Source organism: Janthinobacterium sp. PAMC25594 (assembly GCF_019443505.1).
In the GTDB taxonomy this organism is placed as follows: domain Bacteria; phylum Pseudomonadota; class Gammaproteobacteria; order Burkholderiales; family Burkholderiaceae_D; genus Janthinobacterium.
In genome coordinates this window covers 2464127-2520854 of record NZ_CP080377.1, presented here as the reverse complement: position 1 = coordinate 2520854, position 56728 = coordinate 2464127, and the positions used below count along the sequence as shown (strand labels likewise).

54 protein-coding genes (2 of these 54 cut by a window edge) are annotated in these 56728 nt (G+C 63.7%); 33 read left to right on the top strand and 21 right to left on the bottom strand.

Annotated elements, in window-relative coordinates; translation table 11 throughout:
- From gyrA to KY494_RS11260, 15 genes are all read left to right on the top strand, one after another.
- On the top strand, positions 1–2281 hold the 3' portion of the coding sequence (gyrA, locus tag KY494_RS11330) for a DNA gyrase subunit A (protein WP_219133267.1). Its footprint begins 398 nt before the window's first position; only the last 2281 of its 2679 coding nucleotides appear in the window; the start codon falls outside the window, past its left edge; it ends in the stop codon at positions 2279–2281.
- A 142-nt stretch (positions 2282–2423) separates the two neighbouring features.
- On the top strand, positions 2424–3008 hold the full coding sequence (locus KY494_RS11325) for a DUF2059 domain-containing protein (RefSeq protein ID WP_219890993.1): 585 nt from the start codon (positions 2424–2426) through the stop codon (positions 3006–3008).
- A gap of 27 nt (positions 3009–3035) precedes the next feature.
- The gene (gene serC / locus KY494_RS11320) at positions 3036–4127 is read left to right on the top strand and encodes a 3-phosphoserine/phosphohydroxythreonine transaminase (protein WP_219890992.1); all 1092 of its coding nucleotides are present in this window, start codon (positions 3036–3038) and stop codon (positions 4125–4127) included.
- An 82-nt stretch (positions 4128–4209) separates the two neighbouring features.
- Complete coding sequence (gene pheA, locus KY494_RS11315) at positions 4210–5280, top strand: prephenate dehydratase (protein ID WP_219133270.1); 1071 nt, start codon at positions 4210–4212, stop codon at positions 5278–5280.
- Between the two features lie 224 nt (positions 5281–5504).
- A complete protein-coding gene (hisC, locus tag KY494_RS11310; RefSeq protein WP_219890991.1) occupies positions 5505–6611 on the top strand; it encodes a histidinol-phosphate transaminase in 1107 nt (368 codons plus the stop codon).
- Positions 6612–6615: 4 nt separating this feature from the next.
- The gene (locus KY494_RS11305) at positions 6616–7521 is read left to right on the top strand and encodes a prephenate dehydrogenase/arogenate dehydrogenase family protein (RefSeq protein WP_219890990.1); all 906 of its coding nucleotides are present in this window, start codon (positions 6616–6618) and stop codon (positions 7519–7521) included.
- Positions 7522–7539: 18 nt separating this feature from the next.
- Entirely contained in the window at positions 7540–8895 is a 1356-nt protein-coding gene (gene aroA, locus KY494_RS11300; RefSeq protein WP_219890989.1) for a 3-phosphoshikimate 1-carboxyvinyltransferase, read from the top strand.
- Between the two features lie 83 nt (positions 8896–8978).
- On the top strand, positions 8979–9647 hold the full coding sequence (gene cmk / locus KY494_RS11295) for a (d)CMP kinase (protein WP_219890988.1): 669 nt from the start codon (positions 8979–8981) through the stop codon (positions 9645–9647).
- A 151-nt stretch (positions 9648–9798) separates the two neighbouring features.
- On the top strand, positions 9799–11478 hold the full coding sequence (gene rpsA, locus KY494_RS11290; RefSeq protein WP_034751798.1) for a 30S ribosomal protein S1: 1680 nt from the start codon (positions 9799–9801) through the stop codon (positions 11476–11478).
- Positions 11479–11495: 17 nt separating this feature from the next.
- Entirely contained in the window at positions 11496–11801 is a 306-nt protein-coding gene (locus KY494_RS11285; RefSeq protein ID WP_008446215.1) for an integration host factor subunit beta, read from the top strand.
- 236 nt (positions 11802–12037) lie between these two features.
- Positions 12038–12340 (top strand): lipopolysaccharide assembly LapA domain-containing protein, encoded by a 303-nt coding sequence (locus KY494_RS11280; RefSeq protein WP_076567441.1) that lies wholly within the window; start codon positions 12038–12040, stop codon positions 12338–12340.
- Positions 12341–12386: 46 nt separating this feature from the next.
- The gene (gene lapB / locus KY494_RS11275) at positions 12387–13562 is read left to right on the top strand and encodes a lipopolysaccharide assembly protein LapB (RefSeq protein WP_071078964.1); all 1176 of its coding nucleotides are present in this window, start codon (positions 12387–12389) and stop codon (positions 13560–13562) included.
- 90 nt (positions 13563–13652) lie between these two features.
- A complete protein-coding gene (locus KY494_RS11270; protein WP_219133274.1) occupies positions 13653–15020 on the top strand; it encodes a UDP-glucose/GDP-mannose dehydrogenase family protein in 1368 nt (455 codons plus the stop codon).
- Positions 15017–15970 carry a D-glycero-beta-D-manno-heptose-7-phosphate kinase gene (gene rfaE1 / locus KY494_RS11265; RefSeq protein ID WP_219890987.1) on the top strand — a complete coding sequence of 318 codons (954 nt, stop codon included), beginning with the start codon at positions 15017–15019 and terminating at the stop codon, positions 15968–15970. The genes KY494_RS11270 and rfaE1 overlap by 4 nt, the downstream gene beginning before the upstream one ends.
- A gap of 177 nt (positions 15971–16147) precedes the next feature.
- Complete coding sequence (locus KY494_RS11260; RefSeq protein ID WP_219133276.1) at positions 16148–16684, top strand: helix-hairpin-helix domain-containing protein; 537 nt, start codon at positions 16148–16150, stop codon at positions 16682–16684.
- Between the two features lie 118 nt (positions 16685–16802).
- On the opposite strand, the gene KY494_RS11255 is transcribed toward KY494_RS11260, so the two are convergent.
- Positions 16803–18368, bottom strand: a complete 1566-nt coding sequence (locus KY494_RS11255) for a phospholipase D family protein (RefSeq protein WP_219890986.1) — start codon at positions 18366–18368, stop codon at positions 16803–16805.
- A 211-nt stretch (positions 18369–18579) separates the two neighbouring features.
- Between KY494_RS11255 and KY494_RS11250 the strand changes: the two genes are divergently transcribed.
- On the top strand, positions 18580–19935 hold the full coding sequence (locus KY494_RS11250) for a M20/M25/M40 family metallo-hydrolase (protein ID WP_219890985.1): 1356 nt from the start codon (positions 18580–18582) through the stop codon (positions 19933–19935).
- Here KY494_RS11250 and KY494_RS11245 read toward each other — a convergent pair.
- Positions 19932–21695, bottom strand: a complete 1764-nt coding sequence (locus KY494_RS11245) for an FAD-dependent oxidoreductase (protein ID WP_219890984.1) — start codon at positions 21693–21695, stop codon at positions 19932–19934. The two genes, KY494_RS11250 and KY494_RS11245, sit on opposite strands and share 4 nt — an antisense overlap.
- Before the next feature lie 248 nt (positions 21696–21943).
- Here KY494_RS11245 and cysM point away from each other — a divergent pair, with 248 nt between their 5' ends.
- Positions 21944–22846 (top strand): cysteine synthase CysM, encoded by a 903-nt coding sequence (gene cysM, locus KY494_RS11240; protein ID WP_116743505.1) that lies wholly within the window; start codon positions 21944–21946, stop codon positions 22844–22846.
- Between the two features lie 97 nt (positions 22847–22943).
- Here the strand turns inward: cysM and KY494_RS11235 are convergent, their stop codons facing one another.
- From KY494_RS11235 to KY494_RS11215, 5 genes are all read right to left on the bottom strand, one after another.
- The gene (locus tag KY494_RS11235) at positions 22944–23276 is read right to left on the bottom strand and encodes a hypothetical protein (protein ID WP_034751784.1); all 333 of its coding nucleotides are present in this window, start codon (positions 23274–23276) and stop codon (positions 22944–22946) included.
- Between the two features lie 438 nt (positions 23277–23714).
- The gene (mltB, locus tag KY494_RS11230; protein WP_219890983.1) at positions 23715–24878 is read right to left on the bottom strand and encodes a lytic murein transglycosylase B; all 1164 of its coding nucleotides are present in this window, start codon (positions 24876–24878) and stop codon (positions 23715–23717) included.
- A complete protein-coding gene (locus tag KY494_RS11225) occupies positions 24869–26890 on the bottom strand; it encodes a DUF3488 and transglutaminase-like domain-containing protein (protein ID WP_219890982.1) in 2022 nt (673 codons plus the stop codon). The genes mltB and KY494_RS11225 overlap by 10 nt, the downstream gene beginning before the upstream one ends.
- Positions 26887–27873, bottom strand: coding sequence for a DUF58 domain-containing protein (locus KY494_RS11220; protein WP_219890981.1), 987 nt, complete (start codon positions 27871–27873; stop codon positions 26887–26889). Before KY494_RS11220 ends, KY494_RS11225 begins: the two co-directional genes overlap by 4 nt.
- 5 nt (positions 27874–27878) lie before the next feature.
- Positions 27879–28787 carry a MoxR family ATPase gene (locus KY494_RS11215; protein ID WP_219890980.1) on the bottom strand — a complete coding sequence of 303 codons (909 nt, stop codon included), beginning with the start codon at positions 28785–28787 and terminating at the stop codon, positions 27879–27881.
- A gap of 217 nt (positions 28788–29004) precedes the next feature.
- Here KY494_RS11215 and KY494_RS11210 point away from each other — a divergent pair, with 217 nt between their 5' ends.
- The gene (locus KY494_RS11210; protein ID WP_096234313.1) at positions 29005–29931 is read left to right on the top strand and encodes a histone deacetylase family protein; all 927 of its coding nucleotides are present in this window, start codon (positions 29005–29007) and stop codon (positions 29929–29931) included.
- A gap of 12 nt (positions 29932–29943) precedes the next feature.
- Here the strand turns inward: KY494_RS11210 and KY494_RS11205 are convergent, their stop codons facing one another.
- Together KY494_RS11205 and KY494_RS11200 are read right to left on the bottom strand one after the other, a co-directional pair.
- Positions 29944–30270 (bottom strand): hypothetical protein, encoded by a 327-nt coding sequence (locus KY494_RS11205; protein WP_219890979.1) that lies wholly within the window; start codon positions 30268–30270, stop codon positions 29944–29946.
- Positions 30271–30430: 160 nt separating this feature from the next.
- The gene (locus tag KY494_RS11200) at positions 30431–31228 is read right to left on the bottom strand and encodes a hypothetical protein (RefSeq protein WP_219890978.1); all 798 of its coding nucleotides are present in this window, start codon (positions 31226–31228) and stop codon (positions 30431–30433) included.
- 227 nt (positions 31229–31455) lie between these two features.
- On the opposite strand from KY494_RS11200, the gene ylqF reads away from it, so the two are divergent.
- The gene (gene ylqF, locus KY494_RS11195) at positions 31456–32376 is read left to right on the top strand and encodes a ribosome biogenesis GTPase YlqF (protein ID WP_258194925.1); all 921 of its coding nucleotides are present in this window, start codon (positions 31456–31458) and stop codon (positions 32374–32376) included.
- Between the two features lie 69 nt (positions 32377–32445).
- Here ylqF and KY494_RS11190 read toward each other — a convergent pair whose 3' ends face one another.
- Complete coding sequence (locus KY494_RS11190) at positions 32446–33159, bottom strand: class III extradiol ring-cleavage dioxygenase (RefSeq protein ID WP_258194802.1); 714 nt, start codon at positions 33157–33159, stop codon at positions 32446–32448.
- 202 nt (positions 33160–33361) lie between these two features.
- Between KY494_RS11190 and KY494_RS11185 the strand changes: the two genes are divergently transcribed.
- The 5 genes from KY494_RS11185 to KY494_RS11165 all read left to right on the top strand — a co-directional run bounded on the left by KY494_RS11185 (position 33362) and on the right by KY494_RS11165 (position 37853).
- Positions 33362–34252 carry a LysR family transcriptional regulator gene (locus tag KY494_RS11185; protein ID WP_219890976.1) on the top strand — a complete coding sequence of 297 codons (891 nt, stop codon included), beginning with the start codon at positions 33362–33364 and terminating at the stop codon, positions 34250–34252.
- Between the two features lie 97 nt (positions 34253–34349).
- The gene (locus KY494_RS11180) at positions 34350–35885 is read left to right on the top strand and encodes a TonB-dependent receptor (protein WP_219133294.1); all 1536 of its coding nucleotides are present in this window, start codon (positions 34350–34352) and stop codon (positions 35883–35885) included.
- 147 nt (positions 35886–36032) lie between these two features.
- A complete protein-coding gene (locus KY494_RS11175; RefSeq protein WP_308836432.1) occupies positions 36033–36713 on the top strand; it encodes a thiol:disulfide interchange protein DsbA/DsbL in 681 nt (226 codons plus the stop codon).
- Between the two features lie 12 nt (positions 36714–36725).
- A complete protein-coding gene (locus KY494_RS11170; protein WP_219890975.1) occupies positions 36726–36950 on the top strand; it encodes a hypothetical protein in 225 nt (74 codons plus the stop codon).
- Between the two features lie 156 nt (positions 36951–37106).
- Positions 37107–37853, top strand: coding sequence for an SDR family oxidoreductase (locus KY494_RS11165; RefSeq protein ID WP_219891567.1), 747 nt, complete (start codon positions 37107–37109; stop codon positions 37851–37853).
- Here KY494_RS11165 and KY494_RS11160 read toward each other — a convergent pair.
- From KY494_RS11160 to KY494_RS11135, 6 genes are all read right to left on the bottom strand, one after another.
- Positions 37850–38749 carry an efflux RND transporter periplasmic adaptor subunit gene (locus tag KY494_RS11160; protein ID WP_219890974.1) on the bottom strand — a complete coding sequence of 300 codons (900 nt, stop codon included), beginning with the start codon at positions 38747–38749 and terminating at the stop codon, positions 37850–37852. The two genes, KY494_RS11165 and KY494_RS11160, sit on opposite strands and share 4 nt — an antisense overlap.
- 48 nt (positions 38750–38797) lie before the next feature.
- Positions 38798–38998 (bottom strand): DUF1656 domain-containing protein, encoded by a 201-nt coding sequence (locus tag KY494_RS11155; protein ID WP_070224633.1) that lies wholly within the window; start codon positions 38996–38998, stop codon positions 38798–38800.
- On the bottom strand, positions 38988–41126 hold the full coding sequence (locus KY494_RS11150) for an FUSC family protein (RefSeq protein ID WP_258194801.1): 2139 nt from the start codon (positions 41124–41126) through the stop codon (positions 38988–38990). Before KY494_RS11150 ends, KY494_RS11155 begins: the two co-directional genes overlap by 11 nt.
- A 10-nt stretch (positions 41127–41136) precedes the next feature.
- The gene (locus KY494_RS11145; RefSeq protein ID WP_152259113.1) at positions 41137–41643 is read right to left on the bottom strand and encodes a MarR family winged helix-turn-helix transcriptional regulator; all 507 of its coding nucleotides are present in this window, start codon (positions 41641–41643) and stop codon (positions 41137–41139) included.
- 73 nt (positions 41644–41716) lie between these two features.
- A complete protein-coding gene (locus KY494_RS11140) occupies positions 41717–43129 on the bottom strand; it encodes an efflux transporter outer membrane subunit (protein ID WP_219890973.1) in 1413 nt (470 codons plus the stop codon).
- Between the two features lie 138 nt (positions 43130–43267).
- Complete coding sequence (locus KY494_RS11135) at positions 43268–43585, bottom strand: DUF4148 domain-containing protein (RefSeq protein WP_219890972.1); 318 nt, start codon at positions 43583–43585, stop codon at positions 43268–43270.
- 284 nt (positions 43586–43869) lie between these two features.
- Between KY494_RS11135 and KY494_RS11130 the strand changes: the two genes are divergently transcribed.
- The 3 genes from KY494_RS11130 to KY494_RS11120 all read left to right on the top strand — a co-directional run bounded on the left by KY494_RS11130 (position 43870) and on the right by KY494_RS11120 (position 45162).
- A complete protein-coding gene (locus KY494_RS11130) occupies positions 43870–44205 on the top strand; it encodes a hypothetical protein (RefSeq protein WP_219133308.1) in 336 nt (111 codons plus the stop codon).
- Positions 44206–44271: 66 nt separating this feature from the next.
- Complete coding sequence (locus KY494_RS11125) at positions 44272–44589, top strand: hypothetical protein (RefSeq protein WP_219133310.1); 318 nt, start codon at positions 44272–44274, stop codon at positions 44587–44589.
- An 84-nt stretch (positions 44590–44673) separates the two neighbouring features.
- Positions 44674–45162, top strand: a complete 489-nt coding sequence (locus KY494_RS11120) for a DUF2244 domain-containing protein (RefSeq protein ID WP_219133312.1) — start codon at positions 44674–44676, stop codon at positions 45160–45162.
- A gap of 5 nt (positions 45163–45167) precedes the next feature.
- Here KY494_RS11120 and mgrA read toward each other — a convergent pair whose 3' ends face one another.
- Positions 45168–46208 (bottom strand): L-glyceraldehyde 3-phosphate reductase, encoded by a 1041-nt coding sequence (mgrA, locus tag KY494_RS11115; protein WP_219890971.1) that lies wholly within the window; start codon positions 46206–46208, stop codon positions 45168–45170.
- A gap of 120 nt (positions 46209–46328) precedes the next feature.
- Here mgrA and KY494_RS11110 point away from each other — a divergent pair, with 120 nt between their 5' ends.
- A complete protein-coding gene (locus tag KY494_RS11110) occupies positions 46329–47918 on the top strand; it encodes a CYTH and CHAD domain-containing protein (protein ID WP_219890970.1) in 1590 nt (529 codons plus the stop codon).
- A 7-nt stretch (positions 47919–47925) separates the two neighbouring features.
- Here KY494_RS11110 and KY494_RS11105 read toward each other — a convergent pair whose 3' ends face one another.
- From KY494_RS11105 to KY494_RS11090, 4 genes are all read right to left on the bottom strand, one after another.
- Positions 47926–48801, bottom strand: coding sequence for a Kdo hydroxylase family protein (locus KY494_RS11105; protein ID WP_219890969.1), 876 nt, complete (start codon positions 48799–48801; stop codon positions 47926–47928).
- 79 nt (positions 48802–48880) lie between these two features.
- The gene (locus KY494_RS11100) at positions 48881–49252 is read right to left on the bottom strand and encodes a lysozyme inhibitor LprI family protein (protein WP_219133319.1); all 372 of its coding nucleotides are present in this window, start codon (positions 49250–49252) and stop codon (positions 48881–48883) included.
- Positions 49253–49480: 228 nt separating this feature from the next.
- Positions 49481–50059, bottom strand: coding sequence for a superoxide dismutase (locus KY494_RS11095; RefSeq protein WP_219890968.1), 579 nt, complete (start codon positions 50057–50059; stop codon positions 49481–49483).
- A 211-nt stretch (positions 50060–50270) separates the two neighbouring features.
- Positions 50271–51290, bottom strand: a complete 1020-nt coding sequence (locus KY494_RS11090) for a LacI family DNA-binding transcriptional regulator (protein ID WP_219890967.1) — start codon at positions 51288–51290, stop codon at positions 50271–50273.
- Positions 51291–51602: 312 nt separating this feature from the next.
- Between KY494_RS11090 and KY494_RS11085 the strand changes: the two genes are divergently transcribed.
- The 5 genes in view from KY494_RS11085 to KY494_RS11065 are tightly spaced (at most 32 nt apart) and all read left to right on the top strand, a layout consistent with a single transcriptional unit that may run on beyond the window.
- The gene (locus tag KY494_RS11085; RefSeq protein WP_219890966.1) at positions 51603–52892 is read left to right on the top strand and encodes an ABC transporter substrate-binding protein; all 1290 of its coding nucleotides are present in this window, start codon (positions 51603–51605) and stop codon (positions 52890–52892) included.
- 8 nt (positions 52893–52900) lie between these two features.
- Positions 52901–53884 (top strand): carbohydrate ABC transporter permease, encoded by a 984-nt coding sequence (locus tag KY494_RS11080; RefSeq protein WP_258194800.1) that lies wholly within the window; start codon positions 52901–52903, stop codon positions 53882–53884.
- Positions 53881–54699 (top strand): carbohydrate ABC transporter permease, encoded by an 819-nt coding sequence (locus KY494_RS11075; RefSeq protein WP_219133324.1) that lies wholly within the window; start codon positions 53881–53883, stop codon positions 54697–54699. Before KY494_RS11080 ends, KY494_RS11075 begins: the two co-directional genes overlap by 4 nt.
- A 32-nt stretch (positions 54700–54731) precedes the next feature.
- Positions 54732–56099, top strand: a complete 1368-nt coding sequence (locus tag KY494_RS11070) for a GH1 family beta-glucosidase (RefSeq protein WP_219890965.1) — start codon at positions 54732–54734, stop codon at positions 56097–56099.
- A 1-nt stretch (position 56100) separates the two neighbouring features.
- Positions 56101–56728 carry the 5' portion of an ABC transporter ATP-binding protein gene (locus KY494_RS11065; protein ID WP_219890964.1) on the top strand. It continues 446 nt past the right edge of the window, so 628 of the gene's 1074 nt are visible here — the first part of the coding sequence; it begins with the start codon at positions 56101–56103; its stop codon lies off the right edge, out of view.

The window sequence follows — 56728 nt, the reverse complement described above, 5'->3', positions numbered from 1 at the left end:
GCTGCTGGCCGATATCGACAAGGACACCGTCGACTTCCAGCCCAACTACGATGGCAAGGAAAAGGAACCGACGGTCTTGCCGACGCGTATCCCTAACCTGCTGATCAATGGCTCGTCCGGCATCGCCGTCGGCATGGCGACGAATATTCCACCACACAACATCACCGAAGTCATCGACGGCGCGCTGTATGTGTTGCGCAACCCGGAATGCACGATCGATGAATTGATCGAGATCATTCCCGCTCCCGATTTCCCTACCGCCGGCATCATCTATGGCGTGTCGGGCGTGCGCGACGGCTACCGTACGGGCCGCGGCCGCGTGGTCATGCGCGCCAAGACCCACTTCGAAGAATACGGCAAGGATGGCGGCCGCATCGCCATCATCGTCGACGAGCTGCCATTCCAGGTCAACAAGAAGTCCTTGCTGGAACGCATCGCCGAAAACGTGCGCGACAAGAAGCTCGACGGCATTTCCGACATTCGCGACGAATCCGACAAGTCGGGCATGCGCGTGGTGATCGAGCTGAAACGGGGCGAAGTGCCGGAAGTGGTGCTGAACAACCTGTACAAGCAGACCCAGTTGCAAGACACCTTCGGCATGAACATGGTGGCCCTGGTCGATGGCCAGCCGAAGCTGCTGAACCTCAAGCAGATGCTGCAATGCTTCCTGTCGCACCGCCGCGAAGTGGTCACGCGCCGTACCGTGTTCGAACTGCGCAAGGCGCGCGAACGCGGTCACGTGCTCGAAGGTCTGGCTGTCGCGCTGGCCAATATCGATGACTTCATCGCCATCATCAAGGCCGCGCCGACGCCGCCGATCGCCAAGGTCGAGCTGATGGCCAAGGCCTGGGATTCGTCCGTCGTGCGCGAAATGCTGGCCCGCACGGGCGACGGCACGACGCCAGGCGGCATCGATGCCTACCGTCCGGAAAACCTGCCGAAGCACTACGGCATGCAGACCGATGGCCTGTACAAGCTGTCGGACGACCAGGCGCAGGAAATTTTGCAGATGCGCCTGCAGCGCCTGACCGGCCTGGAACAGGACAAGATCGTCAACGAGTACAAGGACGTGATGGAACATATCGCCGACTTGCTCGACATCCTGGCCAAGCCGGAACGCGTCACCGTCATCATCACCGATGAAATGACGGCGGCGAAGAACGAATACGGCGCCGGCAACAAGGACGTGCGCCGCTCGCAGATCGAGTTGAACGCGACCGACCTGGAAACGGAAGACCTGATCACGCCGCAAGACATGGTCGTGACCCTGTCGCACACCGGCTACATGAAGGCGCAGCCGATTTCCGAATACCGCGCGCAGAAGCGCGGCGGACGCGGCAAGCAGGCCATGGCGACCAAAGAGGAAGACTGGATCGACCAGCTGTTCATCGCCAATACGCATGACTACATCCTGTGCTTCTCGGATCGTGGCCGCATGTACTGGCTGAAGGTGTGGGAAGTGCCGCAAGGCTCGCGCAATTCACGCGGCAAGCCGATCGTCAACATGTTCCCGCTGCAGGACAACGAAAAGATCACCGTGATCCTGCCGTTGTCGGGCGAGAACCGCACGTTCCCGGAAGATCATTACGTGTTCATGTCGACCAGCCTCGGCACCGTCAAGAAAACGCCGCTGAAGGATTTCAGCAATCCACGCAAGGCCGGCATCATCGCGGTCGACCTGGACGACGGCGACTTCCTGATTGGCGCGGCGCTGACCGACGGCCAGCACGACGTGATGCTGTTCTCCGATTCGGGCAAGGCAGTGCGCTTCGACGAAAACGATGTGCGTCCGATGGGCCGCACGGCGCGCGGCGTGCGCGGCATGAACCTGGAAGAAGGCCAGCACGTGATCGCCCTGCTGGTGGCCGAGAACGAGCAGCAGTCGGTGCTGACGGCCACGGAAAACGGCTACGGCAAGCGCACGCCGATCACCGAGTACACGCGCCATGGCCGTGGCACGAAAGGCATGATCGCCATCCAGACCAGCGAGCGCAACGGTAAAGTGGTTGCCGCGACCCTGGTCGATACCAGCGATGAAATCATGCTGATCACCACCGGTGGCGTATTGATCCGCACCCGCGTGTCGGAAATCCGCGAGATGGGCCGCGCGACGCAGGGCGTGACCCTGATCGCCGTGGAAGACGGCACCAAGCTGTCCGGCCTGCAGCGCGTGGTGGAAACGGATATCGACGAAGTCGAGCTGACGACGGAGGCGGACGCCGCGCCTGCGCCGGCAGCGGCTGAACCAGCCGATCCTGTCGATCCGGCCCAGCCGGAGTAAGATGATTGGGGCTCTTTCGGGAGCCCCAATTGCTATTGGCGCACCAGTTGTTAGGCCCGTAGGTCGGCTTAGCCCAAAGGGCTTAAGCCGACAAGCCTCCCGGCCGCAGCCCATTTACCCTTCATTCAACATCCCGCATGCCATGAGAAAAATCGTCGCCACCTTCTTCGCCGCGTTTTCGCTGGCCTTCCTTGCCACGCTGCCGGCCTTGGCCCAGAGTGCGCAAGCCACGCCCGCGCGCCAGGCCGCGCCCAGCCCCGCCATGAAAGTGGCCGTGCGGCGCATGCTCGACGCGATGCAGTTCCCGCAACTGACGCGCAGCATCTTCGACCAGATGCTGCAATCGGTGCCCGCCATGATCCGCCAGTCGGCGCAGCAGCAAATCAGCAGCAACCCGAAGCTGGACGAGCAGCGCAAGGCGCGCGCGCTGGCCAGCGCCGAGGAAGAAATCCCCGTCGCCATCGCCACCCTGACGCAGGTGCTGGCCGACCCGACCCTGATCGACGAGTTGAGCGCCGAAATGGTGCCCTTGTACGCGCGCTTTTACACGGTGCAGGAAGTCGAGCAGCTGACGGCCTTCTACCAGACGCCGCTGGGCCGCAAGATGCTGGCCACCATGCCGCAACTGTCGGCCGAGTCGATGGCCATCAGCCAGCGCGTGCTGATCCCGCGCGTGAATGCCGTGCTTGACCAGGTCATGCGGGCGGCCACGCAGTCGCCCCAATAAGATTCCCATTTTGCCAAGGACCGTATCGTGACCCATATCTACAATTTTTCAGCCGGCCCCGCCGTCCTGCCCAAGGAAGTGCTGGCGCAAGCGGCCGCCGAAATGCTCGATTGGCATGGCAGTGGCATGTCGGTGATGGAAATGAGCCACCGTGGTCCCGAATTCATCTCCATCTACAAACAGGCGGTAGCCGACCTGCGCGAACTGCTGGTCGTGCCCGAGAACTACAAGATCCTGTTCCTGCAGGGTGGTGGCCTGGGCGAGAACGCCATCATCCCCATGAACCTGGTGGGCCTGGCCGCGCGGCAGCCGGCCACCATCGACTTCGTGCATACGGGCTCGTGGTCGGGCAAATCGATCCAGGAAGCGGCCAAGTACGCCAACGTCAACGTGGCCGCATCGTCCAAGGCCACGCGTTTCACGGGTGTGCCGCCGGTCGCCGAGTGGAAGCTGACGCCGGGCGCCGCCTACCTGCATATCTGCACCAATGAAACCATCGACGGCGTGGAATTCCAGCAGGCGCCAGACGTGCCGGCAGGGACCACCATCGTGGCCGACATGTCCTCGCACATTTTGTCGCGCGTGATCGACGTGTCGCAATACGGCGTGATCTTCGGCGGCGCGCAAAAGAATATCGGTCCGGCCGGCCTGACCCTGGTCATCGTGCGCGAAGACTTGCTGGGCAAGGCGCTGCCGATCTGCCCGTCCGCTTTCGACTGGACCATCGTGGCCGAACATGAGTCGATGTACAACACGCCGCCCACCTACGGCATCTATATCGCCGGCCTGGTTTTCCAGTGGCTGAAACGCCAAGGTGGCGTGGCAGCCATGGAACAGCGTAATATTGACAAAGCGGCGCTGCTGTACGCGGCGCTCGATGCGGACGACTTCTACCAGAACCGGGTCGAGCCGGCATACCGCTCGCGCATGACCATCCCGTTCTATTTGCGCGATGAAAGCTTGAACGACGCATTCCTGGCCGGCGCGAAACAGCGCGGCCTGCTGCAACTGAAGGGCCACAAGTCCGTCGGCGGCATGCGTGCATCGATCTATAACGCGATGCCGATCGAGGGCGTGCAAGCCTTAGTGAATTATCTGAACGAGTTTGCCGGACGCTGAGTCGCCTAGACGACCGCGCCGGCCCGCCGCCGGCGCAGGCCGCGCGGCCATGATTGAAGTACAGCTGACGAAACAAACAACCATGACCGATAAATTGAAACCGCTGCGCGAACAGATCGATGCGATCGACGCGCAAATCCTCGAATTGCTGAATCGCCGCGCGCAAATCGCCCAGCAGGTGGGCCACGTGAAGGCCGAGACGCAGGCGCCCGTGTTCCGTCCCGAGCGCGAAGCGCAAGTGCTGCGCGGCGTGGCCGAGCGCAATCCCGGCCCCATGGGCGACCGCGAAGTGCAGACCATCTTCCGCGAAATCATGTCGTCCTGCCGCTCGCTGGAAAAGCGCGTCACCGTGGCGTATCTTGGCCCGGCCGGCACCTTCAGCGAACAGGCCGTGTACCAGCAGTTCGGCAGCGCCGTCGAAGGCTTGCCGTGCGCGTCCATCGACGAAGTGTTCCGCTCCGCCGAGGCGGGAACGGCGGACTTTGGCGTCGTGCCGATCGAGAATTCCTCGGAAGGCGCCGTCAACCGCACCCTGGACATGATGCTGCAGACCAGTCTCATCATCAGCGGTGAAGTCGCCATTGCCGTGCACCACAGCCTGATGACGAAGAGCGGCAACATGGATGGCGTCACCGCCATTTGTGCCCATTCGCAGGCGCTGGCGCAGTGCCAGGTGTGGCTGAACCAGAATTATCCGCACGTCGAGCGCCGCGCCGTGGCCTCGAACGCCGAGGCGGCGCGCCTGGCCGGCGAAGATGGCACGGTGGCGGCCATTGCCAGCGAGCTGGCGGGCGCGCAGTACAAGCTGGGCGTGGTCAAGGGCCATATCCAGGACGACCCGCACAACCGCACGCGCTTCGCCGTCGTGGGCACCTTGCAGACGGCGCCGTCGGGCAAGGACCAGACCTCGCTGGTGCTGGCCGTGCCGAACAAGGCTGGCGCCGTGTACCAGTTGCTCGCGCCCCTGGCCAAGCACGGCGTGTCGATGACGCGCTTCGAGTCGCGCCCGGCGCGCATGGGCAGCTGGGAGTATTATTTCTATGTCGATGTGGAAGGCCATGTGCACGACGCTGCCGTCGCCCAGGCGCTGGCCGAGCTGCAGAGCAATGCGGCGTTTTTCAAGGTGCTGGGGTCGTATCCGGTCAGTCTGTGACGCCGACGGTGGTGTCGGATTACGGCCTGCGGCCTAATCCGACCTACAATAAGCCGTAGGTTGGGTTAGCGCAGCGTAACCCAACAAACAACCACGGTAGGCTGTAGCTTGGGTTAGCGCAGCGTAACCCAACAAACAACCACGGTAGGCTGTAGCTTGGGTTAGCGCAGCGTAACCCAACAACAGCCACCAGCCTAATCATTCACCAACTTTTAAAGAACACCATGTCTAAAAATATCGGTCCAGAATACGTCCGCGCCATCGCCCCTTACCAGAGCGGCAAACCGATCGCGGAAGTCGCGCGCGAATTCGGCCTCGACGAGGCAGCCATCGTCAAGCTGGCGTCGAATGAAAACCCGTACGGCATGCCGGAATCGGCGAAGCAGGCGATGCTCGCCGCCATCGATGACCTGGGCCGCTACCCGGACGCCAACGGCTTCGACTTGAAAGCCGTGCTGTCCAAGCGCTACGACGTGCCGGCCGACTGGATCACCCTGGGCAATGGCAGCAACGACATCCTGGAAATCGCCGCGCACGCGTTCGTGCAGCATGGTCAATCCGTGGTCTACTCGCAGTATTCGTTTGCCGTGTACGCGCTGGCCACGCAAGGCCTGGGTGCGCGCCACATCGTCGTGCCGGCGCAAGCCTACGGCCATGACCTCGATGCCATGGCGGCGGCGATTGCCGACGATACGCGCTTGATCTTCATCGCCAACCCGAACAACCCGACCGGCACTTTCCTGACGGCCGCGCAGCTGGAAGCCTTCCTTAAGAAAGTACCGGCGCACGTCGTCGTCGTGCTGGATGAAGCCTACAACGAATTCCTGTCGGCCGACGAGCAGTACGAATCGACGGCGTGGGTACGCCAGTATCCGAACCTGGTGGTCTCGCGCACCCTGTCGAAGGCCTACGGCCTGGCCGGCCTGCGCATCGGCTTCGCCATCGCCCAGCCGGTGCTGACGGACCTGATGAACCGCATCCGCCAGCCTTTCAATGTCAACTCGCTGGCGCAGGCGGCGGCGATTGCCGCCCTGAACGACAAGGCCTTCCTCGAGCAAAGCGCGCGCAACAACGCGGCCGGCTACCAGCAGTTCACCGAAGCGTTCACGCAACTGGGCCTGGAATTCGTGCCGTCGCACGGCAATTTCGTGCTGGTGAAAGTGGGCGACGATGACGAAGCGGGCGCGCGAGTCAACCTGGCGCTGCTCCAGCAGGGCGTGATCGTGCGTCCCGTCGGCAGCTACGGCTTGCCGCAATGGCTGCGCATTTCCATCGGCCTGCCGCAGGAAAACGCCATCTTCATCGCCGCGCTGACGAAAGCGCTGGCCTGACGATATGACGCCTGCACTGAATAAAATCGTCATCTTCGGCGTAGGCCTGATCGGCGGCTCGTTCGCGCGCGCCTTGAAACACGCGGGTGCGGTCGGCACCGTGGTCGGCATGGGCCGCTCGCCGGCCTCGATGGCGCGCGCGCTCGAACTGGGCATCATCGACGAAATCGGCGGCGACATGGCCGATGCCTTGCTTGACGCCGACCTGGTGCTGGTCGCCGCGCCCGTGGCGCAGACGGGCGCCATCCTGGCGTCCATCGCGCCGCATCTGCAACCTGCCACCGTCGTCACCGACGCGGGCAGCACGAAAAGCGATGTGGTGGCGGCCGCGCGCGCGGCGCTCGGTGGAAAAGTCGGGCAATTCGTGCCCGGCCACCCGATCGCGGGGCGCGAGACGAATGGCCCCGATGCGGCCATCATCGATCTATATCAAGGCAAGAAAGTGGTGCTCACGCCGCTGGCGGAAAATAGCGCCGCCGACGTGGAACGCGTGGCGGCCGCGTGGCGCGCCTGCGGCGCCATCCTGCATACCTTGACACCCGAAGAGCATGACAAGGTGTTTGCCGCCGTCAGCCATCTGCCGCATTTGCTGGCCTTTGCGCTGGTCGACGACATCGCCAACAAGCCGCACGCGGGCCTGCTGTTTCAATATGCGGCCAGCGGCTTTCGCGACTTTACGCGCATCGCCGGCTCATCGCCGGAAATGTGGCGCGACATCAGCCTGGCCAACCAGCCGGCGCTGCTGCATGAACTGGACGCCTACCTGGCGCAGTTGACGACCTTGCGCGCCCACCTGGCCGCGAATGACGGCGCCGCCATCGAGGGCGTGTATGCGAACGCCCAGCACGCGCGCCAGCAATGGATCGAGGCGATTGAAACGGCGGAAATGCCGGCCGCGCCCACACGATAAATACTCAAGGATTCCAGCATGACCCAGACCAAGCACTACCCCCACCATATCGATTTGAAGCCGGTGATGCATGCCGAAGGCACGGTGCGTTTGCCCGGCTCGAAAAGCATTTCCAACCGCGTGCTGCTGCTGGCCGCGCTGGCCAGGGGCACGACGAAGATCATCGACCTGCTCGCCTCCGACGACACCTTCGTCATGCTGACTGCCCTGACGTCGCTGGGCGTCAAATGGACGCAGGATGAACTCATCGGCGACCCGGCCACGGCGCACCAGGTGCATCACGTGGAAGGCTGCGGCGGCGTGTTCCCGCACCACGCGGCGGACCTGTTCATGGGCAACGCCGGCACGGCGATCCGCCCGCTGACGGCGGCGCTGGCCGTCATCGGCGGCGACTACACGCTGCAAGGCGTATCGCGCATGCACGAGCGCCCGATCGGCGACCTGGTCGACGCGCTGAACGCCGTCGGCACGCAGATCGAGTACACGGGCGAGCAGGGCTTCCCGCCGCTGCGCATCCGCCGCGGCCACATCCACGCGCAGCGCATCGCCGTGCGCGGCAACGTGTCGAGCCAGTTTTTGACGGCCCTCCTGATGGTGGCGCCGCTGATGGCGCGCGATCACGCGGTCACCATCGACGTGACGGGCGAATTGATCTCCAAGCCGTACATTGAAATTACCCTGAACCTGATGCGCCGCTTCGGCGTGACGGTCGAGCATGACGGCTGGCAGTCGTTCACCGTGCAGCCGGGCCAGCACTATCAAAGCCCGGGCACGATCCACGTGGAAGGCGACGCGTCGTCGGCCTCGTATTTTCTGGCGGCCGGCGCCATCGGCGGCGGTCCCGTGCGCGTGGAAGGCGTGGGGCGCGACAGCATCCAGGGCGACGTGCGCTTCGTCGAAGCCTTGCAGCAAATGGGCGCCACCATCACCATGGGCGAGAACTGGATCGAGGCGCGCTCGAACGGCGTGCTGAAAGCCGTCGACATGGACTTTAATCACATCCCCGACGCGGCCATGACGATCGCCGTGGCCGCCCTGTACGCGGACGGCACCTCGACCTTGCGCAACATCGCCAGCTGGAGGGTGAAGGAAACGGACCGCCTGACCGCCATGGCAACGGAATTGCGCAAGCTGGGCGCGGAAGTGGAAGAGGGCGCCGACTACCTGCGCGTGACGCCACCGGCCTCAATCGCCGCAGCGACCATCGACACGTATGACGACCACCGCATGGCCATGTGCTTCTCGCTCGCCTCGCTCGATGGCGCCGCCCGCCGCGGCAACGCCATGCGCATCAACGACCCGAAATGCGTGGCCAAGACCTTCCCCGAGTATTTCGCCGCGTTTGCGGGGATTGCCAAAGACAGTCTTATTTAACCGAAGGCAAATTTGGGGTCAGACCCGCCGGGTCTGACCCCAGCTCTTGTCTTGGGGTTTAGTTTTTTTAAAGTGACAAAATAATGCCAACCTCCAACATCCCAGTCATCGCCATCGACGGCCCCACCGCTTCCGGCAAGGGCACGGTGGCCCATCGCGTGGCCGACAAGCTGGGTTTCCATTACCTGGACTCGGGCGCGTTGTACCGCCTGACGGCCTTGAGCGCGCTGCGCCGCGGCACGGACTTGCGTGACGAGCACGCGCTGGCCAAGCTGGCCGAGCATCTGCCCTGCCATTTCGCGGGCGGCGAGATCTTGCTGGCGCAGGAAAACGTCACCGAGCAGATCCGTGCCGAAGAAGTGGGCAATACGGCGTCGAAAATTGCCGTATTGCCAACTGTGCGCCATGCGCTCGTGGGCTTGCAGCTGGGTTTTCGCAGGACGCCGGGTCTGGTGGCCGACGGGCGCGACATGGGCACGGTGATCTTCCCGCATGCCCAATTGAAGGTGTTCCTCACGGCAAGCGTCGAGGCGCGCGCGCAACGGCGCTACAAGCAATTGATAGACAAGGGTTTTTCTGCTAATATGGAAGACCTTCTGATGGATTTGCAGGCGCGGGACGAACGTGATACTCACCGTGCGATTGCGCCGCTGGTCCCCGCGGAAGGGGCGCATGTCCTCGATACGTCGGAAATGACGGCAGATGTTGCCGTCGAAACCGTGTTGAAATGGTATGCAGCTGCAGCAAAATAGCGTGTTGTTGTGCTATGTGGTGCCCGTTGACGGCTCCTGGCCTGTCCGGGTGTGTCAAAAACCTAACCCAGTTTAAGTCGCATGGTGCGATCTCTGCTGGATAACCTGTGTGAACCCTATGTCTACTGTTACAACTAACGAATCTACCGGTATGGAAAGTTTTGCTGCGCTCTTCGAGGAATCGTTGTCGCGTCAAGATATGCGCTCCGGCGAAGTTATTTCCGCTGAAGTCGTGCGCCTCGACCACAATTTCGTGATCGTGAACGCTGGCCTCAAATCCGAAGCATTCATCCCTGTCGAAGAATTCAAGAACGACCACGGCGAACTGGAAGTCAAAGTTGGCGACTTCGTTTCCGTGGCGATCGAATCGCTGGAAAATGGTTTCGGCGATACCATCCTGTCGCGCGATAAAGCCAAGCGTCTGGCTTCGTGGCTGGCTCTGGAAAAAGCGATGGAATCGGGCGAAATCGTCGTCGGTACCGTCAATGGTAAAGTCAAAGGCGGTCTGACCGTGTTGACCAACGGCATCCGCGCATTCCTGCCGGGCTCGCTGGTTGATACCCGTCCTGTCAAAGACACCACCCCATTCGAAGGCAAAACCCTCGAATTCAAAGTGATCAAGCTGGATCGCAAGCGTAACAACGTGGTTCTGTCCCGCCGCGCCGTCATCGAAGCTTCGATGGGCGAAGAGCGTCAGAAACTGATGGAAACGCTGAAAGAAGGTACGGTCGTGACCGGCGTCGTCAAAAATATCACCGACTACGGCGCGTTCGTGGATCTGGGCGGTATCGATGGCTTGCTGCACATTACCGACCTGGCATGGCGCCGTGTACGTCACCCGTCGGAAGTCCTGACGGTTGGCCAGGAAATCACCGCCAAAGTCCTGAAATACGATCAAGAGAAAAACCGTGTTTCGCTGGGCGTGAAACAACTGGGCGACGATCCTTGGACCGGTCTGTCCCGTCGTTACCCACAAAGCACCCGTCTGTTCGGTAAAGTAACGAACCTGACCGACTACGGCGCGTTCGTTGAAGTGGAACAGGGTATCGAAGGTCTGGTACACGTTTCCGAAATGGACTGGACGAACAAAAACGTTGCTCCTAACAAAGTTGTCCAACTGGGCGACGAAGTAGAAGTGATGGTTCTGGAAATCGACGAAGAGCGTCGTCGTATCTCGCTGGGTATGAAACAGTGCAAAGCCAACCCTTGGGATGACTTTGGCGTTACCCACAAGAAGGGCGATAAAGTCCGCGGCGCGATCAAATCGATCACCGACTTCGGCGTGTTCATCGGCCTGGCCGGCAACATCGACGGTCTGGTGCACCTGTCCGACCTGTCCTGGACCGAAACCGGCGAAGAAGCCGTGCGTCGCTTCAAGAAAGGTGACGAACTGGAAGCCATCGTTCTGGCCATCGATGTTGAGCGCGAGCGCGTTTCCCTGGGCGTCAAGCAACTGGAAGGTGACCCATTCAACAACTTCGCAGCCATGAACGACAAAGGCTCGCTGGTAACCGGCACCGTTAAATCGGTTGAGCCTAAAGGCGCCGTGATCCAACTGTCCGAAGAAGTTGAAGGCTACCTGCGCGCTTCCGAAATCTCGCGCGACCGCGTTGAAGATGCTGGTACGCACCTGAAAGTCGGCGATACCGTCGAAGCCATGGTGTTGAACATCGACCGCAAAGCCCGTGGTATCCAACTGTCGATCAAAGCGAAAGACAACGTGGAAACCCAGGAAGCCATGCAGAAGATGGCAGCTACCGACAACAACGCAGCTTCGGGCACCACCAGCCTGGGCGCCTTGTTGAAAGCTAAGTTCGATAACAAGAACTAAGACTGCGGATACGGCAGATGACAAAGTCCGAGCTGATCAACCGCCTCGCTGAGCGTTATTCTCAGCTGGTGGCGAAAGATGCGGAGTATGCCGTCAAGACCATTCTCGATGCGATGACCAACGCCCTGGCGACCGGTCAGCGTATCGAGATCCGCGGTTTTGGCAGTTTTGCCCTGAACAGCAGGCCCCCGCGCATCGGTCGCAACCCGAAATCCGGCGACAAGGTGATGGTTCCTGAAAAACGGGTGCCTCACTTCAAACCGGGCAAACAGTTGCGCGAGCGGGTGGACGCGATGGTCGGACAACCGATCATCGAGGATTAATCGTCTGCTGGAAGGCGGAAAATAAAGAGCGGCGTCCTTGGATGCCGCTTTTTTTTGTTAATATGCTGAGAATACTTGGCATAAGCTACTGCGCGTCGCGCTTTGCGGTCTGCGATGCTCACCGTACTTCAGTACGGTTGCGCTTCTCGGCCACAAATCACTGACGCTCGCTACGCTTCTGCCAGGCATTCCGAGGTTGTGCCATACGGCATTTTTTGTACTTTCTGGGCGTATCGATGAAAATCATCTCCACCATCGTTGGCTGTGTTCTTTTCGTCCTGTTCTTCAGCTTTGCGCTGAAGAATGCGCAGGTTGTCGACCTGCATGTTTTCCTCAATTATGAAATTCGCGGCCCCCTGGTCCTGATGCTGCTGGGCTTTTTTGTCGCCGGCGCCAGCCTGGGCGTATTGGCCCTGACGCCGACCGTGTTCCGTCACCGCCGCGAAGCGAGCAAGCAAAAAACTACCATTGCCGCGCTGCAAACCGTTGGCGTGCCCAGCAATGTCCAGCCGCAACCGGACAGCGTGAGCGCGCAGTAAGCGGCGCCGTCGCTCCTATCTCTCTTACTCGAATAAAAACAATCGCATGGATTTTGAACTCTGGTGGCTATTGGGTATCCCGGTGTTTTTCGCGCTGGGCTGGATTGCCGCGCGCGTCGACATTCATCAACTGGTGTCCGAATCGCGCAGCCTGCCGCGCAATTACTTCAAGGGCTTGAATTTCCTGCTCAATGAGCAGCACGACAAGGCCATCGATGCCTTCATCGAAGTCGTCAAGCTGGACCCGGAATCGGCCGATATGCACTTTGCGCTGGGCAACCTGTTCCGCCGCCGCGGCGAAACGGAGCGCGCCATCCGCGTGCACCAGAATTTGTTGGCGCGCCCGGACTTGCCGCTGGAACAGCAGGGCCATGCCGCCTACGAGCTGGGCATGGATTACCTGAAGGCGGGCTTGCTGGACCGGGCCGAGGAAACCTTCAACAGCCTGATCGACACGCAATATGCGGCCCAGGCGCGCCGCGCGCTGCTGGAAATTTACCAGCGCGAAAAGGAATGGCCGCGCGCCATCGAAGCGGCCGTGGGCTTGCAGGAATCGGGCGCCGGTGCGCGCCAGAAGGAAATCGCCCAGTTTTATTGCGAACTGGCGCATGACGCGCTGGTGCACATGAAGCCGGACGAAGCCATGCCGTTGCTGGAAAAAGCCCTGCAGACGGACCGCAAGAGCGTGCGCGCCACCATCCTGACGGGCGACGTGCTGCTGGCGCGCGGCGACGTGGAAGGCGCGCTGACCACCTGGCGCCGCGTGGAGCAGCAAAGCGTGCCGCACGTGGCCCTGGTGGCGCAGCGCCTGATGGATGGCTACACCAAGGTGGGGCGCGCGCAGGAAGGCGTCAACCTGCTGCGCTCCTACCTGGAAGAGGCGTCGTCGATCGACTTGATCGAGGTCGTCTTCAAGGCCGTGATCGAACTCGACGGCGTGGAAGCGGCGAAGCAGCTGGTCAGCGCCGAGCTGCGCCGCACGCCGACCCTGCTGGGCCTGGATAAACTGCTGGAAGCGCGCATGATGGATGCGCCGGCCGCCATCTGGTCCGAGCTGTCGATGGTGAAAAACCTCGTGCACGGCTACACGCAGAAGCTGGCCCGCTACCAGTGCAGCCATTGCGGCTTCAAGGCACGCCAGTTTTACTGGCACTGCCCTGGCTGCAACAAGTGGGAAACCTACCCGCCGCGCCGCACAGAAGAGCTCAACGTCATGAATTAACCCGACACGCCACCTTGCCATAGTGCAACGTGGCGTGTACTTGTTTGCAGCATCTATATTTACAAATACGTTTACAAATACGGCACAACCATGAAAATCACCATTATCGGCACGGGCTATGTGGGCCTCGTGACGGGCGCCTGCCTGGCGGAGCTGGGCAACGACGTTTTTTGCCTCGACCTGGACGCACAGAAGGTCGCCTTGCTCAACAGCGGCGGCATCCCCATCCATGAACCGGGGCTGGAAGAAGTCGTGGCGCGCAACCGCGCCGCCGGCCGCATGACCTTTTCCACCGATGTCGAGGCAGCCGCCGCGCACGGCGTGATGCAATTCATCGCCGTCGGCACGCCGCCCGATGAAGACGGCTCGGCCGACCTGCAATACGTGCTGGCGGCCGCGCGCGGCATCGGCAAGTACATGACGGACTTCAAGGTCATCGTCGACAAGTCGACCGTGCCCGTCGGCACGGCCGAAAAAGTACGCGCCGCCATCCAGGGCGAACTGGACGCGCGCGGCGTGGCCGCCACGTTCTCGGTGGCGTCGAACCCGGAATTTCTCAAGGAAGGCGCGGCCGTCGAAGACTTCATGCGCCCGGACCGCATCGTCATCGGCGTCGATGCCACGCCGGACGGCGAGCGCGCGCGCGAATTGCTGAAAATCCTGTATGCGCCGTTCAACCGCAACCACGAGCGCACCCACTGGATGGACGTGCGCTCGGCCGAATTCACGAAGTATGCGGCGAACGCCATGCTGGCCACGCGTATTTCCTTCATGAATGAACTGGCGAACCTGGCCGACAAGGTGGGCGTCGATATCGAAGCCGTGCGCCACGGCATCGGTTCCGACCCGCGCATCGGTCACAGCTTCCTGTACGCAGGCTGCGGCTATGGCGGTTCCTGCTTCCCGAAAGACGTGCAGGCGCTCGAGCGCACGGCGCGCGGCTATGGGCAGGAGTTGCTGATCCTGCGTGCCGTCGAAGCCGTCAATGACAGGCAGAAGATGGTGCTGGGCGGCAAAGTGGTCACTCGCTTCGGCGCAGATCTGACGGGCCGGCATTTCGCCGTCTGGGGACTGGCCTTCAAGCCGAACACGGATGACATGCGCGAAGCGTCGGCCCGCGTGCTGCTGGCGGACTTGCTGGCGCGCGGCGCCACGGTGGCCGTGTATGACCCCGTCGCCATGCCCGAGGCACGCCGCGTGCTGCAACTGGACTTGACGCCGGAGCAGTTCGCCAGGGTGCGCTTTGCCGACAGTCCGAAGGATGCGCTGCAGGACGCCGATGCGCTGGTCATCGTGACCGAATGGAAAGCCTTCCGCAGTCCCGATTTCGAACAGGTCAAGGCGCGCCTGAAGCAGGCCGTGATCTTTGACGGACGCAACCTGTTCGAGCCGGCCGTCATGGCCGAGGCGGGCATCGAGTACCACGGCATCGGCCGCTCGATCCTGACACGCGCATGAGCGCCCACGGGGTGGCAGCCTTGACGGCGCCGGCCGCGCTGGCCCAGGTGCGCATGCTGGTGGTGGGCGATGTGATGCTGGACCGTTACTGGTTCGGCGATGTCAGCCGTATTTCGCCGGAAGCACCGGTGCCCATTGTGCGTATCGAAAAGCGCGAAGAGCGCCTGGGCGGCGCGGCCAACGTGGCGCGCAACGCGGCCGCGCTGGGAGCGAAGACGGGCTTGCTGGGCGTGGTCGGCGACGACGAGGCCGGCAGCCAGGTCGAGCGTCTGCTCGAAGGGGACGGCATCCACAGCTATCTGCAGCGCGACGCGGCCATTTCCACCATCATCAAGCTGCGCGTGATCGGCCGCCAGCAGCAAATGCTGCGCATCGACTTCGAGGATGCACCGAGCGATACGGTGCTGCGCGACAAGCTGGCGCAGTTTAATGCCCTCTTGCCGCATTACGACGTGGTGATTTTGTCGGACTACGCCAAGGGCAGCCTGGTGAAAGTGGCCGAGATGATCAAGGCGGCGAGAACGGCCGGCAAGATCGTCATGGTCGACCCGAAAGGCGATGACTTCCGCCGCTATGCGGGAGCGTCAGTGCTCACTCCGAACAAGTCCGAGCTGCGCCGCGTGGTCGGCAACTGGAGCACGGAAGAGCAATTGACGGAACGCGCGCAGCAGATGCGCGCGCAGCTGGGCCTGGACGCCTTGCTGCTGACCCGTTCCGAAGAGGGCATGAGCCTGTACACGGCCGATGAGGTGCTGCACATGCCGACCGATGCGCGCGAAGTATTCGACGTCTCGGGCGCGGGCGACACGGTGATCGCCACCATGGCGGCCATGCTGGGCGCCGGCATGGGCCTGGGCGACGCCGTGCGTACGGCCAACCGGGCCGGCGGCATCGTCGTCGGCAAGCTGGGCACGGCCACGGTCACCCGCGAAGAGCTGTTCCCGCAATAAATATGCCGCTGTAGTCCGCATCTTGCCTGCGCCGGGCGTTTGATCTGGCGCAGGTTTTCCCGTCCTTCCGCTGTCCCGTCTTGTCAACCATATCACGTCACAGCCGTTAAAGCCGTTGAGGCGCTGTTCCTCCTTTGCGTTCGAGTCATCTTGAAACCACACCACGGAGAGATACCCATGTTCAAAAAAATACTGCTGGCCATCGTCACCCTGATCGCGACGATGGGTTTTGCCTTTGCCCAGGTCGATGTCAACAAGGCGGACCAGGCGGCACTCGACAGCGTCAAGGGCATCGGCCCCGTCACGTCGAAAGCCATCGTCGACGAGCGTACCAAGGGCGGCGCCTTCAAGGATTGGGCCGATTTCGAAAGCCGCGTGAAGGGTATCGGTCCGAAAAGTTCTGTGAAACTGTCGGAAGCGGGCTTGCAGGTGAATGGCCAGGCCAAGTCCGGCGCACCAGCGGCGCCCGCCCCGGCGGCGAAAGCCGCCCCGGTAAAAAAGGAAGCTGCTGTGAAGGAAGTTGCAGCGAAAGAAGCCGCACCGAAGCCAGCTGCTGCGACCGACACCGCTGCGGCGCCAGCCAAGACAGCCGCTGAGACGAAAAAAGAAGCTGCTGCTGCCAAGAAAGAAGCGAAGGCTGCCGCCGCTGCCGCGAAGAAAGAAGCGAAGCTGGCTGCCGCCGATGCGAAGAAGGCTGAAGCCGAGAAAAAGTAAGCGTGTTGCTGTAAAGCGTGTTGCGTGGTGGTGCCGCGCAGCACGAGAAGAAAACCCCGCGTGGTACCGGCCGCGCGGGGTTTTTTTTATGCGCCGCCACTTTGCCTTGCCGATGCGCCTACAGTTGCGACTCGATCGGCAGCCAGCGCATCACGGACACCAGCATGCGGCGCCAGAAGCCTGATTCCGGATCGTGCGTCCACACCTTGGCTGGCTGCTCGGTGGCGTCGGACCAGCGCAGGGCGCCGTTGTCGAGGAACAGGCGGTAGCTGGTGTCGCCCGAGGTCGAATGCAGGAACAGCGCGCGCATGTCGGACCCCAGCGCGGCATCGTTGAACAGCACGCCCATTTCCGTGTTCAGCTGGGCCGAGCGGGGATCGAGGTTGAAGGAGCCGACGAAGCCCCGCTGGCCATCGACCACCACGGCCTTGGTATGCAGGCTGGCACGGCTCGAACCCATCAGGCTGATGCGCTTGCGGTGCAGGGTCTTCAATTCATACAGGTCGACGCCGCCGCCCAGCAGCGCTTCGCGATAGCGCGCATAGCCCGCATGCACGAGGGCCACGTCGGTGGCGGCCAGCGAGTTGGTCAGCACACTGACCTTGACGCCGGCGGCGACCTTGTCGGCCAGGCTCCGCGTCAGCGCCGCGCCGGGCACGAAGTAGGGCGAAGTCAGCAGCGCTTCTTCGCGCGCCTCGGTCAGCAAGGGCAGCAAGCTGTGCATGAGCCAGTGCTCGCTGCGCTGCAAACTGGCCACGGGCGCGGCTTTTTCCGGCGGGTCCGACAGCACTTGCACCTGCGCGCTCCAGTGCAGCCGCAGCCGGCCATCGAGGTGGGCCTGCAGCTGGCCCGCATCAGTCAGTTGCCGCAGGTACGGCGAAGCGCCCAGTTCACCCGTGAGCGCATCGAGGCGGGCGCGCACAGCCTGCAGCTCCGGCGCACCCGCGTTCTTGCCAGCGTGCAAGGCGCCGATGGGGATGACGGCGCGGCTGTTCCAGAAGCGGTCGAAGATGTCGCTCGTCTGCTGCACGGCGGGGCCCACCAGCAGCAAGTCGGCATCCTGGAAATTAACTTGCTCGGCGGCATCAAAATATTCATCGCCGATATTGCGCCCGCCGACCAGGGCCACCCTGCCATCGACGATCCAGGCCTTGTTGTGCATGCGCCGGTTCAGGCTGACGGCGCGCAAGGCCATTTCCACGGCGCGCAACCAGATGCCGTCGCGGTTGCGGCCCGGATTGAAGATGCGCACGTCGATCAGCGGATGGCTGTCGAGTGCGAGGATGGCGGCGTCCTGGCCGCGCGCATTGATATCGTCAAGCAACACGCGCACGCGCACGCCGCGGTCGGCCGCGCGCAGCAGTTCGCGCACCAGCAGGCGGCCCGTGACGTCGTTATGCCAGATGTAGTACTGCAGGTCGATGCTGCGGCCCGCTTCGCGCGCGCTCAGGGCGCGCAGGGCGAACGCTTCCAGGTTGTCGTCGATCAGGGCCGTGCCGCTCTGTTCCTGGCGTTGCGCCAGTTGCGGCGCCAGCACACGGTCGAGCAGGGTGGCGCCGGCCGCCACGGGCAAGGCCGTACCCGGTGCTCCCAGCGACCGTTCGGCGAAGCGCCCGTAGCTGTACAGCGCAGCGATGCTGAGCCCGGCAAACAGGGTGGCCAGCAGCAGCAATTTGACGAGCATGCGGCGCACCGTCAGCGGACCGCGCGCAGGCTGAGACTGCGGCGTGCGGGTGGGAGGGTGGTCTGGCGCATGCGGGTGTCTTTCGTGAGCGGGACGGGAAGTGGCCGATTGTAGCAGTTTCTACAATGCACGATTTTCGGCCTGGAACATCCTTGCCTGCCGTCAAAAATGCGAGAATGGCCAGCTCAATCAATCATCGGGGGATGCAGGCATGGTACGGATTTTGACGGGAATGACGGCAGCCATGCTGTCGGCTAGTGTGGCGGCTGCGCCGGGCGCTGAACCGGCGCAGCCGCAGATCGAACGTGTCGTGGCGCAGATATCGCCGCAGCGCATCGAGGCGCATGTGCGCAAGCTGGTCAGTTTCCAGACGCGCCACACCATGTCCGATACCGTGTCCGACACGCGCGGCATCGGCGCGGCCAGGCGCTGGATCAAGGCGGAGCTGGAGCGCTGCGGCGCGCAGGCGGGCGGCCGCTTGCAGGTGGCGTTCGACAGCCATATCGCGCCCGTGTCGAAGCGCATCGCGCGGCCGACGGAAATCGTCAACGTGGTGGCGACCCTGCCGGGCAGCCAGCCGCAGTCGGCCGGGCGCATCTATGTCATCAGCGGCCACTATGACTCGCGCGCCACGGACGTGATGGATGCGCAGGGCGACGCGCCCGGCGCCAACGACGACGCCTCGGGCACGGCGGCCGTGATCGAGATGGCCTGCGCGATGGCGCGCTACCAGTTCGACGCCACGCTCGTCTTCATGGCGGTGGCGGCCGAGGAACAGGGGCTATTGGGTTCCGGCCACTGGGCGCAGCAGGCGAAGCTGAACAAGCTCAACATCGCCGGTATGCTCAATAACGACATCATCGGCAGTTCGCGCGCCGACGACGGCACGGTCGACGGTGGCCAGGTGCGTTTGTTTGCCGAGGGCATTCCCGCCTTGAGGGAAATGAGCGACGGCGTGCGCGCCCTGGTGTCCACGGGTGGAGAAAACGATTCCATTTCGCGCCAGCTGGCGCGCCATGTAAAACAGGTGGGCGAGCGCTATGTGCCCGGTTTCAAGGTCAACGTCATTCAGCGCGCCGACCGCTACCTGCGCGGCGGCGACCATATGCCGTTTCTGGCGCAAGGCTACGCGGCGCTGCGTTTCACGGAGCCGAACGAAGATTTTACCCACCAGCATCAGGATGTGCGCGTGGAAAATGGCGTGCAGTATGGCGACTTGCCGCAATTCGTCGATTATGACTACGTGGCAAAAGTGGCGCGCGTGAATGCGGCGGCCTTGGCCTCGCTGGCCCTGGCGCCGGCCGCGCCAGCCGGCGTGCAAGTGCGCACGGCGCAGCTGGAAAACGCCACGACCTTGCTATGGCAGCCGAACACGGAACCGGACCTGGCCGGCTACCGCATCGTCTGGCGCGCCACCACGGCAGACCAGTGGCAGGGCGCGCAGGACGTGGGCAATGTCACCGAGGCCAGGGTCAAGCTGTCGAAAGACAACTATTTCTTTGGCGTCCAGGCCATCGATCGCGACGGAAATGTCAGCGTGGCAACATACCCCATGCCCTTGCGCTAGACGTTGTTGACGGGCAGGCGGGCCAGAAAACCGTGGATCTGGGAAACGACTGCCGCGCCTTCGCCGACGGCGGCGGCCACGCGCTTGGTCGAGCCGGCGCGCACGTCGCCGATGGCGAACACGCCCGGCACGCTCGTTTCCAGCGCGGCCCGGTCCGGCAAGTCCGCTCGATACTCGGCGTGGCCATGGCCATGGGCGCGGCATTCCGCGCGCGTGACGTCGAAGCCCGTGCGAATAAAACCCTGTTCGTCCACGGCAACGGCGCAGTCATGCAGCCAGTCCGTGTTCGGATCGGCGCCCACAAAAAGAAACACGCGGCGCACGGCGCAGTCGCACTCTTCACCCGTCTGCTTGTTGCGCCAGCGGGCGCCCGTCAAGCCATCGTCGTCGCCTTCCAGGGCGATGATTTCCGTGTGCGTGTGCAAAATGATGTTGGGCGTGGCGGCGATGCGCTCGATCAGGTAGCTCGACATGCTGGCCGCCAGCCCTGCGCCGCGGATCACCATGTGGACTTTGGCCGCATGGCCGGAGAGAAACACTGCCGCCTGGCCGGCCGAGTTGCCGCCGCCGACTAAAATGATCTCTTCCTGCTTGCACAGCTTGGCTTCGATGGGCGAGGCCCAGTAATACACGCCCCGTCCTTCATATGTTTTCAGGTTGGCCAGCGAGGGGCGGCGGTAGCGCGCGCCGCACGACAGCACCACCGTGCGGGCGCGCACCTCGGTGCCGTCGCACAGGGTGACGCGCAGGGGCCAGGTGTCGCACAGCAGGCTGGCGGCGCTGGCCGGGGTGGCGATCTCGACGCCAAACTTTTGCGCCTGCACATAGGCGCGTCCCGCCAGCGCCCGGCCGGATATGCCGGTGGGAAAACCCAGGTAATTTTCGATGCGCGCGCTGGCGCCCGCCTGGCCGCCATACGCGCGCTGTTCCAGCGCCAGCACCGATAGCCCTTCCGAGGCCGCATACACGGCCGTGGCCAGGCCGGCGGGGCCGGCACCCACCACCAGCACGTCGAAGATCTTGTCGCCGGACAAATCGGGCAACATGCCCAGGCAGCGCCCCAGTTCCGCATTGCCGGGATTCTTCATGACCTTGCCATCGGGACAGACGACCAAGGGCCACTCCTGCGGCGTGGGCTGGTAGCGCTGGGCCAGCGCGGCGGCGGCCGCATCGCTGGCCGGATCGAGCACCGTGTGCGGGTGGCCATTGCTCGATAGAAAACTTTGCAGATGAAACAGATTGCCATTGCCGCGCGGTCCCACCAGCACGGGGCCGCCCGAATTCGATTCGATCAGGGCCACGCGGCGCAGGATCAGGGCGCGCACGATGCGTTCGCCCATCTCCGCTTCCGCCACGATCAGCGCGCGCAAGGATTCCGAACTGATGTCGAGCAATTCCACCTCGCCCACGGCGCTGCCGTTGACGAGGGTGGGGCGGCCGGACAATTGCGCCACCTCGGCAATGAAGTGGCCGACGCCCACTTCGCGTAGCTGCGACGCCTGCCCCAGCACCTCGTGGCGCGTGATGCTGACGCGTCCGGACAGTATCACCAGCATGCCGAAGCTGCTGCTGCCCGCCTCGAACAGGGTGGCGCCATCGGCAAAGCGCCGCCGTGTGCCATAGCGCTGCAAGCGCTGCAGTTCGAGCGCATTGAAGACGGGCGAGATCTGGTGGCTGCGGCCCTGCAAGTCGAGCGTGGCGAACTGGACGGGATCGTCCTGCGTGGTTTCGGGAATGAATTCGGGTGTGCTGCTGCTCATGACTGATCCATTGATTGAATAAGCAAATTACTAAAATAACTAACCGCCACGAGTCTAGCGCATGCGCGCGCGGCCCGCTGGCGCAGCGCGCGCGGCAACCCTGGCAGGGCGCAAAGCCAGGGAGCATGCGGACTGGCGCGCGGGTGGCCACGGTTGGGGCAGCCTGGCGGGGCGGCGGCTTTTAGCCATACGCCGTCCAGCATCTCATATTAGAATGGGTCTTTGTTGAAATTACTCAAACAGACACGATGGCTTACAAGACACTTGAAGATACGATAGGCAACACCCCGCTGGTGCAACTGACGCGCTTGCCGGGCGCCGATGCGATTGCGCGCAACAACGTCATCCTCGGCAAGCTGGAAGGCAACAACCCGGCCGGCTCCGTGAAGGACCGCGCCGCCATGTCCATGCTCAAGCGCGCTGAAGAGCGCGGCGTCATCAAGCCAGGCGATACCCTGATCGAGGCTACCAGCGGCAATACGGGCATCGCGCTGGCCATGGCCGCCGCCTTGCGCGGCTACAAGATGCTGCTCTTGATGCCAGACAATCTCAGCGTGGAGCGCCGCCAGAGCATGGCCGCCTACGGCGCCGACATCCTGCTCACGCCGAAGACGGGCGGCATGGAATATGCGCGCGACCTGGCCGAGCAGATGCAGAAGGATGGCCGTGGCATCATCCTCGACCAGTTCGCCAACGAAGACAATTCGCGCGCCCACTACGAAAGCACGGGACCGGAAATCTGGCGCGATACGCATGGCCAGGTCACGCATTTCGTCAGCGCCATGGGCACGACGGGCACCATCATGGGCGTGTCGCGCTACTTGAAGGAACAGAATCCCGCCATCCAGATTATCGGCGCACAGCCCGAGGATGGATCGCAGATTCCCGGCATCCGCAAGTGGCCGGAAGCGTACTTGCCGAAAATTTACGACAAGTCGCGCGTGGACCAGGTGGAATACGTGAGCCAGGGCGTGGCCGAGCGCATGGCGCGCAGCCTGGCGGCGGAAGAGGGCTTGTTCTGCGGTATCTCGGCGGCCGGCGCGTGCGAAATCGCGCTGCGCATCTCGCAAACGGTGGAAAACGCGACGATCGTGTTCGTCGTCTGCGACCGTGGCGACCGCTACTTGTCCACCGGCGTATTCCCAGCCTGATTGTTCAATTTTAAAATGGAAATTCGGGTCGGCCAGGACGGCCTGAAAATTACCCCCTCCCCATGGCGGGGAGGGAAAACCTGCGAAACTGGCAGGATCAGCCTTGTGGCGTTTCGCCTTCTTTTGGCTTGAATTGCTTGTCGCTGATGCGGAATTTGTTACGACGGTCACCCATCAGGTAACGCAGGTCGCGGATGCTCAGGTCGCTGACTTCGTGCATGCGGATCAACAGCGATGCGCCGACCGGCAGGCGGTGGTGGCGGATTTTGCTGATGACCGGTGGCGCCACTTCCAGCGCGCGGGACAGTGCTGCGTCGTTTTTCAGGCGCAGGTTTTCGATCAGGGTATCGAGCAATCTGTTTGGGTTGTATTGAAGCAGATCGTCGGAGTCCGAATCGCTGTTCATATCAATGCCGACTTGGTTTGTCATGATGTTAATGTTCCTTCTGTAGTTGCACTGCAAAGTAAAAAACACTCGGAGCTCGCTCTTGCTGCGTTCATGTTCATTCTTTACTAAAAGGAACGAATTCACACACGGTACGATCCGGGATACAGTTTTTCATGATATATACACAATTGTACAGCAGGATTCCATTTCAGGCCGGAAAGCTCTGTAATCTTGCTTTGGATAAAATGGGTGTTGTCACGTTGCAACACCTATTTATTCTTTATTATGCTCTATGATAGAACAAAAATTGTACTTTGACAAAAGTTAAGTATAAAACCATTTCTGTATTCCGTGCCGCACAAAGGCTGGCGAGCGAGGCTGGCACATGTTATCGGCCCCACCATAGACCTGTTTGCTGGTCGCTTCAACATCGCTTACGCTTTCTTACAAGTAATATTATAACTTTACACCGACTTTCGGTTAGCGTGCGCGCACTTGGCTGATGGCCTTGCCCAAGTCGATCACTGACATGGCATAAAAATAACTTCTGTTGTACTGAGTTATAGCAAAGAAGTTATTGGTTGCCAAGTGATACTCAGTTGCTTCTGAACCATTTTGCAGATCGATCAGGCCATATAACATGTTCTGGGGCGTGGCTGCGACCGTACTCACGCCCGCTTCCTGCAACTCTTCCAGCCGGTACTTGGCTTGCAAGCCCTGGCCGATGAACTTTTCCCAGGCGTGGCTGGACGAGACGGTGACGCGATACGTGCTGATGGCCGGGTCATCGCGCCGCCAGCCGTGTTCGACGAGGAAATGCGCCACGCTGCCGATGGCGTCGGCGGTGGAGTTGCGCAAGTCGATATGACTATCGCCATCGAAGTCCACCGCATATTTCATGATGCTGCTCGGCATGAACTGGGGCAGGCCGATGGCGCCCGCATATGAGCCGAGCAGGGTCAAGGGATCGATGCCATCCTTGCGTGCGTACAGCAGCGCATTTTCCAGTTCGCCCTTGAAAAATTCCATGCGCGCGGCGCGCGTCGGGCTTTCCGGATAGGAAAACGCCAGGGTCGTCAGCGCGTCGAGCACGCGGAAACGGCCCGTGTTGCGTCCGTACACGGTTTCCACGCCGATGATGCCGACGATGATCTCGGCCGGCACGCCATACTCGCGTTCGGCGCGCGCCAGCGCTTGCGCGTTCTCTTCCCAGAATTTCACGCCCGCATTGATACGCACCGGCTCGATGAAGCGGGCGCTGTACGCTTGCCAGTTCTTCGGCTTGCCCGGCGGCGCCGGTTTCATCAGCTGCACCGTCGACTCGACATAGCGCACCTTGCCGATCAGGGTATCGAGTTCGGCGCGGTCAAAGCCATGCTTGGCGGACATCTCGTCGAGGAAGGCGCGTACTTCTTTCCAGTTGGCATAGTCGACAAACTCGCCTTCGAAGTCGAATTTCGCCGGTGCTTTTTTGGCCGTTGCCTTGGCGGGCGGCGCCTTGGCCGCGCGCACGGCACGGGCGCGGTCAGCGGCGGAAATGTTGCTGTTTTCACCAGCGTGCGCGGTGGACAGGCACAGGGGAAGGGAGAGGAGCAGGGACAGGGCGGAGGTTTTGATCGGTAACAAGGAGCGTCTCATCGGCATTGGGTTAACAGGTGGCGCAAGCTGCGCCGCGCGCGGGATTGTTCATCTGGGTTGGCATTACCATACTTCATCGTGGCATAGATTGCCAGAAACTGTGCGATGGCGGCGTGCGCCTTGGGTGTGGCCTTGCCTGCGGCCAGCCGTGCAGCATAACCGTGCGGCCCTTCATGCGGCGCACGGCTGTAGCCGCGACGCGCCTGCTGGCGGCAAAACTGCAGGTACAGGGCGTCGAGCGGATCGCCTTGCCGCGTTTGCCGCCACCAGGCCAGTGCGCCGACTACGGCGGACAGCAGGGCCAGCACGGCGCAAGCGAGTGCCAGGGTCGTCGCCGGCAGGTTTTTCAAGCGATCGAGCATGGCGCGCTGGCGTTGCGGCGTGGTGTCGAGCACCCAGCTGCTCCAGGCCTGCTCGGCTTGCTGCCATTGCTGGCGCCACGCGGCAAGCGCCCCTGTCGCGCCGCCATCGAGGCCGGCCAGGGCGCGCCAGGCCGTCAGCGGCGACGCGGCCGCTGGCAGGGCGGCATCGAGGTTGCGCTCCGTGCGCAGGGGCGCGACGGCGCTGGTGGGGTCGATGCGTACCCAGCCCCGGCCCGCCAGCCACACTTCGCTCCAGGCATGGGCGTCGGACTGGCGCACGCTCAGGCTGTTGTCGCTAGCGTTGCGCAGGCCGCCCTGGTAACCGGTGACGACGCGCGCGGGAATGCCCATGGCGCGCATCAGCACGACAAAGCTGCCCGCGTAATGTTCGCAAAAGCCCGCTTGTGTTGTAAACAGGAAGTCGTCGACGCCATGCTTGCCCAGCAGCGGCGGCTGCAGGGTGTAGCGGAATGGCGCGTGGCGGAAGTGCTCCAGCACGGCGGCGATGGCGTCGGCGGGCGCCAGCGCGTGCGCGCCGCTGCCGCGCAGTGCGCGGGCCCAGGCGATGCTGCGCGGGTTGCTGCCAGCGGGCAAGGCCAGCCATGGCTGCTGCTGGGCCAAAGGCAGCTTGGCCTGCAGCCGGTAGCGCGCTTGGGAACTGACGCGGTAATGCACGGTCGAAGTAATGGGCTGTATGGTCAGCACTTCCAGCGCGGACGAGACGACATACGGATTGCCGGGCAGACGCTCGATGCTGCGCGGCACATCGAGCGCGAAGATGCGCCGCTGGCCGCTCGCTGGCAAGGTCACTGCATAGTGGCTGGGCGGCCCTTCCAGCGCGATGTCGATGCGGCTGTCGCTGGCAGGCGCGCGTCCCTTCGCGCCCCGGCGCGTCCAGGTGGCGCCGTCGTAGTCGCCCAGCACCACGCCGCGCCAATACAGTTGGTCTTGCGGCGGGAGCGGCGTGGAAAAGCGGGCCGTGAAGACGGGTTCGCTTGACAGGGCCAGCGAGGCGATGGCGCCCGGCTGCATGCTGTCGGACAAGCCCGTGCGCGCTTGCGCGCCCTCGTGCGGCGCGCCCCACAGGGGGCCGTCGGGGCGCGGCACGGCAAGAAACATCACGGCCGCCAGGGGAAGGGCCAGTGCCAGCATGCGTCCCAGCAAGCCCAGCCTTTGCGCCAGGCGCGGCTGCACGGCGCCGTACTGGGCCGACAGCAGGGCCGCCAGCAGCACGAGGACGGTGGCCAGCATCCAGGCGGCGCCGAGGATGCCTTGCGTATGGAAAAAGTTCGCCAGCAGCAAAAAGAAACTGAGGAAGACGAGCACGAAGATATCGCGCCGGCCATGCATTTCCAGCGACTTCAAGGCCAGCAGCAGGGCCAGCAGGGCCACGCCGGGATCGCGTCCCAGCACGGTGCCATAGCTGGCGTACACGCCGGCGATGCCCAGCAGGGCCAGCGGCGCCAGCACGGCGAGCGACGGCTGGCGTCGGCCCCGCACGGTAATGACGGCGCGCCACAGCAGCGGTGCGGCTGTCGCTACCGACAACCATGGGGGCAGGTGCAGCGCGTGCGGCGCCAGCACCATGGCGGCGGCCAGCAACAGCAGCACAATGTCGGCCTTCTCGCGTGGCAAGCCGCTCAGCCAGGCTTTCATGGCGCCGTCCGGTCTTGTGGCAGATCATGCAGGGCCAGCGCGCGCAGGCAGGCGTCGCGCTGGCTGGCGCCCAGGGCGGGCGTTAGCGTTAGCGCGCCCAGGCGCAAGCCATACGGCAAGCCCGTGCGTTCCGCCTGCAGTACCCAGGCGGTCAGGCGCGACAGGCGCGCTTCCGGCGCCAGCGCGTGCAGGGTGGCGTGCTCAAGCATGAGGCTGCCATGGGACGCGCCCGCCGGCGCGTCGGCGCCAGGCTGGAATTGCTTGCTGAATAAATGCTCGCCATCATGGCGGGCGATCTGGCGCCAGGCCAGGCGCTGCAAGGGGTCGCCCGACTGGTAGGCGCGCACGCCGGCCAGTTCCAGGGTGCCATCGGGCGAGTCTGGCCAGTCTGGCTGCCGTTCCTGCTGTATTGTGCCGGCCGGCCAGGGCAGCGGCGGCGCATCTTGCTCGGGCTGCGGATACACGAGCACGCGCGCGTCGGGCTGCCAGTGGCACCATGCCACAAACAGGCCCAGCGGAAAACTGCCGGACAGGCGTACGGCTGGCGCATTGAGCCAACCCCGTTGCCGGGCCGGCATGCCGATGCTGATGGCCGTTTCGCCGTGGGCGGCGATATCGGCCAGGCCGGGCGCCGCCGACGCGCCGCTCGCCGCCAGGCCGATCGCATGGCGCGGGCGGCTGCTGCGGTTGATCAGGCGCAAGGTGAACAAGGCGTGGCTGCCCGCAAACACGGGCTTGCCCGGCGTGGCGGCCAAGGCCAGGCCCGCCAGGTTGCGGCTTGTAAACAGCATGTCGGCGATGGCGCAGGCGGCCGCGAAATACGTGAGCGCATAGCCCAGGCCCAGGCGGTAATTGACGGCGGCGATCCACAGCGCCAGCAGCAGCGCGGCAAACGCCAGGCCCGCGCGCGAGGGACGGATGTGCACGCGCTGCGCGCCCAGCCAGGGGCGTGCCGGCAGCCATGGAATCGTGCGCCAGCGCATGCCGCTCAGACGGGGATGCTCAACAGCAGATGCCGCAGCAGCGCGCGGCTGTCCGTGGACCCTTGTGCCGCATGCAGGCGGTGGGCGCAGACGGGCAGCAGCACGGCTTGCACATCGTCGGGTGTGACGTGGTCGCGTCCGGCCAGGGCGGCCCAGGCGCGTGCCGCCTGCAGCAGGGCCAGCGCGGCGCGCGGGCTGAGGCCATCGGCAAACACGCCGGGCGCGCGCGTGGCGTGCACGAGGGCCAGCACATAGTCGACGACGGCGGGCGAGGCGTGGATGGCGCGCAGGCCTGCTTGCGCCTGCAGCAATTCTTCCGCGTTCATGACGGCCGGCAAGGTTTGCAGCATGGCGCGGCGGTCGGCGCCCAGCAGCAGCGCCCGTTCGGCGGCCGCATCGGGGTAGCCCAGGGTGACGCACATGAGAAAACGGTCGAGCTGCGATTCGGGCAGGGGGAAGGTACCCAGCTGATGCGCGCAGTTCTGCGTGGCGATGACGAAAAACGGCTGCGGCAGCGCGTGCGTGACGCCATCGAGCGTCACTTGCCGCTCTTCCATCGCTTCCAGCAAGCCCGATTGCGTCTTCGGCGTGGCGCGGTTGATCTCGTCGGCCAGCAGTACTTGCGTGAACAGGGGGCCTGGATGAAAAATGAAACTGGCGCTGGCGCGGTCATACACGCTCATGCCAGCCACGTCGGCGGGCAGCAGATCGCTGGTAAATTGCTGGCGCTTCCATTGCAGGCCCAGCGAGATGGCCAGCGCATGCGCCAGCGTGGTCTTGCCCACACCGGGCACGTCTTCGATCAGCAGGTGGCCGCCCGCCAGCACGCAGGCGAGGGTCTGGCGGATCTGCAATTGTTTGCCGACGAGAACTTCGCCGATTTGCTGTGCGGCCTGGTGTATTTTCGAAAACATGTTATTTCTATCACAGTACAACGGATTATTTAATTTACAATCGCTTTGGCCAGGTCAAACGGCGCCGCCCGCCAGCTGCGCGCTCGTGGTAGATTAGAGTGACAGCAAAGGTGGCACAGACCAGCCAGTGATTTTATGCGAGAACGCGCAGGGCGAACAGGAATGCCATGCAGTGTTCCCGGAGAATGGACAGAGACAGAGGTAACCAGTACAGCGCATGAGCACAGCCATTTATACCCATCCCGATTGTCAGCGCCATGAAATGGGCGACTGGCACCCTGAATCGCCGGCCCGCTTGCAGGCCATCAACGATCAATTGATCCTCGCGCATATCAGCGACCTGGTCGAGCACCGCGACGGCGTGCGCGCGCAATTGTCCGATATCGAGCGCAACCACAGTGCCACGGCCATCGGCCTGGTGCGCGACAATGTGCCGTCCGAGGGCGACTACTATCCGCTCGACGGCGACACCTTGCTCAACGCGCACAGCTACGAGGCCGCCCTGGCGGCGGCAGGCTCGGCCGTGACTGCCACGGACGCCGTCATCGATGGCGAGATTAGCAACGCCTTTTGCGCGATCCGACCGCCCGGCCACCATGCGCGGCCCAGCGAGCCCATGGGTTTCTGCCTGTTCAACAATGTCGCCATCGCCGCCAAGCATGCGCTCGACGTGCGCGGCCTTGACAGAGTCGCCATCGTCGACTTTGACGTGCATCATGGCAATGGCACGGCCGAATCCGTGGCAAACGATCCACGCATCCTGATGGTGAGTTTTTTCCAGCACCCGTTTTATCCATACAGCGATGTCGAGTCCTATACGGATACGCGCGTCAACGTGCCCGTGCCGGCCCGCTCGAAGGGCGATGCCGTGCGCCAGCTGGTGCTCGACCACTGGCTGCCGGCACTGCACCGGCAGCAGCCGCAGATGATTTTCATTTCCGCCGGTTTCGATGCCCACCGCGAAGACGATGTGGGCGGCATGGGCCTGGTGGAGGCTGACTACACGTGGCTGACGCAGCAAATGATGGCCGTGGCGAATCAGTATGGCAAGGGCCGCATCGTCAGCTGCCTCGAAGGGGGCTACAACCTGTCGTCGCTGGGCCGCAGCGTGGCGGCGCATGTGAAGGCGCTGGCGGAGCTGTAACGGCGCAGCGAACTACAGCAAGCTGGGACGGCTGCTGGAATTGGTGTGGCGGTGGGTCTGGTAGTCGAGCGCGTCGCCGGCCATGAAGCGGCGCCAGGCTTGCGTGTAGACGAGCGATGATTTCTCCGCGTCGAAGCTGTCGAGCTGGAGCATGTCGCGGTGGTGCTTGATTTCATTGACCAATTGGTCATACAGCATTTGCAAGCCATAGCTGTCGGCGCTCTGGCGTTTCAGGCGCTCTTCCAGCTGCGCCACTTGGCCCTGCAACTGCCGGCATTCCCTCTTCCAGTCATTGCGCGGCATGCGCTTGGGCGCCATGCCAGTGTGTTCCATCATCATATCGACCTATCCCCATCGCGTATCTCCCTGCACCTGGCGGAGCCAGCCTGGAAATAATTGCTTTTCATTTAAGAGGCGATATTAGAGCATACTTTTTTATTACTTACAGTAAATATAAAAATCCTTGTGGAAATATTTGACCCGGCTTCCCGGGTGCGTATCACTCGCGCTGCGTTGCCTTCAAGGGCGCAGTGGGGGCGGCTCCGGCCATGTGGCCGTCGTCGGCGTAAGTGATGGTCAGCAGGGTGTCGTCTTCCCAGCTTTGGTCATGCAGCGGCGGCACGTAGCGCTGGCGGTCTTGCGTGACGCGGATGTCCAGCGTGCGCTCGCCCGAGCGCGCCTGCACGGCGGCGAGGCTGCGCGGCACGGGATACAGCACGTGGATCAGCGACGAGTGGCACGGTCCGCCCGCCAGGCGGAACAGGTTGCGCCGCATAAACGGCAGCTGGTCCTGTTCGACGGCCCAGCGGATTTCGCATTCCAGGCGCAAGTCGCCCAGGCGGCGCACGTTCGCGGGCAGTCCCGGCGTATGGATGTCGGCGCGCCAGCGCAGGGTGTCGCGCTTCTTGTTGCTGACCAGGTCGGCATTCGCATCGTAGGCCGTCTTGTCGCGCGTCAAGGTGAAGCCGCCATCGGCCGCCAGGGGCACGGGGATCGACAGGTTGTCGGCCGACAGGTGCAAGGTCACGCCATCGAGCCTGGCCTGGGGCGTGGCGGGAACCAGCATGAAGCGCAGCGGCGCGCCCGGCGCCAGGCGCTGGTGGTCGGCATACGCGTCGAGTCCCTTGAGCATGGTGCGGTAGGGGCGCAAGTCAGGATCGCGCGTGCCTTGCACGTCGACAACCTGCTGCATTTCCTGGCTGACCGTGTCGCCAGGCGCCGCCGTTTGTTCCTGGGCCATGGCGGGCAGCAGGCAGGCGCAGAGGGGAGCGAGGAGGAGGAAACGGGGAAGATGCATGGAATGCGTATCAGGTTAAGCGTGCAATGGGGAAGCCGGCCACGCTGGACGGACTGCGGATATTATCATTCAAGTAACTGCCAAATTATCACCAATTGTCTCGTTCGCGTCGCACGGCTGGCGCTGGCGGCGGAAAATGGGACGTCGTGGCGGCAACCACGTAAAATAGCGGATTGACTGAACGAACTGAAGGCAAGAGCATGGCGATACAATGGTACCCAGGACACATGAACGCGGCCCGCAAGAAAGCGGCCGAGACCATGGAGAACACCGACCTGGTGATTGAAGTGGTGGACGCGCGCCTGCCGGCAGCCAGCTGCAATCCCATGGTGGACGAGTTGCGCCTGTTCCGCCAGCGCCCTTGCCTGAAGATCCTCAACAAGACCGACCTGGCCGATCCCGCCGCCACGGCCGCCTGGGTGGCGTATTTCAATGCCCAGGAGGGCGTGACCGCGTACGCGATGACGACCAAGAAGCCGGGCGACGTGGCGCGCATCCCTGACCTGGCCAAGTCCCTGACGCCGCACCGCGGCGTGCCGACGAAACCGCTGCGCATCATGATCATGGGCATCCCCAACGTGGGCAAGTCGACCCTGATGAACGCGCTGCTGAAAAAGCGCGTGGCCAAGGTGGGCGACGAACCGGCCGTCACAAAAATGCAGCAAAAGCTGTACCTGGACAAGAACACCATCCTCGTCGACACGCCCGGCATGCTGTGGCCGAAGATCGCCATCCCCAGCGATGGCCTGATGCTGGCGGCCAGCCACGCCATCGGCTCGAACGCGCTGATCGAAGAAGAAGTAGCCGTGTTCCTGGCCGAGGAATTGCTCAAGCGCTATCCGGACTTGCTGACGGCCCGCTATGGCACCAAGATTGGTGAAGTCGACGCCATCGGCGTGGTCGAAGGCATTGCCGCCAAGCGCGGCTTCCGCATCAAGGGCGGCGACTACGATTTCGAGAAAGCGTCGCATACCCTGCTGCTCGACTACCGCAGCGGCATCCTCGGTCGTATCTCGCTGGAAACGCCGGATACGCGCGCGGCCCTGCTGGCCCAGCACGCGGCCGAGATGGCGGAAAAAGCGGCCATAGCGGCAGCGATTGCCGCTGAAAAGGCGAAAAATGCGGCGCGCGGCAAGCGCGGCACCTGATTCAAGTTATATCCATGCAAAAAGCGCCGCGACATTGCTGTCGCGGCGCTTTTTTTATGCGCTGGCGGATTATCCGAATTTGAAACTGGTGACCGCCAGCGCCCCAAAAAAATCCTCCTCGTGGTACACCACGTGCGCCGCTTCCTGCTCGGCCGCACCGAGCGCCACCATCAGCGGCAGCAGATGGTCTTCCTGCGGATGGGCCTGGCGCGCGCCCGGCGCCTGGTCCCAGGCCAGCAACTGTTGCAGCCGTTGTGCCGGCGGCAAGGCCATCGTCTGGCGCAGCCAGGCGTCGAACTGATGCGAAGCGACGGCGCCCGCCTGGCCGAACTGGCGCAGGTTGTGATAACTGAGGCCACTGCCCAGTATCAGCACACCTTGCCGGCGCAGGCCGGCCAGCGCGCGGCCCACCTCGACGTGTGTCAGCGGGTCGTAGCCGTGTTTCAGCGACAGCTGCACCAGCGGCACGTCCGCCTGCGGGTAGATGGGGAACAGGGCGCTGAAGGTGCCGTGGTCGAAACCGCGCTCGTGGTCCAGGCGCGCCGGGTGGCCGGCCGCGTCGAGTAACTGTTTTACCTGCGCCGCCAGTTCCGGCGCGCCCGGTGCCGGGTACTGAATTTGATACGTGTGCGGCGGAAAGCCCGAATAATCGTAGATCATGCCCGGCTGCGGGCTGGCCGAAACGAGGAACTGCGGCCCTTCCCAGTGCGCCGTGACGACCAGCACGGCTTTCGGGCGCGCGCCGATCTGGCGCGGGATATCCTGCAATGATGCTTCCAGCACGTCGTAGCGGTCGCCGAACTAGTCTTTCATGAACGGCCACGGGCCGCCGCCGTGCGACAGGAAATAGGTGGGGAAGGTGTGCTCTTGCATGGCGGCTCCGGAGTGAAATGACTGATGCTATCGATGATAGTCATGCGCGGTCAGTTGATCAAGATCGCTATTATTGATATATCATTTCCATTTTGTTGATGATGGGATGGTCATGGATACCTTGCGCAGCATGCGCGTGTTTCGCGCCGTGGTGGAACTGGACAGCTTCGTGCGCGCCAGCGAGCGCCTCGATCTGTCGCCGGCCATGGTCAGCAAGCACGTGATGCACCTGGAGCGCCACCTGGGCGCGCGCTTGCTGAACCGCAGCAGCCGCCATCTGAGCCTGACGGAAATCGGCAAGGTGTATTTTGAACAGTGCCGCGACATGCTCGACAATCTCGATGAAGTGGAAGCGACCGTGGGCCGCACGACGGTGGTGCCGCGCGGCATGTTGCGCCTGAGCGCGCCCGTCTGGTTCGCCAACGCCATCTTTACGCGCACCCTGGTGGCTTACCGCGAGCGCTTCCCGGAAGTGACGTTTGACATCGACTTGAGTGGCAGGGTGGTCAATCTGGTGGAAGAGGGTTTCGACCTGGCCCTGCGCGTCAGCCAGGCACCGTCGCCGAGCCTGATCGCGCGCCCCATCGGCAGCATCGCCTTTCACCTGGTGGCCGCGCCCGCCTACCTGGCGCGGGCGGGCCACCCTGTGGCGCCGCAGGATCTGGCGCAACACGCCATGATCAGCTATTCGCTGTTGTCAAATGGCAATGAATTGACGTTTGACGGCCCGCAGGGGCACGAGACGGTGAAGTTTACGCCCGTGCTGCAATGTAATAACGAAAGCCTGCTGCATGCGGCCGCGCTCGACGGCATGGGCATCGCCCTGCTGCCGTCGTGGCAAACGGATGCGGACCTGGCGGCGGGGCGGCTGGTGCGTCTCTTCGACGATTTCAAGCTGGCGGGCGGCAGCGTGTACGCCGTCTACACGAGCCGCCGCTACCTGTCCTCGAAAGTGCGCACCTTCATCGACTTCCTGGCCGATGAAGGGCGCCTGGGCAGCTGACGGCCCCGGCGCCGCGCGCCGTGCGTATAATGATTCGCTTTTGCCATCCTCCTGCTACCGTGCGTCCGCGCCCCGGTAGCGCACCCAGCTTTCCGCCATGATGCCTGCCCCTTTCGCCCTGACCATCGCCACGCGCACCTTGCTGCTGTGCGCCATGGTCATGCCTGCGTACGCGCAGGACGGCGTGGATGGTGGCGCGGCCGGCGTCACGCATGGCGACCTGTCCGCCGAGCTGGCGCAGGGCGGCCAGCACAGCGTGCGCGGTGCCCTGTCGCGCGACCACGGCGGCATGTCGCTCGATGTGGCCATCGATGAGTTGCGCAATGGTAATTACCGCGATGGCAGCGTGTTTCACCAGCGCGGCTTCAACGGCGGCGCGGAATGGAAGCTGCGCCAGGGCCGTTTTGGCTTCAGCGCCGACCAGCTGAACCAGGACACCCGCTATCCCGCGCCCGAGGCGCCGTTCCTGGCCTTGCTGGCGGCCCGCCCGGAAGACCTGTACCGCTATGAAGTGCGGCGCGCCAGCGCTTTCGTGCAGCGCTACGTGGGCAATGTCGAGCTGGGCGTGGAACTGTCGCAGCGGGAAAAGCGCGCCACGGCCCAGTATGCGGGCGAGGATGGCAGCAGCGAATCGCGGTACAGCAGCCGCCGCCGGCAACTGGCGCCCCGCGTGCGCCATTACGGCAAGGTGGGCGGCGTGGGCACGGATACGGAAGTGGGCCTGGACCTGATGCAGTGGGAGCGGCGTTCGGGCCGCGATGGCGATGGACGGCGCCGGCAGTATTCGCGCGCGCTGCTGCTGCGCGAAGAGCTGGCGTTCGGCGGCATATATGCGCCGCGTCTGCTGCTGGGCTTGCGGCATGAACAGTTCCAGCTCGATCCGGCCGACATGCCCGCCGGCGGCAGCGACTGGGAAAACCAGAACGCCTGGGACGTGCAGGGCAGTTTGCAGCTGCGCCCGCAACTGAGCGTGTACGCCAAGGCCGCGCGCAGCTACCGCATCGATGACGATGGCTATACCCGCGCCGGCTACCGTCCGCTGGCGGGACAGCTGCGGCGCGAAACGGAAGTGGGCGCCACCTTCGGCGACGCGGCGCGCAGCGCTTCCGTGCGCGTGTTCAGCGAGCGCCTGAGCAACCAGATCGTCTTCGACCAGAACCTGGGCCAGCTGGGCTTTGCGGGCAACCTCGACCCCTCGCGCCGCGACGGCATCGCCATCGAGGCCAGCATGGCGCTGGCGCGCGACTGGCGCCTTGACGCTCAGCTGCGGCAAGTGCATGCGCGCTATGACGACTACACTTACGACGGCCCGGACATCGCCCTCGTGCCCAAGACCCTGGCCAGCCTGCGCCTGTACTGGACGGGGCAGGCCGGCGCGAGTGCCGACGTGGGCGTGCTATGGCAGCGCGCCCTGCGCTATGGCCCCGATTTCGCCAGCAGCTGCCTGGCGCAAGTGCCCGCATTCGCCACCGTGGACGGGCGCTACGTGCGCAAGCTGGGCGCCTGGGAGCTGGAACTGGCCGGCAGCAACCTGGCCAACCGCCGCCATTACGGCGATGCGCCTGGTTGCCATTCCAGCATTTACCTCAACGATGCGCGCCAGCTGCGCGTGTCGGCGCGCTACCATTTCTGAGACAGAGGCGCAGCGGGGCTTAAATGCGGCTTAAGCGTGCGCAAAGCGGGGCGATAAACTCGGCTTTTTTCCGCCCGGGCTGCATCGATCGGCGCAAAAAGTGGTAATCTCACTCCGTTCACGACCACTTTATGAAGAAGGATTATTATGCGTTTTCTGCGTTTTCTGCGTTTCTTGCGTCCCCTGCTTGCCGCCGTCAGCCTGGTGGCGGCCACCGGCGGCGCCATGGCGGCCGATACCGGCTTTACCACGCTCCCGACGCCAGTGCGCACGGACACGGGCAAGAAGGTGGAAGTGGTCGAGTACTTCATGTATTCCTGCCCGCACTGCTACGCGCTCGATCCGCTGATGCACGACTGGGTCAAGAAACAGGGCGACAAGATCGCCTTCCGCCGCATCCACCTGGCCTTCTCCGGCCCGAAAGACCCGCAGGCGCACGCGTATGCCACGCTGGAAGCGATGGGCCAGCTGGACCAGTTCCATGACAAGATCTTCCGTGCCATCCACGTCGAGCGCAACCGCCTGAACCGCGATGACGCCATCCTCGACTTGCTGGTCAAGAACGGCATCGACAAGGCCAAATACCTGGACATGTTCAATTCGTTCGGCGTGCAGACCAAGCTGAAACGCAACGAGCAGCTGATCGTCGCCAGCAAGATCGACAGCGCGCCGACCATCGTCATCGACGGCCGCTTCGTCACGTCGCCGTCGCAATTGTCGCGTCCGGGCCAATCCGAGCCGCAGACCCAGGCGGCGACCCTGCGCGTGATGGATGAACTGGTGGCGCGCACCCTGAAAGAGCGCGCTCCCGCGCCAGCGAAGAAGTAAGCGGCGAGCGCCATGAAACAGCTGCCCTGGACCTTGTGCGTACTGGCCCTCGCCCTCGTGGCGTGGCTGGCGCTTGCCGTCGTCAGCGTGGAAAACCAGCGCAACGCGCTGGTGACCAAGGCGTGCGTGGACCCCGCGTTCAAGAACGAGGTCGATGCGAAATGCCTGGCGTCCGTGCAGTCGCGCGAGCACTGGTGGCAGCATCTAGGCTATGCCATGACGCATTTCCGAAACTGAATGCGTTTGCACGAAAAACCCGCCGCGCGCGGGTTTTTTTGTGGTTGCATGCAGGTATTGCTGCCGAACCCATGAAGCAAAGAGCCGGGGTCAGACCCGACGGGTCTGACCCCAGGTTGAGGCCAGCACATGAATTAAATGAAACGAGGTGCAACGATGAAGGAAGTGATCCTGATTACCGGCAGCAGCCGCGGCATCGGCGCGGCGACGGCGCAGCTGGCGGCGCGCCAGGGCTATGCCGTCTGCATCAATTATGTGCGCGATGCGCAGGCGGCGGAGGATCTGTGCGCGCGCATCGTCGCTGGCGGCGGCGAAGCGATTGCCGTGCAGGCCGACGTGGGCGACGAAGCGGACGTGGCGCGCTTGTTCGATGCAGTCGATGCGCGCCTGGGCATGCTCACGGCGCTGGTCAACAATGTGGGCGTGCTGGAGCAGAAATGCCGGCTGGCCGACATTTCCGTGCGGCGCCTGGAACGCGTGCTGCGCACCAACGTGATCAGTTATTTCCTGTGCTGCCAGCAGGCCGTGCGGCGCATGTCGACGGCCAACGGCGGGCAGGGCGGGCGCATCGTGAACGTCTCGTCGGTGGCCGCGCGCATCGGCTCGCCGGGCGAATACATCGATTACGCGGCCTCGAAAGGCGCCGTCGATACCCTGACCCTCGGGCTGGCGAAGGAAGTGGCGGCCGAAGGCATCCGCGTCAATGGCGTGCGGCCCGGCATCATCCATACGGACATCCACGCGTCTGGCGGCGAACCGGGACGGGTGGCGCGCCTGGCGTCCGGCGTGCCCATGCAGCGGGGCGGCCAGCCGGAAGAAATCGCCGACGCCATCCTGTACCTGCTGGGGCCGCGGGCAAGCTATGTGACGGGCAGCATCCTCGACGTGGCCGGCGGCCGTTAGGCCTTGTGCGGCGCGGCCGACGCCGCCTTGGCCGGCGCCGAATGGGGCGTGATCACCACGGTGCAGGTGGTGCCGGCCACCAGGACCTGGTTCCTGTCTTGCTCGTCGATGTGGATGCGCACGGGCACGCGCTGCGCCAGGCGCACCCAGTTGAAGGTGGGATTGACGTCGGCCAGCAGTTCGCGGCCCGTGGCGGCGTCGCGGTCGGTGATGCCGCGTGCGATGCTCTCGATGTGGCCATGCAGGGTGCCGCCGCTCATCAGATTCATTTCCGCCTTGTCGTCCTGCGCCAGCATGCCCAGCTTGGTCTCTTCAAAGTAGCCGACGACGTAATACGAGGCGCTGTCGATGACGGCCAGCTTGGGGGCGCCGACGGCGGCGAAATCGCCCTTGTGCACGTTCAGGTTCGTCACGTAGCCGCTGACGGGGGCGCGCACGGTAGTGCGTTCCAGGTTCAGTTGCGCCAGCGCGCGCGCGGCCACGGCGGCCTGCACTTGCGACGAGGCCGAGCTGGCGGCGTAGGCCGCGCTTTCGCGGCTTTCCGTCGAGATGATGCTGGCGTCAAGGCCTGCGCGGCGCTGCGCTTCCTTGCCGCGGCGGCCCATTTCCGTTTTTTGCGCGGCCAGCACGGCGTCGGCCTGCGCCAGCGCGCTGGCATAGCGTTCCTTGTCGACGACGAACAGCACGTCGCCCTTTTGCACCACCTGGTTGTCGCGCACCAGCACGTCCGTGACGGTGCCGGCCACGTCGGCGCTGATGTTGACGATGTCGGCCTTGATGCGGCCGTCGCGCGTCCACGGCGACTCCATGTAGCGGTCCCAGACGGTCTTGCCTATCCACAGGGCGGCAGCCAGGAGCAGCACGGTGATTGCATAGCGGGTCAGTTTGCTTACCATGTCGGCAGCCTTTCCTTGATTGGGTTGAACATTTTTTTTATTCGAAGGTTATTTGTACAGCGATAAAGCCAGCGCGCCGAAGATGGCGATGAAGATGCACAGCCGCGCCAGCGACGGGTGCCACACCATGCGGTACACGCCCAGCCAGCCCAGCACGCGGTCGAGCAGGGTTTGCAGGCCGATGCTGAGGATGAACAGGGGCAGCAGGGTAGGAATCAGAATTCCGAACAGGGCGAATTCACGCGGCATGGTGGTCTCCGGCGCCAGGCGCCATATGGTCGAGTAATGAGGTGTAGATCGAATGCAGGTCGGCCAATGCCGTCTGCAGGCGGGCGCTGCGTTCGGCTGTCGCATCGGCTTGCGTTTGCGCCGCGCGCACCACGGCGCCCGCCTGCAGGGTGGCGGCCAGCGCCGCCTGCAGTGCCGTGTCGCTGCGCGTGCGCAGCCAGCCGGCGATGTGCTCCACGCACTGCTGCAGCGCGTGGCGCGTGGCGCCCGGGCGGGCGGTCGCGATCAGTTCGCGCAGTTCGATCACGGAATGGCCGATTTCCAGCAGGGTCAAGGCCTGGCGCACGACGGCGCGCGTGGCCTCGCCCGGCGCCGGTCCGGCCGCCGCATTGAGCTGGCTGAGCAAGTCGCGCACGCGGTTGTCGAAACGATGCTTGACTCTTCGCGCGGGCGCCGTGCACGCATGCAGCGCTTCGCGCCACAGGGCGCGGCCGATGTGGTCCTTGTGGCCCATCGTGTGCTCGGGCAGCAGCACGGCAAACACGAGGGCAGCCAGCATCAGGCCGACGATCAGCGCCATGCCCGTGTTCAAAAAGGCTGCGCCATCGACATGCATCACGTTCGTCGGCGCCATCTGCGTGATGAAGGTCGACACGCCCAGGCCGACGCCCAGCTTGGCGGGATTGGTCATCAGGTACAGGCCGACGGCGAGGAACGGCGCAAAACTCAGTACCAGCATGGGGAAGCCGTCGCCGTGCACCAGCACGAAATACACGCAGACGAGCGATAGCGGCATGGCGATCAAAAAGCCCGTCAGCACTTGCCGGATCATCATGATGGGGCGCGGCGAGGACGAGGCCAGCGCGCAGAACACGGCCGCCATCAGCATCGCCGTGCTGGCGTAGGGCCAGGCGAGGAAGTAGGCGCCCAGCGCCAGCAGGGCCAGGCTGATGGCCGCGCGCGCGCCGCTGGCGATGACCAGCGCGGGCGGCGTCTTCGGCGCATACGCCTGCGGCGTGCTGACGTCGAGCGGCGTGTCATGCACGAGGCTGAAATACACTTCGTGAAAGCGGCTCATGTCGCGCGCGAAGCGCTCGAGCAACTCGCAGACGGTGTCGAAGTCGATGCGCTGCGCATGCACGATGGTCGCGCTATCGATGTCCGCGCGCGCCTGCGCCAGCGCCGCTTGCAGGTGCCGCTGCATGGTGTCGAGCGAGTCTTGCGAAGGCGTCGCTTGCAGCGCCTCGGCGACGATGGCGTACAGGGGCGCGCACGCCTGCATGACCTGGGTTTCGCCATCGCGCTGCAGGCGGTCGAACAGGCGGTGAAAGGTATAGAAGGTGGTCAGCGCCGTCATGAAGGTGGCGTTGAAGGCGTGCAGTTTGCGGTTTTGCGCGCGCACGTGACCCACTTTGCTGGTCACTTCGAACAGCGCGGCCGAGCGGCCCAGTTCCAGCGCCGCCACGTCGGCGGCAAACTGCAAATGCGTCAATTCCACCTGCGCCGGCGTGAGCTTTTGCTGCAGCACGTCATGGCAAAAGGTGAGGAACTTGCCATAGCGCGCCTGCACCGAGCGCATCACCTGTGTGCCCTGGTGGCGCGGCAGCAGCACGCTGGAGACGACGGCCGAGCAGATGATGCCCAGGCCCACTTCGGCCACGCGCGTGACGGCCAGCGAGAACACCTGCATCGGCTGCTCGATGGCGGGCAGCACGATCATGCAGGCCGTGTAGCCGGCCAGCACGTACACATACGATTGCGCGTTGCGGTGCAGGGCCGAGCCGCTCGTGCACAGGCCCACCCACAGGGCCAGGCCGGCGAACAGCAGCACGGGCTGCTGCGGGAACAGGCCGATCAGGGTCAGCGCGGCCAGGCAGCCCAGCAGGGTGCCGCACAGGCGATAAAAGCTTTTTTCCAGCACCATGCCGCTGCTGGGCAGGGCCAGGATGATGGTGGTGGTCATCGCCGTGCTGGGCGAATCGAGTCCCAGGCGGTAGGCCAGCCACAGCGCGCAGAACGCGGCGATGAGGGTCTTGCCGACGTAGATCCAGCGTTCGCCTTCCGTCTTGCGCCAGTCCTGCAGCGCCAGCGCCAGCCAGTGGGCCGCCCGGCTCAGGGGGCCATATGTAGGTGTTGTGGCTGGCGTCATCGATAGGCTATCAGTTCTGGTTGTTGAGATTATTCAGGTTGCGCAACTGGCGCACGTACAGCTTGTCGAGCACTTGCAGCTCTTCTTCCGTAAAACCCTCGTACAGGGCCGAGGTTTCCTGGTACACGTCGGGCAGCGCCGTTTCGATCAGCGCGCGGCCCTTGTCGGTCAGCGAGATCATCACCGAGCGGCGGTCGCCGGGGCGCGTGCCGCGGTGGATCAGGCCCCGCGTTTCCAGGTCGTTGCAGACGCGCGTCAGGTTGGCCGGCTTTTCATGGCACGCCATGCCCAGGGTGCAGGCGTTCGAGGTTTCGTCATCCGTGCCGTACAGCACGGCCAGCACCATGTAGCTGGCATCGACCAGGTCGTGCTTTTTCAGCGCAGCATTGGTCAAGTCCTTCATGCCTTTTTGAATGTGGTACGTCATGCGCAACAGGCGCATCAGTTCCATGGGGAAGCCTGGCATGCGCGTGCGGATGTTTTGCAGCCGCTTGGAGGTGGCGTCAAAAGCGGTCATGGCATATTCCTTCATGTGTGAATAAAGTTCCGATTGTATCTTGTTGAGCTAGTGCAATACCAGGATTGCAAGCCTAGATGCCGCCTCCTAATGCATTCATCAAGGAAACGTACAGATCGAGTTCGCGCGCTCCATTTTGCGCCTGCTGCTGTTCTTCCGCCAGCAGCGCCACTTGCGTGTTGAGCATGGCGATGGCGTCGCTCATGCCCGCCTTGTAGGCCTTTTCCGCCAGGTCGCGCGCGCGCTGCGCCGTGGCCAGCGCCTGCACGGTCAACTGGTGCTGTTTGGCCAGCGACTGGGCGCGGGTGACGGCGTTGGCCACATCCGACATGGCGTTGATGACGGTGGCGTTGTACTGTTCCACGGCGCCGTCGTACACGGCCGTCTGGCTGCCCAGCTGGGCGCGCAAACGGGCGCCGGCAAAGATGGGCAGGCTCAGCGCGGGAGAGGCGCCGCGGATGTCCGAGTTAGCATCCAGAAAATGGCTGAAACCGAAGGCCTGGAAGCCGGCAAAGGCCACCAGGTTGACGTTCGGGTAGAACTCGGCTTTGGCAGAGTCGATGCGCTGCGCCGCCGCTTCGACTCGCCAGCGCTGGGCGGCGATGTCGGGACGGCGGCCGATCAGGTCGGCCGGCAGGGCGGCGGGAATGGCCAGCGGCTGGTCCAGGCGCAGCACGGGGCGCGTGAGCGCCGCACCGGCGGCCGGACCCTTGCCCGCCAGGGCCGCCAGCTGGTTGCGCAGCAGGGCCAGCGACTCGGCCGACTGTTCCAGCTGGCGCCGGCCCGCCGGCAGGGTGGTTTCGATCTGCGCCACGTCAATATCGGTGCCGATGCCGGCGGCCTTGCGCTGGCGCGTGATGTCGAGGATGCGGGCGCGCTGCGCCAGGCTGCGTTCGATCACGTCCTGCAGCTGGAATTCATACGACAGCTGGATGTAGGTGCGCACCAGCGCCGTTTCCAGGGCCAGGCGGGCCATCTGCGATTCGGCTGACGCCATCTGCACGTCGCCCAGCGCGGCGGACAGGGCGGCGCGGTTGCGGCCCCACAGGTCCAGGTCGTACGAGGCCGTGACGGTGGCCTGGTTGCGCCAGGCGTAGTTGCCGGCCAGCGGCGCCGGCGTGCTGCCGTGCTGCGAATACAGTTCGCGGTTGATGGAGACGGATGCATCGGCCTGCGGGCGGGTCTTGTCTTCCGCCGCGCCGGCCAGCGCCTCGGCCTGGCGCACGCGCGCCTGGGCGCCGCGCAGGGTGGGGCTGTCGGCCAGCGCCTGCTCCATCAAACGGTTCAATTGGGGATCGTGCAAGTCTTGCCACCATTGCGCGCGCGGCCATTGTATGGCGGCGCTGGCGGCGGCATCCATGGCCTGGCTCGCTTTCAGCTTGTTGGCGTCGAGCATGGCCGATTGCGGCGCGATATGGCCCATGTCGGCGCAAGCGCTCAAGGCAAGGATCAGACTGGCGGCAAGCAAACGGCGGTGCAGGGACATGCAGGGACTCCGGGAGAGATAGTGTTGGGGGTGTTGCTGGGGTATCACAGCTCGCCGCGGTGAGCTTCGGGAGTGGCCCGAGTGCTGCGCCGCAACTGAGATGTTTTGCTGATTGACTGAAACCGGCTGACTGGTTTCTTATTTCACGACGTGCTTGGTGGTTTGCGCGACATCAAAGTCCGCTTCCGTTTGCGGGATCAGGCCAGCCTTGCGGGCGGCGTAGAACTCGGCCATGACTTGCTCGCGCGTCACCTTGCTGGCGGCGGTGGCCGGCATTTTCGGGTAGTCGACTTCGCTGGTGGCGATTTCGCCGGCGTTGCGGGCACGGACGTATTCGGCCGTGACGTCGGCGCGTGTGAGTTGCTGGCTGGCAGCGGCAGGCGCGGCGCTTTGGGCGAAAGCCGAGGTGGCGGTGGTGATGGCAAACAATGCTGCGATGAGTGATTTGGCTTGCATGATAAAACTCCAATATGTGCATGATGGCTGGGTGGATGGGCCGGATCGCCACGTACCGGTCGGTTCGGTGGCAAGGCGCTGGTGGGCGCCGTGCCGCCGATGAAGCAATTTCTGGATGAGAAGATGCTTACTTGAATTAACTATATCAATGAATAGTACATTTGTGAAGTACTTTCTGAAAATAGTTGTGCGATGCCGCATTTCCCCGGGGAGGTGCCGTGCAGGCGTGCGCCGCTGGTCAGGCCAGGGGAGTAAGCTGGTTTTTTTGTTAACGGGAGTCAGCCATGAGCAGCAGCACACTCGATCCGGACAATTTGCCCGTCACGCCCGACCGCGTGCTGGGCAGCGGCCATGGCAAGGGAGCGCTGGGGCCCAGCGACAGTTCCGACAGCGGCAGTGACATGCAGGGCGTGCCTGGCCAGGATGCGGAAGAGCTCGATAACGACAGCGATGCGGCCGGCACGGGCGAGCGGGCCGGCGTGGAACCGCACACCGCGTCACCCGATGGCGGCGACATCGATGTCGACCATGTGGAAAGCCTGGCGCCCGTGCCGCCGGCAGAGGAGGGCGAAGGGGAATTGCCGCCACGAATTACCGCCCCTCCTGCGCCATCAGCGTAAAATGCGGGCAAGGCGGCGTGCGCGCCGCCATGGCCAGCCGGCCGGCACAGGATAGGATGTCAGAGGATGCAAACGCAGATGTCGGAAGAGAAAGAAAAAGACGTGATGTCGATGTACCGCGAGACGCGGCCGCGCGAGTTTTTTGGCGAAAAAAGTAATACCAATCACCTGGCCTGGAGTGTGCTGGTGGTGTTGCTGGCGCTGGCGTTCTGGCTTGTCGTGGCCCTGGCGGCGGCGGAAAACCAGCGTTATGCGCTGGAAACGAAGGCGTGCCAGGATCGCGTCTTCCCTGCGGAAATCGACACGTCTTGCCTGAAGCAGGTCAAGTCGCGCGATCACTGGTGGCAGCATGTGGGCCATGCACTGGTGCGCATGGGCGCCTGAGCCGGGCGTGAGCTGGCCGCCGCCGCGGGTGCCGCCGCGGCGATAGGGTTGATAGGGTGATGGAGCGATAGTGCGGGAGGTGCCATGCCACGCGATCACTCGCGCGAGCAGCCGCAATGGCTGCTGGCGCGCCACAGTGCCTTGACGGCGCGCCAGTTGCTGCGCGCCTATGGTTTGCTATGCCTGTTTTCTCTGGTCATTGCCGCCGCCTTTGCGCTGCGCGGTCTCTGGATCATTCCCGTCTTTTCGTTCGCCGAACTGGGCCTGGTGGCCATCGCCTTGCTGCATTACCTGCGCCATGCGCGCGACTATGAGCACATCGCCCTGCGCGACGGCGAGCTGATCATCGAACAGGTCAGCGCCGGCCACTGCCGGCGCCACCACTTTTCTCCGTGGCGCACGCGCATCGCTATGCCGCAAGGGCCGCGCCAGTTGATACACATCAAGGATAGCGGCGCTGGCGGCGCGCAGGTGGACGTGGGCGTGTACGCCACGCCCGAACGGCGCCGGCAGGTGGCGCAGGAATTGCTGGCCCTGCTGCCACCGCCCATGTCGCCGCCAGCGCCACTTTGAACGCCTTACACGGCCCGCGACGGGCCTTCCCACAGATTGATATGGCCTTCGCGCGCCTGTACGTCGATGGCGGCCAGCTCGTCGGAAGTGAACGACAACTGCTGCAGCGCGGCCACGTTTTCGCGGATTTGCGCGCTGCTGCTCGCGCCGATCAGGGTCGAGGTGACTCTTGCATCGCGCAGCACCCAGGCCAGCGCCATTTGCGCCAGCGTTTGCCCCCGCTGCGCGGCGATCTGGTTCAGCGCGCGTACGCGGGCCAGGTTTTCCGCGCTCAGGTGTTTTTGCAACAGCGAGCCGCCGCCGGGGCGGTTGACGCGCGCATCCTGCGGCACGCCGTCCAGGTATTTGTCGCTGAGTAAACCCTGCGCCAGCGCCGTGAACGTGATGCAGCCCATGCCTTGCTCTTGCAGGGTATCGAGCAAGCCGTCTTCCTCGATCCAGCGGTTGAGCATATTGTAGGCCGGCTGGTGGATCAGACACGGCACTTTCCACTCTTTCAGCAGGGCGGCCGCCTCGGCCGTCTTTTGCGGCGAATACGACGACAGGCCCACGTACAGGGCCTTGCCCTGCTGCACGGCGGTGGCCAGCGCGCCCATGGTTTCTTCCAGCGGCGTGTCGGCGTCGTAGCGGTGCGAGTAAAAGATGTCGACGTAATCGAGGCCCAGGCGCCGCAAGCTCTGGTCCAGGCTGGCCAGCACGTATTTGCGCGAGCCGCCGCCCTGGCCGTACGGACCGGGCCACATGTCCCAGCCCGCCTTGGTGGAAATGATCAGTTCATCGCGGTACGGTAAAAAATCGTCGCGCAGCAATTTGCCGAAATTGCTTTCCGCGCTGCCATACGGCGGGCCGTAGTTATTCGCCAGGTCGAAATGCGTGATGCCCAGGTCAAACGCGGTGCGCAGCATGTCGCGCTGCGACGCCAGATTGTTGCTGTCGCCAAAGTTGTGCCAGAGGCCCAGCGACAGCAGCGGCAGTTTCAACCCGCTGCGCCCGCATGTGCGGTATGGCATGCTGTCGTAGCGGTTCTCGGCGGCGTGGTAGGTCATGGCATCTCCTTGTCAATGAATCGCCTATTTTGGCGCAAAATCAAGGTGTGCGTGCGTGCGCCTTGCGCGCGGCGGGACGCGCCTTACAATGGGCGTTCAGGAATCTCGCAAGGAGCGGTCATGGAAATCGAATTGAAATTGCTGCTGGCGCCGCAAGACGCCCTTCGTCTGCGCGCCCACCCGCTGCTGGCGCAGACTGCGCAAGGTGAGGTGCAGGTGCTGCAGATGCACGATATCTATGTCGATACGCCCGATTTACAGCTATGCCGCCACCATGCCGGCTTGCGCGTGCGCCAGGTGGACGGACACTGGGTGCAAACCCTGAAGGCGGGCGGCAGCGTCAACGGCGGCTTGCACAGCCGCCACGAATGGGAGGGCGACGTGCCGGGGCCGCGGCCGGATCTCGCCGCGCTCGACTCGGCCATCGGCCGCAAGCAGCCGATCCGCGCGCTGCTGCGCCAGGACACTGTCCGCGACGCCTTGCAGCCCGTGTTTACCACGCGCATCGAGCGCACCGTATGGCAGCTGCGCACGCCACAGGGCGACCAGATCGAATGCGTGCTGGACCAGGGTGTCATTGAAAGCGGTGCGGACGGTGCCGATGGTGCCATACGCAGCGTGCCCGTCAGCGAGATCGAACTGGAGTTGAAGCAGGGGCAAGCCTCCAGCCTGTTCGACGTGGCGCTGGCGCTGCTGCAGGAAGTGCCGCTGCAGCTGGGCCACATGAGCAAGGCGGAACGCGGTTACCGTCTCGCGGCGTCGCAGCCTCTGCAGGCGGTCAAGGCGCAGCCGCTGGCGCTGGACGCGGCGATGTCGGTGGAGCAGGTGTTCCTGGCCATCACCGGCAATTGCCTGGAACAGGTCAGCGGCAACCAGGATGGCGTGGCGGCCGGCGAGGATGTGGAAAGCGTGCACCAGATGCGCGTGGGACTGCGCCGTCTGCGCTCGGCGCTGGGCATGTTCAAGTCCCTGCTGGCGCTGCCGGATGCCCTGAAGGGCGAACTCGACTGGCTGGGCGGCGCGCTGGGCGAGGCGCGCGACTGGGATGTGCTCGCTGGCAATACCCTGGCGCGGCTCGATGGCGAGGCGCAGGCCGATGCGGCGGCGCTGGCCGAGGCGGCGCACGCGCAGGCGCGCCTCAAGCACCAACAAGCGGCCCAGGCCGTTACCTCGGCGCGCTACACGGCTTGCATGCTGGGTGTGCAGCGCTGGCTGCAGGCGCGCGCCTGGCGCGACGGTTGCTCCATGCGCCAATTACGGCGCCTGGACGCGCGCGTGTCGCCGTTTGCCCGTGCTACCCTGCGCAAGGACCAGCGCCGCCTGATGAAGCGCGGCAAGCGCCTGCTGCATGCCACGCCGCAGCAGCGCCACCAGGTGCGCATCGCCGCCAAGAAGACGCGGTATGCGACGGAATTTTTTGCCTCGCTGTTTGCGGGCGGGGCCGTGAAGCCGTATGTGGGGCGGCTGTCGGCGTTGCAGGATGAACTGGGCTGGCTCAACGATGTGCAGGTGGCCGACCGGCTGCTGCTGCAATTGCCCGAAGTTCAGACTGGCCAGGCCGACCAGGCTGATCAGTCCGCCCAGGACGGGCTGCGGCTGCACGCGGCCTTCATCCGCGGCTATCTGGCGGCGCGCGCGCAGGCGGAAGGCAGCGATGGCCGCATGCACAAGGCCTGGCGGCGCTTCAAGGCGGCCCGCTTGCCGGCCTGAGCCTGGTCTAGGCCAGCGGACGTTGCAACTGGCGCTCGAGGATGGCCAGCGGCGACTTGTAGGGCGCGGCCATGGCGCGCACGGGCAGCAGCCAGGTTTGCTCCAGCGCATGCTGTCCCCGCAGGGCCGCGTGCGATACCGCGTCGCTGAAGACGATCCATGTCTGGCCCGGCGCGAACGCATGCGTTTGCTGCTCCACCTGCGCCTGGTAATCGAGATCGGCCTTCATGGCGTCGTGCAGCTGCAGCATGTAGTGATCGTAGGCCGTGCGCCGCGACTTCGTGATGCGCAGCCATTGCAGCAGCGCCGCCAGCACGGGTTGCGGACGCTTCGCGACGGGTAAGAAATGCCGCGCCACCTGCTCGAATGGCGCGCCCAGTTTCCACACGCGGGGAGCGTCGCGCGGGTGGATGTTGGTGAAGACGCGCAGGATGCACCGGCCTTGCGTGGGTGCGGAGGGAAAGCTGTCGACATGCAGGCGCGTATCGTCCTTGCGCCAGGAGGTCGCCCGGCCGGCGATTTCCACGGGGCGAAAGCTGCCCTTGCCTTGCTGCAGATGGGGAGCATAGCCAGGCAGCAAGCCGGCCAGCAAGCGCTGCGTGTGCCCCGCATAGCGCTGCATCAGCGCGGCCAGCAGGGACGCATCGCAGGCATCGCCGTGGCCGCGCACGCCACGCGCCGCTTCCCAGCTGATGTTCTTGGCGCTGCTGGCGCTACCCACAGCGCCGTCGAGCAGGGCATGCTCGTCCTGTCGCAGGGGAAAGCCCAGGGCGGGCAGCAGCACGATTTGCCCGTCTTCGAGTGCCCGCAGCGCCGCCGCCTGCTGCGCCGCGCTGCCGCTGGCGTCCCAGTGGCGCAGGGGAATGTCGATGAGTTTGCTCATGGCGCAAACGGGAAAGAAATCGGAGCGGTCAGTATGGGCGCTTGCCGCCCGCTTGCGTTTGCGCTGGCGCAGACTTACATCACAGTTTGCTGTTCTGGCAGCCGCCACTCACGCATTCGCGCACGCGGTCTTGCAGGAATTGCGCGCGTTCGATGGTGGTCCGGGTGGCGCAATCGAGGTTGACATAGAAGTCCGATGCTTCGCGTTTGGAGCAATTCTGGTTACGGTTGCTGATCCACGCCAGCTGGCCCGATTTCAGCTTTTGCTTGCCGCCGGCATCGAGCTGGGAGCTCAGTTTTTTGTAGTTGGCGTTGAGTTCCTTGTCCGCTTCCTGGTACACCTTGTTCAGGCAATACAGGCCGTCGAAGTCGTTGCGCGGCGTGTCGCAGGCCGAGTTGGCGAAGGCGGAACCGGAGGCAAGGACGAGCAGGGCAAGCATGATTTTTTTCATTGTTTTCTTTCAGCAAGGGATGGCGGCGAGGCTGGCCGGCAAGCACGGGAGTGCGCTTGCGTATCTTATAACATCGCGCATGCGGATCTTGTTCGTCTGACCAGTGTGTGCTGCCCGCATGTACTTTCTGCGGAGACATAAAAAAAGCCCACGCTCGCAAGCGCAGGCTTTCTTCCAGGACACGTCACTGCGGCGCAGGCGTGTCCGGTTTACGTTGTCAGGAACCGCTTACGCGAAGTTCTTGGCAACGAATTCCCAGTTGACCAGGCCCCAGAACGTTTCCACGTACTTGGCGCGCAGGTTGCGGTAGTCGATGTAGTAGGCGTGTTCCCAGACGTCGCAGGTCAGCAGCGGCTTGTCGCCGGTGGTCAAAGGGCAGCCGGCGTTCGAGGTGTTGACGATGTCGACGGAACCGTCGGCTTTTTGCACCAGCCAGGTCCAGCCCGAACCGAAGTTGCCCACGCACGACTTGGTGAATTCTTCCTTGAACTTGTCGAACGACGACCATTTGGCGTTGATCGCGTCAGCCACGGCACCGGTAGGAGCACCACCGCCGGCCGGCTTCATGCCGTTCCAGTAGAAGGTGTGGTTCCATACTTGCGCCGCATTGTTGAAGATGCCGCCCGACGATTTCTTGATGATGTTTTCCAGCGACAGGTTCTCGAACTCGGTACCCTTGATCAGGTTGTTCAAGTTGGTGACATACGCCTGGTGATGCTTGGCATAGTGGTATTCCAGGGTTTCTTTCGAAATATGCGGCGCCAGAGCGTCCATTTCATACGGCAGTGGTGGCAGAGTATGTTCCATGTGATGTCCCTTTATGGTGAGTGTTCGGAGTCTTCCGGCCTGGGCCGGAGGGTTGAGCCTTGCGTGCTTGAACCAAGCATTCTTGCTGAACGAGCCACTATTGTAAAGCGGATGCGCCATTGCTGCAGATTCCCACACGCGTCGCGGATGCCGTTGGCGTAGTGATTCTCGTTTAGCTTGAATCGGGTGGAAAAGTTCCCATCCGCAAGCCTTACCGGATGCGCCGCGTGGTTTCCCTGACGATCAGTTCCAGCGGCGGAATGGCCGCCTGCACGGCTTCGCCATTGATCAGTCCCAGCAGCGCTTCCGTGGCGATGCGGCCGATGTCGTACAGGGGCTGGTGGATGGTCGTCAGCGGCGGCGTCGTGTAGGACGAGCCGGGCAAGTCATCGAAACCGACGAGCGAGATGTCGTCGGGCACGCGGATGCCCTTGCGGTACAAACACAGGCGCACGCCGTAGGCGGACAGGTCGTTGGCGGCGAAGACGGCGCTGAATTGCTGCTGCGTATCAAATAAATGGTTCATGGCCAGCATCCCGCTGGCCTCGTGGAAATCACCTTCCACCATCAGCTTCGGATCGATGGCGATGTCCGCTTCGCGCAGCGCGCGCTGGTAGCCGGTCAGCCGTTCGGCCGCATCCGTGTTGTTGGCGGGGCCGGCAACAAACGCGATGCGGCGGTGGCCCAGTTCCACCAGGTGGCGCACGGCCAGGTAGGCACCGTATTCGTTGTCGAGCTTGAAGCCGATGGCGTTTTTCGTCGCCAGCAGGCGGCCCGTCGAGACGATGGGCCGTTGCTGCGAGAAATCGAGCACGCTCTGGTCCGAGATGCGCCCGGACAGCAGGATGATGCCGTCGACCTTCCTCGCCAGCAACAGGCGGATGCGGTCGGCCTCTTCCTGCGCATTCCAGTGCCCGCTGACGATCACGGACGCGTAGCCCGTGTCTTTCAATCCATCGTCCACGCCGCGCAGGCTTTCGTCGAAGAAGGGGCTGGAAATATCCTGCACCACGATGCCGATGGTCATCGAGCGTCCCTTCTTCAAGCCTTGCGCCATCTGGTTCGGCGCAAATTTCATGTGCGCAATCGCCGCCAGCACGGCGTCGCGCTTGTCGTCGGACACCCTGGCCGTGCCGTTCAGGATGCGCGAGACAGTGCTGGGCGACACGCCGGCCTGACGGGCCACATCGAGCAGGGTGGAGGGGGGAGCAGCGTGGACGCTATCGTTCAAGGTGATTCCTGGGTATCAAGATGGCTGGTTGTCAGTGCTCTGAAAACCTTTTCATCGAAAGATTACCATAAATGCCGGCAGGGCCGTGGGTCGGCGCTTGAAAACGTTTTCACAAAAAACAACGACGGCTCAAATGACGAATTTTTGCACTTTTTCATAGGAGAACCCGCGCCACGGCGTGCAGCTTGCCATGCTGCCCTCAATAAAAATGACAACTTTTTCGGTTGACTTGATTTTCTTTGCGGTGTTAAATGGACACATGTTGTGAAAACGTTTTCAAGATAGAAGACGCTCAATAAACGGAGATGAATAATGAAGTCAAGCATCCTTGGCGCCGCCCCCCTGGCCGCGCTGACCCTGGCCGCTGGCGTGGCCGCCGCGCCCGCCGCCGTCCCGCCGGCCGCCGTCCTGCCGGCGCTGGCCCCGGCGACCATCACTGTCGCCTCGTTCCCCGACTTGGACCGCGCCGTCAAGACGGCCTTGCCCCTGTGGGAAAAGCTGTATCCGCAAGTAAAGGTCAAGCTGGTCAGCCTGCAGATCGACGACCACCATAACTCGATGACGACGGCGCTGGCGGCCGGCGCGCGCCTGCCCGACGTGATGGCCATCGACTTCCGCTATGTGGGCAGCTTCGCCGAATCGAAGGGCATGGAAGACTTGTTGCAGCCACCTTACGGGGCAGGGCAGTACCGCGCCCGGTTCGTGCCGTTCACCTTCGTCCAGGCCACCAGTTCGCGCGGCACCCTGGGCGCCATGCCGGCCGATCTGGGGCCGGGCACCCTGTTTTACCGCAAGGACTTGATGGACAAGGCGGGCATCAAGGAAAGCGATCTGACGGCTTCGTGGGAGTCCTACATCGCCGCCGGCAAGAAGCTCAAGGCGGCAACGGGCACCTATCTGCTGGCCGGCGCCAGCGACCTGGCCGACATCGTTATCCGCGCCAATTTGAAAGATGGCGAAGGCATTTACTTTGGCGACAAGGGGCAGGTGCTGGTCGACTCGCCCCGCTTCGTCAAGGCGTTCGAACTGGCCAAGGCGGCCAGGATCGCTGGCATCGACGCGCGCACCGTGGCCTGGACGGGTGAGTGGGCCGAAGGTTTTAAACGCGACAAGGTGGCCAGCCAGATGATGGGTTCCTGGCTCAGCGGCCACCTGGCCAAGTGGCTGGCGCCGGCTTCCTCCGGCCAGTGGCGCGCGGCGAACCTGCCGGCCGGCGCGCTGGCGTCGTACGGCGGCTCCTTCTACGGCATCCCGAAAAAGGCCGCGAATAAAACCCAGGCCTGGGAATTCATCAAGTTCATGACCGTGAACAAGGATATCCAGCTGCACTCGCTGAAAGAGATCGGCGCCTTCCCTGCATTGACGGCGGCGTATGCGGACCCGATGATGGACGAGCCGCAAGCGTACTTCGGCGGCCAGAAGACGCGCCTGCTGGCGCGCGACACGGCGGCGAAAATCCCCGTCATCCGCGTCGACAAGTTCGACGCCGTGGCGCGCGACATCGTCAACATGGAACTGGAAAGCGTGCTGGCGCAAAACAAGGATATCAAGACGGCGCTGGCCGACGCCAAGGCCCTGATCACCCACCGCGCGCGGCGCTAGGAAGCGGCATGAATACGACCATGCAATGCGCCGAAACCGGGTCCATCCCGGCGCGGCCCGCCAAAAAACGCTACAACATGAAACAGTGGGCGCCGTATATTTTCATCAGCCCCTTCTTCATCCTGTTCGCCGTCTTCAGCCTGTTCCCGCTGCTGTTTTCCATCTATTTGTCGTTCAACCAGTGGGAAGCGGCCAGCGGCGTGGAAGCCATGCAGTGGGTGGGGCTGGACAACTACAAGTATGCCTTGAGCGACCCTTGGTTTTTGCGCTCGCTGGGCAATACCGTCTGGCTGGCGCTGGCCTCGGGCGTGCCGCAGCACCTGGTGGCCATTCCGCTGGCGGCCTTCATCCACAACAGCTTCAAGCGCTCGCGCAACCTGGTGATCGGCATTTACTTTTTACCGTTCATCACCTCCAGCGTGGCCATCGCCATGGTTTTCAACACCCTGTTCTCGCGCGACTATGGCCAGATCAATGTGCTGCTCCAATGGTGCGCCAGCCTGCCGCTGGTGGGCGGCTTGTTCCCCGCCGAATCGATCGACTGGCTGGGCAGCTCGCTGTTCATCAAGCCGGCCGTCGCCTTCGTGATTTTCTGGCGCTACCTGGGCTGGAATCTGGTGCTGTACCTGTCCGCGCTGCAGGTCATCCCCAAGGATTTATATGAAGCGGCCACCATCGACGGCGCCTCGAAACGCCAGCAATTCTGGTACATCACCCTGCCGCAGCTGCGCCCCATGATCTATCTGGCCGTGACACTCACCATCATGGGTAATCTGCAGCTGTTCGAGGAACCGTTCGTGCTGGTGGCCGAATCGAGCGGCGTGAGCCAGTCGGTGATGACGACGGCCATCTTTGTCTACAAGACGGCGTTTTCCTCGGGTGACTTCGGCACGGCATCGGCCATTTCCTGGCTGCTGTTCCTCATCATCGCCAGCACCACCTGGGTGAACAACCGCATCTTCAGCCGCAACGAGCGTAGGGAGGCAAAATGAAAACTACCCGCTGGACGGCCTATGCCATGGTGGCCATCGGCGCCCTGATCATGGTCGCGCCGTTCTACTTCATGTTCGTCTTCGCCACGCACACGAGCGCCGAGATCTACAGCCTGCCGCCGCCGCGCTGGTTCGGCACGGCCCTGCTGCACAACCTGGAATTGCTGCAGGAGCGCCTGCCGTTCTGGCGCAATATCGGCATCAGCCTGTACGTGGCCCTGATGACCACGGCCCTGACCTTGTTCTTTTGCTCGCTGGGCGGCTATGCGTTCGCCATGTACGAATTCCGCTTCAAGCGGCCCTTGTTTACCCTGGTGATGGCGTCGATGATCATCCCGTCCTTCATGAACATGATCCCGACCTTCATGCTGATGGATTTCCTCGGATGGCTGGACCAGCCGCGCGCCCTGTACGTGCCGGGAGCGGCCGGCGCGCTGGGTATTTTCCTCATGCGCCAGTACATCGGCACGGCCATTCCGAGGGACTTGATCGAGGCGGCGCGCATCGACGGCTGCGGTGAATTCGCCATCTACTGGAGAGTCGTGCTGCCGCTGATCGGTCCCGCCATGGGTACCCTGGGCCTGATCACCTTCATCAACTCGTGGAACAATTTCATCACGCCGCTGGTCGTCATGCGCTCGGTCGAGAACTACACGATCCCGCTGGCCCTGCGCAGCATGCAGGCGCCGAACAACACGGAGTGGGGCGCGCTGATGACGGGCGCCGCGATCGCCGTGCTGCCGCTGCTGCTGATGTTTTTTGTCGCCTCGAAGCGCCTCATCGAAGGCTTGACCCAGGGCGCCGTCAAAGGCTGATCCACACATTTATCTCAACCCCTCACACTGACATGACCACCATGCATAACGACGATACTGACATTAACTTTCCCGCCACCTTCACCTGGGGCGTGGCCACCAGCGCTTACCAGATCGAGGGCGCCGCCGCCATCGACGGCCGCGGCCCGTCCATCTGGGATACCTTCAGCCACACGGACGGCAAGATCATCGATGGCAGCAATGGCGACGTGGCCTGCGACCACTATCACCGCTACGTCGAGGACGTGGAGCTGATCGCCAGCCTGGGCGTGAACGCCTACCGTTTTTCCATGTCCTGGTCGAGGGTGCAACCGACGGGTTCCGGCGCCTGGAACGAGGCCGGCTTCGACTTTTATGCGCGCCTGCTCGACGCGCTGGCCGCCAAGGGACTCGATGCCCATCTGACCCTGTACCACTGGGACTTGCCGCAAGCCTTGCAGGACGAGGGCGGCTGGCTCAATCGCGCCACCTGCTACCACTTCGCCGTCTACGCGGCCGAGGTGGCGCGCCGCTTCGGCCACCAGGTCGCCAGCATCGCCACGCACAATGAACCGTGGTGCACGGCCGTGCTGGGCCACGGCACGGGCCAGTTCGCGCCCGGCATGGCCGATCCGGCCGCCGCCGTGCAAGTGTCGCACCACTTGCTGCTGTCGCACGGCCTGGCCATGCAGGCGATGCGCGCCGTCAATCCGTCCGCGAAACTGGGCATCGTGCTCAATCAATGGACGGCCACGCCGGCCACCGACAGCGCGCAAGACCGCGAGCTGGCCGAACTCGAATATGCGCGTTCGGTGCAGTGGTATATGGATGCCATCTTCAAGGGTCGCTACCCGGCGCTGGCCCTGAAACACCCAGATGCTTCTGCTTTGGCTATCTTTGAAAACGATTTCATAGATATCAAGCAGCCCATCGATTTCCTCGGCGTGAACTACTACACGCGCGCCTTCATGAGCGCCGAGACGCCGCCGCGCAAGCCCGAATGCAAGCTCGGTGTCAACGACATGGGCTGGGAAACCTATCCGCAAGGCTTGACGGAGCTGCTGGTCGGCCTGCACCGCGAATACCGGCTGCCGCCCGTCTACATCACGGAAAACGGCATGGCCGTCGCCGACAAGCCCGTCGACGGCAAGATCCACGACGCGCCGCGCATCGAATATGTGCAGCTGCATCTGGACGCCTTGCGCGCCGTGATCGCGCAGGGCATCGACGTGCGCGGTTATTTCTACTGGAGCCTGATGGACAACTTCGAGTGGAACTCGGGCTACGCCAAGCGCTTCGGCATGCTGTACGTCGATTACGCCACGCAGCAGCGCAGCTTCAAGGACAGCGCCCTGTGGTACCGCGATTTTATTATCGCCCAGCGTGCGTCCCATGCCGTTGCCCTGGTCGGGGAGCACTGAGATGGCCGCCATTTCCCTGCGCGGCATCCGCAAGACCTACGGCGACGGCCCGGAAATCGTCAAGGGCCTGGACCTCGATATCCATGACGGCGAATTCATGGTCTTCGTGGGACCGTCCGGCTGCGGCAAGTCGACCCTGCTGCGCATGATCGCGGGACTGGAAGACATCAGCGCGGGCCAGCTGCGCATCGGCGACCTGCTGGCCAACGACGTGGCGCCGGCCGAACGGGGCATCGCCATGGTCTTCCAGAGCTACGCCCTGTATCCGCACATGACGGCGCGCGACAACATGGGCTTTGCCCTCAAATTGGCGGGTAAACCAGAAGCCGAAGTGCGCGCCGCCGTCGGCAAGGTGGCGGAGATTTTGCAGATCACGCACCTGCTCGACCGCAAACCCAAGGCCTTGTCGGGCGGCGAGCGCCAGCGCGTGGCCATCGGCCGCTCCATCGTGCGCCAGCCCAAGGTGTTTTTGTTTGACGAGCCGCTGTCCAACCTCGACGCCTCGCTGCGCGTGCAGACGCGCATCGAGCTGGCCAAGCTGCACCAGGAACTGGGCACCACCATGATTTACGTCACCCACGACCAGGTCGAAGCCATGACCCTCGGCGACCGGGTCGCCGTCTTCCACG

Coding starts and splice junctions, on each gene's coding strand:
- mltB (WP_219890983.1), bottom strand. CDS start 24,878: ATGCCGATGAGACGCTCCTTGTTACCGATCAAAACCTCCGCCCTGTCC.
- rpsA (WP_034751798.1), top strand. CDS start 9,799: ATGGAAAGTTTTGCTGCGCTCTTCGAGGAATCGTTGTCGCGTCAAGAT.
- KY494_RS11215 (WP_219890980.1), bottom strand. CDS start 28,787: ATGTTTTCGAAAATACACCAGGCCGCACAGCAAATCGGCGAAGTTCTC.
- KY494_RS11325 (WP_219890993.1), top strand. CDS start 2,424: ATGAGAAAAATCGTCGCCACCTTCTTCGCCGCGTTTTCGCTGGCCTTC.
- pheA (WP_219133270.1), top strand. CDS start 4,210: ATGACCGATAAATTGAAACCGCTGCGCGAACAGATCGATGCGATCGAC.
- KY494_RS11170 (WP_219890975.1), top strand. CDS start 36,726: ATGAAACAGCTGCCCTGGACCTTGTGCGTACTGGCCCTCGCCCTCGTG.
- KY494_RS11095 (WP_219890968.1), bottom strand. CDS start 50,059: ATGGAACATACTCTGCCACCACTGCCGTATGAAATGGACGCTCTGGCG.
- KY494_RS11120 (WP_219133312.1), top strand. CDS start 44,674: ATGCCACGCGATCACTCGCGCGAGCAGCCGCAATGGCTGCTGGCGCGC.
- KY494_RS11070 (WP_219890965.1), top strand. CDS start 54,732: ATGACCACCATGCATAACGACGATACTGACATTAACTTTCCCGCCACC.
- cysM (WP_116743505.1), top strand. CDS start 21,944: ATGGCTTACAAGACACTTGAAGATACGATAGGCAACACCCCGCTGGTG.
- lapB (WP_071078964.1), top strand. CDS start 12,387: ATGGATTTTGAACTCTGGTGGCTATTGGGTATCCCGGTGTTTTTCGCG.
- KY494_RS11130 (WP_219133308.1), top strand. CDS start 43,870: ATGAGCAGCAGCACACTCGATCCGGACAATTTGCCCGTCACGCCCGAC.
- KY494_RS11245 (WP_219890984.1), bottom strand. CDS start 21,695: ATGAGCAGCAGCACACCCGAATTCATTCCCGAAACCACGCAGGACGAT.
- KY494_RS11135 (WP_219890972.1), bottom strand. CDS start 43,585: ATGCAAGCCAAATCACTCATCGCAGCATTGTTTGCCATCACCACCGCC.
- rfaE1 (WP_219890987.1), top strand. CDS start 15,017: ATGAGCGCCCACGGGGTGGCAGCCTTGACGGCGCCGGCCGCGCTGGCC.
- KY494_RS11285 (WP_008446215.1), top strand. CDS start 11,496: ATGACAAAGTCCGAGCTGATCAACCGCCTCGCTGAGCGTTATTCTCAG.
- aroA (WP_219890989.1), top strand. CDS start 7,540: ATGACCCAGACCAAGCACTACCCCCACCATATCGATTTGAAGCCGGTG.
- KY494_RS11210 (WP_096234313.1), top strand. CDS start 29,005: ATGAGCACAGCCATTTATACCCATCCCGATTGTCAGCGCCATGAAATG.
- KY494_RS11125 (WP_219133310.1), top strand. CDS start 44,272: ATGCAAACGCAGATGTCGGAAGAGAAAGAAAAAGACGTGATGTCGATG.
- KY494_RS11155 (WP_070224633.1), bottom strand. CDS start 38,998: ATGCCGCGTGAATTCGCCCTGTTCGGAATTCTGATTCCTACCCTGCTG.
- ylqF (WP_258194925.1), top strand. CDS start 31,456: ATGAACGCGGCCCGCAAGAAAGCGGCCGAGACCATGGAGAACACCGAC.
- KY494_RS11205 (WP_219890979.1), bottom strand. CDS start 30,270: ATGATGATGGAACACACTGGCATGGCGCCCAAGCGCATGCCGCGCAAT.
- KY494_RS11200 (WP_219890978.1), bottom strand. CDS start 31,228: ATGCATCTTCCCCGTTTCCTCCTCCTCGCTCCCCTCTGCGCCTGCCTG.
- KY494_RS11270 (WP_219133274.1), top strand. CDS start 13,653: ATGAAAATCACCATTATCGGCACGGGCTATGTGGGCCTCGTGACGGGC.
- mgrA (WP_219890971.1), bottom strand. CDS start 46,208: ATGACCTACCACGCCGCCGAGAACCGCTACGACAGCATGCCATACCGC.
- KY494_RS11150 (WP_258194801.1), bottom strand. CDS start 41,126: ATGACGCCAGCCACAACACCTACATATGGCCCCCTGAGCCGGGCGGCC.
- KY494_RS11260 (WP_219133276.1), top strand. CDS start 16,148: ATGTTCAAAAAAATACTGCTGGCCATCGTCACCCTGATCGCGACGATG.
- KY494_RS11075 (WP_219133324.1), top strand. CDS start 53,881: ATGAAAACTACCCGCTGGACGGCCTATGCCATGGTGGCCATCGGCGCC.
- KY494_RS11165 (WP_219891567.1), top strand. CDS start 37,107: ATGAAGGAAGTGATCCTGATTACCGGCAGCAGCCGCGGCATCGGCGCG.
- KY494_RS11305 (WP_219890990.1), top strand. CDS start 6,616: ATGACGCCTGCACTGAATAAAATCGTCATCTTCGGCGTAGGCCTGATC.
- KY494_RS11180 (WP_219133294.1), top strand. CDS start 34,350: ATGATGCCTGCCCCTTTCGCCCTGACCATCGCCACGCGCACCTTGCTG.
- KY494_RS11220 (WP_219890981.1), bottom strand. CDS start 27,873: ATGCGCTGGCGCACGATTCCATGGCTGCCGGCACGCCCCTGGCTGGGC.
- KY494_RS11185 (WP_219890976.1), top strand. CDS start 33,362: ATGGATACCTTGCGCAGCATGCGCGTGTTTCGCGCCGTGGTGGAACTG.
- cmk (WP_219890988.1), top strand. CDS start 8,979: ATGCCAACCTCCAACATCCCAGTCATCGCCATCGACGGCCCCACCGCT.
- KY494_RS11105 (WP_219890969.1), bottom strand. CDS start 48,801: ATGAGCAAACTCATCGACATTCCCCTGCGCCACTGGGACGCCAGCGGC.
- KY494_RS11235 (WP_034751784.1), bottom strand. CDS start 23,276: ATGACAAACCAAGTCGGCATTGATATGAACAGCGATTCGGACTCCGAC.
- KY494_RS11280 (WP_076567441.1), top strand. CDS start 12,038: ATGAAAATCATCTCCACCATCGTTGGCTGTGTTCTTTTCGTCCTGTTC.
- KY494_RS11140 (WP_219890973.1), bottom strand. CDS start 43,129: ATGTCCCTGCACCGCCGTTTGCTTGCCGCCAGTCTGATCCTTGCCTTG.
- KY494_RS11100 (WP_219133319.1), bottom strand. CDS start 49,252: ATGAAAAAAATCATGCTTGCCCTGCTCGTCCTTGCCTCCGGTTCCGCC.
- KY494_RS11175 (WP_308836432.1), top strand. CDS start 36,033: ATGCGTTTTCTGCGTTTTCTGCGTTTCTTGCGTCCCCTGCTTGCCGCC.
- KY494_RS11085 (WP_219890966.1), top strand. CDS start 51,603: ATGAAGTCAAGCATCCTTGGCGCCGCCCCCCTGGCCGCGCTGACCCTG.
- KY494_RS11250 (WP_219890985.1), top strand. CDS start 18,580: ATGGTACGGATTTTGACGGGAATGACGGCAGCCATGCTGTCGGCTAGT.
- KY494_RS11160 (WP_219890974.1), bottom strand. CDS start 38,749: ATGGTAAGCAAACTGACCCGCTATGCAATCACCGTGCTGCTCCTGGCT.
- hisC (WP_219890991.1), top strand. CDS start 5,505: ATGTCTAAAAATATCGGTCCAGAATACGTCCGCGCCATCGCCCCTTAC.
- KY494_RS11225 (WP_219890982.1), bottom strand. CDS start 26,890: ATGAAAGCCTGGCTGAGCGGCTTGCCACGCGAGAAGGCCGACATTGTG.
- KY494_RS11080 (WP_258194800.1), top strand. CDS start 52,901: ATGAATACGACCATGCAATGCGCCGAAACCGGGTCCATCCCGGCGCGG.
- KY494_RS11110 (WP_219890970.1), top strand. CDS start 46,329: ATGGAAATCGAATTGAAATTGCTGCTGGCGCCGCAAGACGCCCTTCGT.
- KY494_RS11255 (WP_219890986.1), bottom strand. CDS start 18,368: ATGCTCGTCAAATTGCTGCTGCTGGCCACCCTGTTTGCCGGGCTCAGC.
- KY494_RS11145 (WP_152259113.1), bottom strand. CDS start 41,643: ATGACCGCTTTTGACGCCACCTCCAAGCGGCTGCAAAACATCCGCACG.